Annotated in this window: 58 protein-coding genes (2 of these 58 cut by a window edge); 12 read left to right on the top strand and 46 right to left on the bottom strand. The window is 54.8% G+C overall.

The window, feature by feature from the left end; genetic code table 11:
• Together LT85_RS25330 and LT85_RS25325 are read left to right on the top strand one after the other, a co-directional pair.
• Positions 1-273: the end of a hypothetical protein gene (locus LT85_RS25330; protein ID WP_052134978.1), read on the top strand. Its footprint begins 1,485 nt before the window's first position; 273 of the gene's 1,758 nt are visible here — the last part of the coding sequence; its start codon lies beyond the left edge, outside the window; the stop codon is at positions 271-273.
• Positions 270-794, top strand: a complete 525-nt coding sequence (locus LT85_RS25325; protein ID WP_052134976.1) for a hypothetical protein — start codon at positions 270-272, stop codon at positions 792-794. Before LT85_RS25330 ends, LT85_RS25325 begins: the two co-directional genes overlap by 4 nt.
• A 62-nt stretch (positions 795-856) precedes the next feature.
• Here the strand turns inward: LT85_RS25325 and LT85_RS09590 are convergent, their stop codons facing one another.
• From LT85_RS09590 to LT85_RS09570, 5 genes are all read right to left on the bottom strand, one after another.
• Positions 857-3,241 carry a TonB-dependent siderophore receptor gene (locus LT85_RS09590; protein WP_038487936.1) on the bottom strand — a complete coding sequence of 795 codons (2,385 nt, stop codon included), beginning with the start codon at positions 3,239-3,241 and terminating at the stop codon, positions 857-859.
• 199 nt (positions 3,242-3,440) lie between these two features.
• The gene (locus tag LT85_RS09585) at positions 3,441-4,424 is read right to left on the bottom strand and encodes a FecR domain-containing protein (RefSeq protein ID WP_253273706.1); all 984 of its coding nucleotides are present in this window, start codon (positions 4,422-4,424) and stop codon (positions 3,441-3,443) included.
• The gene (locus LT85_RS09580) at positions 4,400-4,900 is read right to left on the bottom strand and encodes a sigma-70 family RNA polymerase sigma factor (protein ID WP_038487929.1); all 501 of its coding nucleotides are present in this window, start codon (positions 4,898-4,900) and stop codon (positions 4,400-4,402) included. Before LT85_RS09580 ends, LT85_RS09585 begins: the two co-directional genes overlap by 25 nt.
• 19 nt (positions 4,901-4,919) lie before the next feature.
• A complete protein-coding gene (locus LT85_RS09575) occupies positions 4,920-5,189 on the bottom strand; it encodes a hypothetical protein (RefSeq protein ID WP_156117480.1) in 270 nt (89 codons plus the stop codon).
• Positions 5,190-5,975: 786 nt separating this feature from the next.
• Positions 5,976-7,280, bottom strand: a complete 1,305-nt coding sequence (locus LT85_RS09570) for a replication-associated recombination protein A (protein ID WP_038487923.1) — start codon at positions 7,278-7,280, stop codon at positions 5,976-5,978.
• Positions 7,281-7,473: 193 nt separating this feature from the next.
• Here LT85_RS09570 and fdxA point away from each other — a divergent pair, with 193 nt between their 5' ends.
• Positions 7,474-7,806 carry a ferredoxin FdxA gene (gene fdxA / locus LT85_RS09565; protein WP_038487921.1) on the top strand — a complete coding sequence of 111 codons (333 nt, stop codon included), beginning with the start codon at positions 7,474-7,476 and terminating at the stop codon, positions 7,804-7,806.
• Between the two features lie 221 nt (positions 7,807-8,027).
• On the opposite strand, the gene lolA is transcribed toward fdxA, so the two are convergent.
• Positions 8,028-8,627 (bottom strand): outer membrane lipoprotein chaperone LolA, encoded by a 600-nt coding sequence (lolA, locus tag LT85_RS09560; RefSeq protein ID WP_253273744.1) that lies wholly within the window; start codon positions 8,625-8,627, stop codon positions 8,028-8,030.
• 101 nt (positions 8,628-8,728) lie between these two features.
• Positions 8,729-11,071, bottom strand: a complete 2,343-nt coding sequence (locus LT85_RS09555; protein WP_038487914.1) for a DNA translocase FtsK — start codon at positions 11,069-11,071, stop codon at positions 8,729-8,731.
• Between the two features lie 376 nt (positions 11,072-11,447).
• Here LT85_RS09555 and trxB point away from each other — a divergent pair, with 376 nt between their 5' ends.
• Positions 11,448-12,404 carry a thioredoxin-disulfide reductase gene (gene trxB, locus LT85_RS09550; RefSeq protein ID WP_038487911.1) on the top strand — a complete coding sequence of 319 codons (957 nt, stop codon included), beginning with the start codon at positions 11,448-11,450 and terminating at the stop codon, positions 12,402-12,404.
• 91 nt (positions 12,405-12,495) lie between these two features.
• On the top strand, positions 12,496-13,140 hold the full coding sequence (locus LT85_RS09545; RefSeq protein WP_038487908.1) for a Smr/MutS family protein: 645 nt from the start codon (positions 12,496-12,498) through the stop codon (positions 13,138-13,140).
• A gap of 71 nt (positions 13,141-13,211) precedes the next feature.
• Here the strand turns inward: LT85_RS09545 and LT85_RS09540 are convergent, their stop codons facing one another.
• The 5 genes from LT85_RS09540 to LT85_RS09520 form a co-directional block, all read right to left on the bottom strand.
• Positions 13,212-13,754, bottom strand: coding sequence for a GNAT family N-acetyltransferase (locus LT85_RS09540; protein WP_052134974.1), 543 nt, complete (start codon positions 13,752-13,754; stop codon positions 13,212-13,214).
• A 77-nt stretch (positions 13,755-13,831) separates the two neighbouring features.
• Positions 13,832-14,977 (bottom strand): PA0069 family radical SAM protein, encoded by a 1,146-nt coding sequence (locus tag LT85_RS09535; RefSeq protein WP_038487905.1) that lies wholly within the window; start codon positions 14,975-14,977, stop codon positions 13,832-13,834.
• A 251-nt stretch (positions 14,978-15,228) separates the two neighbouring features.
• Positions 15,229-18,237 (bottom strand): beta-galactosidase, encoded by a 3,009-nt coding sequence (locus tag LT85_RS09530; RefSeq protein ID WP_038487902.1) that lies wholly within the window; start codon positions 18,235-18,237, stop codon positions 15,229-15,231.
• Positions 18,234-18,554, bottom strand: coding sequence for a hypothetical protein (locus LT85_RS09525; RefSeq protein ID WP_038487899.1), 321 nt, complete (start codon positions 18,552-18,554; stop codon positions 18,234-18,236). Before LT85_RS09525 ends, LT85_RS09530 begins: the two co-directional genes overlap by 4 nt.
• Positions 18,555-18,614: 60 nt before the next feature.
• Positions 18,615-19,382 carry an IclR family transcriptional regulator domain-containing protein gene (locus tag LT85_RS09520; RefSeq protein WP_038487897.1) on the bottom strand — a complete coding sequence of 256 codons (768 nt, stop codon included), beginning with the start codon at positions 19,380-19,382 and terminating at the stop codon, positions 18,615-18,617.
• Between the two features lie 155 nt (positions 19,383-19,537).
• Here LT85_RS09520 and shiA point away from each other — a divergent pair, with 155 nt between their 5' ends.
• Positions 19,538-20,902 (top strand): shikimate transporter, encoded by a 1,365-nt coding sequence (shiA, locus tag LT85_RS09515; RefSeq protein ID WP_038487893.1) that lies wholly within the window; start codon positions 19,538-19,540, stop codon positions 20,900-20,902.
• A gap of 138 nt (positions 20,903-21,040) precedes the next feature.
• On the opposite strand, the gene LT85_RS09510 is transcribed toward shiA, so the two are convergent.
• Together LT85_RS09510 and LT85_RS09505 are read right to left on the bottom strand one after the other, a co-directional pair.
• Positions 21,041-21,442, bottom strand: a complete 402-nt coding sequence (locus LT85_RS09510) for a nuclear transport factor 2 family protein (protein WP_038487890.1) — start codon at positions 21,440-21,442, stop codon at positions 21,041-21,043.
• Between the two features lie 185 nt (positions 21,443-21,627).
• The gene (locus LT85_RS09505; protein ID WP_038487887.1) at positions 21,628-22,206 is read right to left on the bottom strand and encodes a YdeI/OmpD-associated family protein; all 579 of its coding nucleotides are present in this window, start codon (positions 22,204-22,206) and stop codon (positions 21,628-21,630) included.
• Positions 22,207-22,874: 668 nt separating this feature from the next.
• Between LT85_RS09505 and LT85_RS09495 the strand changes: the two genes are divergently transcribed.
• On the top strand, positions 22,875-23,534 hold the full coding sequence (locus tag LT85_RS09495) for a GDSL-type esterase/lipase family protein (protein ID WP_038487881.1): 660 nt from the start codon (positions 22,875-22,877) through the stop codon (positions 23,532-23,534).
• 26 nt (positions 23,535-23,560) lie between these two features.
• Here LT85_RS09495 and LT85_RS09490 read toward each other — a convergent pair whose 3' ends face one another.
• Positions 23,561-24,373, bottom strand: a complete 813-nt coding sequence (locus tag LT85_RS09490) for a zinc-dependent peptidase (protein ID WP_038487879.1) — start codon at positions 24,371-24,373, stop codon at positions 23,561-23,563.
• 235 nt (positions 24,374-24,608) lie between these two features.
• Between LT85_RS09490 and LT85_RS09485 the strand changes: the two genes are divergently transcribed.
• The 3 genes from LT85_RS09485 to LT85_RS09475 all read left to right on the top strand — a co-directional run bounded on the left by LT85_RS09485 (position 24,609) and on the right by LT85_RS09475 (position 25,684).
• A complete protein-coding gene (locus tag LT85_RS09485) occupies positions 24,609-24,941 on the top strand; it encodes an ArsR/SmtB family transcription factor (protein WP_038487876.1) in 333 nt (110 codons plus the stop codon).
• Positions 24,942-24,949: 8 nt separating this feature from the next.
• Positions 24,950-25,207 carry a hypothetical protein gene (locus LT85_RS09480; protein WP_038487873.1) on the top strand — a complete coding sequence of 86 codons (258 nt, stop codon included), beginning with the start codon at positions 24,950-24,952 and terminating at the stop codon, positions 25,205-25,207.
• Between the two features lie 72 nt (positions 25,208-25,279).
• Positions 25,280-25,684 (top strand): hypothetical protein, encoded by a 405-nt coding sequence (locus tag LT85_RS09475; RefSeq protein ID WP_038487870.1) that lies wholly within the window; start codon positions 25,280-25,282, stop codon positions 25,682-25,684.
• Positions 25,685-26,092: 408 nt separating this feature from the next.
• On the opposite strand, the gene LT85_RS26495 is transcribed toward LT85_RS09475, so the two are convergent.
• From LT85_RS26495 to LT85_RS09380, 21 genes are all read right to left on the bottom strand, one after another.
• A complete protein-coding gene (locus LT85_RS26495; RefSeq protein WP_156117479.1) occupies positions 26,093-26,305 on the bottom strand; it encodes a hypothetical protein in 213 nt (70 codons plus the stop codon).
• A 498-nt stretch (positions 26,306-26,803) separates the two neighbouring features.
• Complete coding sequence (locus tag LT85_RS09470) at positions 26,804-28,171, bottom strand: hypothetical protein (protein WP_038487865.1); 1,368 nt, start codon at positions 28,169-28,171, stop codon at positions 26,804-26,806.
• Position 28,172: 1 nt separating this feature from the next.
• Positions 28,173-28,439, bottom strand: coding sequence for a PAAR domain-containing protein (locus tag LT85_RS09465; RefSeq protein WP_038487863.1), 267 nt, complete (start codon positions 28,437-28,439; stop codon positions 28,173-28,175).
• Between the two features lie 35 nt (positions 28,440-28,474).
• Complete coding sequence (locus tag LT85_RS09460) at positions 28,475-30,559, bottom strand: phospholipase effector Tle1 domain-containing protein (protein WP_052134971.1); 2,085 nt, start codon at positions 30,557-30,559, stop codon at positions 28,475-28,477.
• Positions 30,549-31,028 carry a hypothetical protein gene (locus LT85_RS09455; protein ID WP_156117478.1) on the bottom strand — a complete coding sequence of 160 codons (480 nt, stop codon included), beginning with the start codon at positions 31,026-31,028 and terminating at the stop codon, positions 30,549-30,551. Before LT85_RS09455 ends, LT85_RS09460 begins: the two co-directional genes overlap by 11 nt.
• A gap of 43 nt (positions 31,029-31,071) precedes the next feature.
• A complete protein-coding gene (locus LT85_RS09450; RefSeq protein WP_038487857.1) occupies positions 31,072-31,275 on the bottom strand; it encodes a hypothetical protein in 204 nt (67 codons plus the stop codon).
• Positions 31,272-31,469 (bottom strand): hypothetical protein, encoded by a 198-nt coding sequence (locus LT85_RS26935; RefSeq protein WP_216595057.1) that lies wholly within the window; start codon positions 31,467-31,469, stop codon positions 31,272-31,274. Before LT85_RS26935 ends, LT85_RS09450 begins: the two co-directional genes overlap by 4 nt.
• Positions 31,470-31,490: 21 nt before the next feature.
• On the bottom strand, positions 31,491-31,808 hold the full coding sequence (locus LT85_RS09445; RefSeq protein WP_156117477.1) for a hypothetical protein: 318 nt from the start codon (positions 31,806-31,808) through the stop codon (positions 31,491-31,493).
• Positions 31,801-32,307, bottom strand: coding sequence for a hypothetical protein (locus LT85_RS09440; RefSeq protein WP_038487852.1), 507 nt, complete (start codon positions 32,305-32,307; stop codon positions 31,801-31,803). Before LT85_RS09440 ends, LT85_RS09445 begins: the two co-directional genes overlap by 8 nt.
• Positions 32,307-32,753, bottom strand: coding sequence for a hypothetical protein (locus LT85_RS09435; RefSeq protein ID WP_038487849.1), 447 nt, complete (start codon positions 32,751-32,753; stop codon positions 32,307-32,309). The genes LT85_RS09440 and LT85_RS09435 overlap by 1 nt, the downstream gene beginning before the upstream one ends.
• Positions 32,750-33,646, bottom strand: a complete 897-nt coding sequence (locus LT85_RS09430; RefSeq protein ID WP_081992206.1) for a DUF4123 domain-containing protein — start codon at positions 33,644-33,646, stop codon at positions 32,750-32,752. Before LT85_RS09430 ends, LT85_RS09435 begins: the two co-directional genes overlap by 4 nt.
• Positions 33,643-36,156 (bottom strand): type VI secretion system Vgr family protein, encoded by a 2,514-nt coding sequence (locus tag LT85_RS09425; protein ID WP_052134967.1) that lies wholly within the window; start codon positions 36,154-36,156, stop codon positions 33,643-33,645. The genes LT85_RS09430 and LT85_RS09425 overlap by 4 nt, the downstream gene beginning before the upstream one ends.
• Before the next feature lie 571 nt (positions 36,157-36,727).
• Entirely contained in the window at positions 36,728-37,126 is a 399-nt protein-coding gene (locus tag LT85_RS09420) for a hypothetical protein (RefSeq protein WP_038487846.1), read from the bottom strand.
• Positions 37,123-38,238: a DUF2515 family protein gene (locus LT85_RS09415; RefSeq protein WP_156117476.1), complete on the bottom strand. Its 1,116-nt coding sequence runs from the start codon at positions 38,236-38,238 to the stop codon at positions 37,123-37,125. The genes LT85_RS09420 and LT85_RS09415 overlap by 4 nt, the downstream gene beginning before the upstream one ends.
• Positions 38,239-38,990: 752 nt before the next feature.
• A complete protein-coding gene (locus LT85_RS09410; RefSeq protein ID WP_038487844.1) occupies positions 38,991-39,623 on the bottom strand; it encodes a class I SAM-dependent methyltransferase in 633 nt (210 codons plus the stop codon).
• A 63-nt stretch (positions 39,624-39,686) separates the two neighbouring features.
• The gene (locus tag LT85_RS09405) at positions 39,687-40,136 is read right to left on the bottom strand and encodes a GNAT family N-acetyltransferase (RefSeq protein WP_038487841.1); all 450 of its coding nucleotides are present in this window, start codon (positions 40,134-40,136) and stop codon (positions 39,687-39,689) included.
• Between the two features lie 113 nt (positions 40,137-40,249).
• Entirely contained in the window at positions 40,250-41,620 is a 1,371-nt protein-coding gene (locus tag LT85_RS09400; RefSeq protein ID WP_038487838.1) for an LLM class flavin-dependent oxidoreductase, read from the bottom strand.
• Between the two features lie 19 nt (positions 41,621-41,639).
• Positions 41,640-42,848, bottom strand: coding sequence for an SfnB family sulfur acquisition oxidoreductase (locus tag LT85_RS09395; RefSeq protein WP_038487835.1), 1,209 nt, complete (start codon positions 42,846-42,848; stop codon positions 41,640-41,642).
• Between the two features lie 3 nt (positions 42,849-42,851).
• Positions 42,852-44,096 (bottom strand): SfnB family sulfur acquisition oxidoreductase, encoded by a 1,245-nt coding sequence (locus tag LT85_RS09390; RefSeq protein WP_038487832.1) that lies wholly within the window; start codon positions 44,094-44,096, stop codon positions 42,852-42,854.
• Between the two features lie 293 nt (positions 44,097-44,389).
• A complete protein-coding gene (locus LT85_RS09385; protein WP_038487829.1) occupies positions 44,390-44,728 on the bottom strand; it encodes a P-II family nitrogen regulator in 339 nt (112 codons plus the stop codon).
• Between the two features lie 179 nt (positions 44,729-44,907).
• Positions 44,908-46,965 (bottom strand): NAD(+) synthase, encoded by a 2,058-nt coding sequence (locus tag LT85_RS09380; RefSeq protein WP_437177287.1) that lies wholly within the window; start codon positions 46,963-46,965, stop codon positions 44,908-44,910.
• A 164-nt stretch (positions 46,966-47,129) separates the two neighbouring features.
• On the opposite strand from LT85_RS09380, the gene LT85_RS09375 reads away from it, so the two are divergent.
• Entirely contained in the window at positions 47,130-48,284 is a 1,155-nt protein-coding gene (locus LT85_RS09375; RefSeq protein WP_038487822.1) for a GNAT family N-acetyltransferase, read from the top strand.
• 29 nt (positions 48,285-48,313) lie between these two features.
• A complete protein-coding gene (locus tag LT85_RS09370) occupies positions 48,314-49,198 on the top strand; it encodes an EamA family transporter (protein ID WP_038487819.1) in 885 nt (294 codons plus the stop codon).
• Positions 49,199-49,276: 78 nt separating this feature from the next.
• On the opposite strand, the gene ppa is transcribed toward LT85_RS09370, so the two are convergent.
• The 10 genes from ppa to LT85_RS09320 all read right to left on the bottom strand — a co-directional run.
• Complete coding sequence (gene ppa, locus LT85_RS09365; protein ID WP_038487816.1) at positions 49,277-49,816, bottom strand: inorganic diphosphatase; 540 nt, start codon at positions 49,814-49,816, stop codon at positions 49,277-49,279.
• Positions 49,817-50,017: 201 nt separating this feature from the next.
• Positions 50,018-51,250 carry a hypothetical protein gene (locus LT85_RS09360; protein WP_038487813.1) on the bottom strand — a complete coding sequence of 411 codons (1,233 nt, stop codon included), beginning with the start codon at positions 51,248-51,250 and terminating at the stop codon, positions 50,018-50,020.
• Between the two features lie 66 nt (positions 51,251-51,316).
• Entirely contained in the window at positions 51,317-52,021 is a 705-nt protein-coding gene (locus tag LT85_RS09355) for a hypothetical protein (RefSeq protein ID WP_038487810.1), read from the bottom strand.
• A 53-nt stretch (positions 52,022-52,074) separates the two neighbouring features.
• Positions 52,075-52,623, bottom strand: coding sequence for a hypothetical protein (locus LT85_RS09350; RefSeq protein ID WP_038487808.1), 549 nt, complete (start codon positions 52,621-52,623; stop codon positions 52,075-52,077).
• Complete coding sequence (locus LT85_RS09345; RefSeq protein ID WP_038487805.1) at positions 52,620-52,898, bottom strand: DnaJ domain-containing protein; 279 nt, start codon at positions 52,896-52,898, stop codon at positions 52,620-52,622. Before LT85_RS09345 ends, LT85_RS09350 begins: the two co-directional genes overlap by 4 nt.
• A gap of 421 nt (positions 52,899-53,319) precedes the next feature.
• Positions 53,320-53,427, bottom strand: coding sequence for a hypothetical protein (locus LT85_RS27470; RefSeq protein WP_367379797.1), 108 nt, complete (start codon positions 53,425-53,427; stop codon positions 53,320-53,322).
• 218 nt (positions 53,428-53,645) lie between these two features.
• Positions 53,646-54,485, bottom strand: a complete 840-nt coding sequence (locus tag LT85_RS25865) for a 4'-phosphopantetheinyl transferase family protein (protein WP_081992203.1) — start codon at positions 54,483-54,485, stop codon at positions 53,646-53,648.
• A 53-nt stretch (positions 54,486-54,538) separates the two neighbouring features.
• On the bottom strand, positions 54,539-55,624 hold the full coding sequence (locus LT85_RS09330; protein ID WP_038487799.1) for an ABC transporter permease: 1,086 nt from the start codon (positions 55,622-55,624) through the stop codon (positions 54,539-54,541).
• A gap of 5 nt (positions 55,625-55,629) precedes the next feature.
• Positions 55,630-56,568, bottom strand: coding sequence for an ABC transporter ATP-binding protein (locus LT85_RS09325; RefSeq protein ID WP_038487796.1), 939 nt, complete (start codon positions 56,566-56,568; stop codon positions 55,630-55,632).
• A protein-coding gene (locus LT85_RS09320) for a non-ribosomal peptide synthetase (RefSeq protein ID WP_038487793.1) crosses the window boundary here: on the bottom strand, positions 56,565-57,671 show its final stretch. It continues 18,444 nt past the right edge of the window; the window shows 1,107 of its 19,551 coding nt (coding positions 18,445-19,551); its start codon lies off the right edge, out of view — the gene reads right to left on this strand; its stop codon occupies positions 56,565-56,567. Before LT85_RS09320 ends, LT85_RS09325 begins: the two co-directional genes overlap by 4 nt.

The raw sequence follows: 57,671 nt of genomic DNA, 5'->3' as shown, positions 1-57,671 counted from the left end.
ATCAACCGTTATCTGCGCTTCCGTCTTGCCCAGAAAGGCAAGCATACTTTGCACATCAGCGCCGACGCCGGCCTGTATCCGTCGTTCCAGCTGTTCAGCAAGGGCGACCGGATAGCGGGAAACCTGGTCCAGGATCCCAATTCCGCCAGCGCCTACAATGTCGATTATGATCTGCCGGCGCAAGACGACTATGTCGCCACCATCAACGCCGGCGACAAAACCGGCTGTTTCAAAATCACGCTCGCCCCAACCAACGCCGGAGAAGCCCAATGACTATGAATATCACGATCAAAAATAGCCTTCTGGCCTTCACCATGGTATTGCTTGCTTGCCGCCTGCAGTATGGTGACGCCAAGCCATTGCATGAAATCGCATCCAGTACCGGGCATGGTGAAAAAGTCGGCGCTGCGGTCACCGTCGAGCTGGCCTCTGGCAGCGTCACCAGCAAGAATGCCATTTTGCCGGTCATGCTGAGGTTCACCACGGATCAGCCGAATACCCCGCTGCACGTGGAGTACCGCAGCAATGCAGGCTTGTCGATCGTCACGCTTGGCAGCGCCACGCTAGTCAGCAATCAGGATGGCGTAGTCACAGATACGCCCAATGTCCGCGCAACGGCAGACGGCGTGTACGAGTTGAATGTGTTCGTCACTCTGGGCGACCGCACCAAGGCAGTCTCGGTGCCGGTCACCGTAGGCAACGCCCGGGCGGTCCGCAAATTGTCAGGCAAGGCGATGCGTACGCCGCAGGGAGAAAACCTGACAGTGATGCCTGCGCAGGAAAAAGTGCGCTAACCAGCGACGCCGGGCGAGGAGGAAAAAGTTCCCCTCCCTGCCCGGCTATCCAGTAGCCGGGATCAGAAGTTATACCGTCCGGTCAACACAAAAACACGCCCCGGCTCAAAGCCAATTCCCTGGTCGAGATTCGCGAAGCTGCCATAAAGGTGGCGATTGAAGAGATTACGTGCGCCGAGAGTCAGCGACCATAATTTTGACGCATAGCGGATATTCGCATCGACAGAAACCTGACCGCCGATTTGCATATTACCGCTGTTGCTTGGGTACCCGCTACGGGCGCTAGCCCCCACGCCGTAACCCCATCCACGCCATGCAGCGCTCTGCAAATCGTAGCTGCTCCAGAAACTGGCCTGATGGCGCGAAATCAACGAAGGCTGGACATAAAAACCCGGCGGCTGCGCATACCTGAAATTGTTGTAACTGTAGGACGCGGTGAGATTCCAGCCTGGCAAGGGACTGCCGCTCAGATCGAACTCTGCCCCGCGGTTTGTGGTGGCAGGCAGCAGCGCAGTAAATTCATTATTATTAGCGTCGTAAGCATAGGCGTACAGGACCTTCGCATGTTCTATCCGAAACACCGACGCCGTCAACATCAAGCGCTCGTCCAGCAGATTTAATTTGACGCCCGCCTCCAGCGATTTCCCGTCCGTCGGCGGCAGGTTGTACAGGCCAGGCGGGCCGTCATCGTAACGAATACCGGAGGCCTGGGCCTGCAACACGAAGCTCTTTTGCCGATTGGCATACAGCGTGACGTTATCAGTCAGCTGATAGGATAGCCCGATGTTATAAATCGGCTTGCTTTGCGGATGTAATGATGTCACCGCCGCGGTTTGCAGATCGGCGCTATGTGACCAGGCCCGCGTGTAGCCGATATTCGCCAGCAAATGCCAGCGCCGCCAGCCCAGTTGGTCTTGCAGAAACCAATTGGTATAGTACAACTCAGATGCCGGCTCGTACGGTGTCAGCTTCGTGGAAGGAATCTCCGGCAGGCTGTCGCGTGAAAGCGTTGCCGGCACGGCAGGACCAATCTCCGCCAGCGGCACTGCAAACCAGCTGTAATTGACGGCGACACCGGCTAGCACGGTATGCTTGACCGGACCGGTATGAAAAGTACCGTGCACATTGTTTTCGAGATTCCAGCCATAGGACGTAGATGCCTGCGCTCGCGTCTGGCAACTTCTCGGCATGGCGCCGTCATCTGGCGAGGCGCTTTGAACGCAGTAGTATGAACGCGCAGACAACTGCGTTCGCATGTAGTTACCCTTGCTCTGCACGCCCCAATTGCCATCGAATTTCTGCTGCACGTCATAACTGCCGCCGATGCTGGTGCTCTGCAAACCATCGGTAATCTGGCCGTAGGGGCCTTTACCGCCAATCGGCAACAAATTGCGTTGATAGTTGAGGCCGGCCACGGCGATAGTGCCATCGTGGCGATAGCCAAGCGACGGGGCGAAATAGACGTCGCGCGCGCTGTCGTAGCGGTCAATTGCGTCCGAGTCCTGGCTGCCGGAAAGAATCACGCGGTGGGTCCAGACATTATCGTCCGACAGCGCGCCGGTGAGGTCGAGTGCAATCCGTTGATGGCCTTGGGTGCCGCTTTCCAGCGTCAGTTGCCGTACCGGTTCGGCTTGTGGTTGCTTGGTGATGATGTTGACCAGGCCGCCCGGCTCCATGTCGCCATTAGCGACGATCGAATCGGCTCCCTTGACGACATCGATTCTCTCGATCGCCGCCAGCGGCGTATGCAGCGGCGAGGCGGCGCTATCGATACGGGATGGTCCTTGCTGCAGGCCATTAATGCGTGTCGGCGCCAGAAAACCCCGGATATAGACAGATGTATCGACCCCGATGTTATAAATATTCACACCGCTGACATCGTGCAAGGCATCCAGCACCGATTGCGACTGCTGGTTCGTCATGAGTTCTTGCGTGACCACCTGTACCGATTGCGGCAGCTCCGAGAGCAGCGTATTGGTACGGCTGGCGCTGCTGCTATTGGTGGCGACAAACCCTCGATCCACGGATCCGTCTGGCCCGGGGAAAACGGTCATCTCCATCAATACAGAATCATCCCAGGCGATAACGGGAGCAGCACGTGCGACGGGATATGGCGCCGGCTGCTGCAGGGATCTTGTCCGCAAGATATAGCCGCCTTCTGCCTTGGCAATCGCTTCCAGCCCGGTGCCGCTCAGCAAAACGGCCAGCGCGTCGGCAACCGCATGATTGCCGCTCAGTCCCGGACTGTACTTGTCCTTCACCAGCGCCGGGTCATAGGCGAGCGAAATACCGGATTTGGCAGCAAAAGCCGCTAGTATCAGACTTAATTTTCCTGCACCAATCGCATAACTCTTAACCAGCTGCGTGGATTGTGCGCATACAGGAGAAGGAGCGCCAAAGCCAGCCGAGGCAAGGCACCAGCAAGCGATTTGTACGCGCGCAGCCATTGAGAGCGGCCGCGATGTATCAAAAAAACGTCGCCGAGAATTTTGTAGAACCATACGCATTGCTTTCTCGGTTAACTACCAGAAATGCCGGCCTGGCATACCCTTGATATTGATAGGGGCCTGACCATATCCCATCGAATTCCCAATCCATGAAGAACCGCGTATATCTATACGCAACCGACCCCTTAGACCTTAGACCTTAGACTTTAGTCACAGTGACCCAATACCGGCTTATTTTTTCTATCCGCACCGGCAATACCTTGCTTAGCAAATACAGCACCTGGTCCGTATCTTTCAACTGGAAGGCGCCGGAAACAAGCTGATCGGCCACCGCAGGATCGCAGTTAAGCCGCCCATGGCGATAGCGCGCCAGCTCGTCGAGGAAATCGGCAAGACGCATTTTGTCCGCTACCAGCACACCTTGCGACCACAGCGCCAGCGTGTCGTCGGCCGCCTGCACAGGCTCAACCCGGTTGGCGGTAAACACACATTGCTGCCCTGCCTTGACCAACACTGCCATACCCACGGACGCCCGCGGCACAATTTCGACCGAGCCTTCAAGCACCGCCACATGACTGCGCATGCCTTCCTGGCGGATATTGAAACGGGTGCCAAGCGCACGCAGCATGCCATGACGCGTTTGCACCATAAATGGCCGCGGCGGCGCCATCTTATCGCGTCCCGTAGTCACCAGCATTTCGCCGGTATACAAGCGCACCAGGCGCTGGCTGGCGTCGAACTTGACATCGACCGAACTGGCTGTGTTGAGCATCAGCTGGGTGCCGTCAGACAGCGCGATATCGCGCTGTTCGCCGGTGCCGGTCTGATAGTCGGCAGTCCAGTCCTGCCATGGCAATCTGGTGGCAAGCCATGCCACCGGGGCGGCAGTCAAAAGTACGGATAACGTTTTCAGCACTGCACGCCGCTGTTGATGGCGCGGTGTTGCGCGGTCGAGAACCGGCATGCCCAGTTCCGCCGGAATGTCGCTGAAGGCGCCGTTGAGTTTTTGCGCACAGAGCCAGGCCCGCTGATGCTCAGGACTGCGCGAACGCCAGCGCTGCCATGCTTGCTGATCGGCTTCGGTAGCTTCGCCGCCGTGCAATGTCATCAGCCAGGTTGCAGCCTCGCGAATAATCGCGGGATTGATTGGCGTGTCGCTCATGGCAGGGAAAAGATCAGGCATTGTTCGAAACCCAACACCATATGACGCTTGACAGTTCTCACTGAAATATTGAGGCGCTCGGCAATCTCCGCATAGGTCAGGCCTTCCAGCTGCGACAGCAAAAAGGTGCTGCGCGCCTTGCAGGGTAAGTTGTCCAGCATGGAGTCAATTTCAAACAAGGTCTCGAGCAATATCGCCCGGTATTCCAGCGACGGCGCCAACACCTCAGGCATCTGCGCCAGGGTCTCAAGATAAGCGCGCTCCAAGGCGTCGCGCCGGTGCGCATTGGCTACCAGGCCTTTGGCGATAACGGTCAGGTAAGCGCGCGGCTCCTCGATCACATCGATCGCGGGTTTCAGCAACACCCGCACAAAAGTATCCTGAGCAATATCCGCAGCGTGGTCGAAATTGCCGAGACGCCGCCGCAACCAGCCGACCAGCCAGTTATGATGTTCAACATACAACAACTGTATCGATGTAGCCTCAACCTTGGGCATAAGCAGCTCTCCTATGTGGCTATTTCGCAGCATTTCCCGGCATATGGCTGACAGCTTCCTGAGTGAAATACAGGCGTGATACGCGCTTTGCAAAAACCATCGGCAAAGCAAAGCCGAAAATCAATAATGCTAAAAAATACGCAAAAACAGCTTGGCTTTTTTCTAGTACAGGCGCTCCTGCGACGCCTCTTTGCAAAACGAAAACATTGCTTGAAGACGCGTACTGAATTTTAGCTCTACTTAATTCAAGACCAAAATGTAGGGCTAATTTGTGCTGCACGTCAACCATGCAAAACTGGCAAAACAACATAATTTTCTCGAAACATTTAATTATCTGAACATTTCCTTACCTTGCTAATAACAAGTCAGCAAACGGGAAACGCCACTGTTACCTGCATTTGCAATATCCGCTGGACATTCAACTAGACAAGGCTGTCTATGGAGAGGTGGTACGGTTACTGGCAGGAAATACGTCAAGTCATTCCACTCCATCAACAGAAGCAATATCGAGGCCAGCAACGCCGATTTTTCCATGCATTCTTCTTATCGTAAAAATCGTATATAGATAGAACAAAAAAATATATTGGAATAGAAAATGCCTTTCCTTTTTCCTCAAGCAATACAAACAAAGTATGGCAGCGCAGCAATCCATTGCCAGATATTGACGCCTCAAATGGCGCGCCATATGGAAAGAATTTTTTTGACATTAATCCGGATGGATTGCAAACGTGCACATGTTTGGTGCATGGCGCATTCGTAGCGACCGGAGAAACTCCGCTACGGTTCGGATGCGGAATGGCGCGTTCGACGTGCAAGCCTGCACTGTGCACAGATGATCGAGGGGAGCAGTCACTGTGACGGCGAACAAAAGTGACGGCGCATGGCGCCACAATGTTTTGTATTAACTTACGGAAGGTGGAGCCTGGAACGAATTGGCAAGGTCGCGATGCCTGATGACATTGCGCTCGCTCGATCTAAGATGTACTGGTCCGGACCAGGCACTTGTTTATCCATTAAACATCTCTTGCCGATTTCGCCCATCGCACCTATGTTAGGCCTGAATAGACTATGACAGTCATGTATTCTTGGCGTCGTCGTCGAGGCTTCTGAGAAATTGCATTTTCTCGGAAATCTTGGCTTCCACCCCCCGTGGTACGGGCTGATACCAATCTGGATTATCCATACCGTCCGGCAAATAGGTCTCGCCGGCAGCGTAAGCATGTGGCTCGTTGTGCGCATAGCGATACTCGTGGCCGTAGCCGAGTTCCTTCATCAATTTAGTCGGCGCATTGCGCAGATGCACCGGCACCTCGCGCGACTTATCCTTTTTGACAAACGCCATGGCTTGATTGAAAGCGTTGTAGCCTGCATTGCTCTTGGCGGCTATCGCCAGGTAGATGACCGCCTGCCCCAGCGCCAGCTCGCCTTCCGGAGAACCAAGGCGCTCAAAGGTGGCTGCAGCATCGGTGGCGATTTGCATCGCACGCGGATCAGCCAGGCCGATATCTTCCCAGGCCATGCGGATAATCCGGCGCGACAAATACTTGGGATCGGCGCCGCCATCCAGCATGCGGCACAACCAGTACAGCGCGCCGTCCGGGCTAGAGCCGCGCACCGATTTATGCAGGGCTGAAATCTGGTCGTAGAAATTGTCCCCACCCTTGTCGAAACGGCGCGAATTCAAGGTCAGCGCGTTTTCCAGGAACGCAGCAGTCACCTGCGTCACGCCGGATGCCTTGATTGCGCTGCCACTCTGCTCGAGCAGGTTCAGCAAGCGGCGCGCGTCGCCGTCGGCATAGCCGATCAGGGTATCGACCGCGGCGTCATCAAACTGCAGGTGCGACAGCACCCGCTGCTGGGCGCGCGCCAGCAACTGCTTCAATTCATCCTCGGTCAAGGCTTGCAGCACATACACCTGCGCACGCGACAGCAACGCCGAGTTGACTTCAAACGAAGGATTCTCGGTGGTTGCGCCAATGAATGTCACCAGCCCGGATTCTGCATAGGGTAGCAAGGCGTCTTGCTGCGATTTGTTGAACCGGTGGATTTCATCGACGAACAGGATCGTATGCTTGCCCTGCGCCAGATACTGCTGCGCCTGGTCCATCGCGGCGCGGATATCTTTGACGCCGGAAAACACCGCCGAGAGAGGGATAAATTCACAGTCGAACGCATTCGCAGTAAGGCGCGCCAGCGTGGTCTTGCCAACCCCAGGCGGCCCCCACAGGATCATGGAATGCGGCTTACCGGATTCGAACGCCAGCCGTAATGGCTTGCCCTCCCCCAGCAAATGGCTTTGTCCGATGACTTCATCCAGGGTTGCCGGACGCAGCGCTTCAGCCAGTGGTGGAGTGGGCTCTACTTTGAAAAGGTCTGACATGGGATGATTCTGTGAAAAGAGTGCTTTGTTTGAAAAGTGAAATCCGATGACGTATTAATCCCGTATTAATCCCGCATTTATCCCAATTGTGAGAGAATCCCACTCGATTTTGACGCCAGCGCCTGCGTTACGTTTGAGGCCAGCCCGAAGCAGCCCTGAAAACCTGATACGGCCTAACCCGGCCCAGCCCGCCATGCCCTTTGTCGTCACCGATTCCTGCATCCAGTGCAAATACACCGACTGCGTCGAAGTCTGTCCTATGGATTGCTTCCGGCAAGGACCGAATTTCCTGGTCATCGTTCCGGACAACTGCATCGACTGCTCGATGTGCGTGCCGGAATGTCCGGTCGGCGCGATCTACAATGAAATCGACCTGCCCGAGGAACAACGTCATTTCATCGATATCAACGCCCGCCTGGCCGTGCATCCCGACTGGAAGCCAATCACCCGTTCGCAAGCGCCCTTGCCCGACCACGAAAGCTGGAGCAAAGTCGCCAACAAACTGGAATTCCTGAAACTGGCTTAGAAGCTGTTGCAAACACACCTGGCGTTGTTGCCCTTACAGGGCGCGCCCGGGCTTGCAAGCCCGGGGCGTTCCGCAGGCAGACGACAATGTCGTCTGAAACCCCCGCTACACCCTCCTTGCCGTACTACTCGTACTGTCTTCGTCGGAGCACCTGGCCATTTGTGTTTGCGACAGCCTCTTAGAGAGCCTAACGCCAGGCTCCAAAGCGACATCCCGCAGGCTTATTGATTCAATACGTCTGCGCCCTTGGGCACGACAAACTTGAACTGCTCAGCCGACAGCGGTGGATTCTTGACGAAATTCTTGAAGGTCAGCAGCGACACCTGACCAAACGAATCGCGCAACTCCATCGCCTGCGGCAGGCCGTCGCGCAAGCCGATGCCGATATGGTCGAACGTCGTATCCTTGGCTTTCGGCGTCGCTTCCAGCCACTCCATGCCATCCTTGGCCTGGCCTTCTTTCAAGACGAAATTCTTTTCCAGGTCGTTGCTGCCGAACAGAATGGCCGCCGGTGAGGAACCGAGCGCATTGCCCAGGCTCTTGGTGGTCACTTGATTCAAGTCTTTATCGTAGATGAACAACTTGTCCCCATCGGCCTGCAGTACCTGTTCATATGGCTTTTGATAGGTCCAGATAAACTTGCCCGGCCGCGCGAAGACAAACACACCGCTCGATGTGCTTGAGACTTTCGGCGTCTTGGTGCCGGCGTCAATTTTCACCAGTTGCTGGAAGAATTCTCCCTTGGCCGAGTGCGTGCTGCTGACGAAGGATTTGAACTGCTCCAGCGCGCTGGCATTGGCCAGCGAGGGCAACAGCGCCATGCTTAACGACAGGCCGACAATGAGGCGACCCGATTTGAATTTGGCGAACAAATTGTTTTTCTTGGCGCCGATGAGGCTGGCGGTAATTTTCTTTTGCATATTTACTCCGTGTTGCTGTTCCCCGCAGGCACCAGGATTTCCCGGTTGCCATTGGATTGCATGGTTGAGACCAGTCCGCTTGTTTCCATTTGCTCCAGCAAGCGCGCCGCACGGTTGTAGCCGATGCGCAGGTGGCGCTGCACCAAGGAAATCGAAGCACGCCGGTTCTTGAGAACTACGGCAACTGCCTGGTCGTATAATTCATCGCCCTCGGTGCCGCCGCTGGCTGCACCGCCGCCGATAGCGCCGTCGACGCCATCTTCCAGCACGCCGCCTTCCAATATGCCTTCGACATAATTCGGCTCGCCTTGTTCCTTCAGGTAATCGACCACCCGGTGCACTTCTTCATCCGAGACAAACGCTCCGTGCACGCGAATCGGCAGCCCGGTGCCGGGCGGCATATACAGCATGTCGCCCATACCCAGCAGCGCTTCCGCCCCCATCTGGTCGAGAATCGTGCGCGAGTCGATCTTGCTGCTGACCTGGAACGCAATCCGGGTCGGCACGTTAGCTTTGATCAAACCGGTGATCACATCTACAGATGGGCGCTGTGTAGCCAGAATCAAGTGGATGCCGGCCGCACGCGCTTTCTGCGCAATCCGCGCAATCAGCTCTTCCACCTTCTTGCCAACCACCATCATGAGGTCAGCCAGCTCGTCGATGATGATGACGATAGTCGGCAGCTTCTCCAGCGGTTCCGGCTCGTCCGGCGTCAGGCTGAACGGATTCGGGATTTTCTCTTCACGCTTGTCCGCATCGATGATCTTCTGGTTGTAACCCGCCAGGTTACGCACGCCCAGCTTCGACATCAGCTTGTAGCGCCGCTCCATTTCGTTGACCGCCCAGTTGAGCGCATGGCCGGCCTGGCGCATGTCGGTCACCACCGGCGCCAGCAGATGCGGGATGCCTTCGTAGATCGACAGTTCCAGCATTTTCGGATCGATCAGGATCAGCCGCACCTGGTTCGGATCGGATTTGTAGAGCAAGGACAGGATGGTGGCGTTGATCCCCACCGATTTACCGGAGCCGGTCGTACCCGCCACCAGCAAGTGCGGCATCTTGGCCAGGTCCGCCACCACCGGATGACCGGCGATATCTTTACCGAGGGCGATAGTCAGGCTGGAAACACCGTCGTTGTAGACCTTCGAACTGAGGATTTCCGTCAGGCGCACGATCTGCCGCTTGGGATTCGGCAGCTCCAGGCCCATGTACATTTTGCCGGGGATCACTTCCACCACGCGGATCGACGTCAGCGACAACGAACGCGCCAAGTCACGCGCCAGGCCGACAATCTGACTACCCTTGACACCTGTCGCGGGTTCGATTTCATAACGCGTAATGACCGGTCCCGGATGCGCCGCAACCACCGTCACCTGGACACCGAAATCGGACAGTTTTTTCTCGATCAGACGACTGGTGAACTCCAGCGTCTCGACGCTCACGGTCTGCTGCGCCGGCGGCGCTTCATCCAGCAGCGACAAAGGCGGCAGATTGGTGTCGGGTAGATCTTCAAACAAAGCAGTTTGCTTTTCCTTCTGGACCCGCTCGGATTTCGGCACGGCGACGACTTGCGGTTCGATGCGGATTGGCGGCGCCACCACAATCTTGGCGCGCTCTTGCACCACCACCTCTTCGCGCTTGACGGCAGCAACCTGCCCGACCTTGCGATCCTGGCGGGCTATATAGAAATTCTTCAGCCACAGCACGCCGTTTTCTATGCCGGCGCCGATACGCTCCGCCACGGTCAGCCAGGAGACGTGGAAAAACAGACTGATGCCCAAAGCAAACAGCAGCAGCAGGAACAGAGTGCCACCGGTAAAGCCAAGCGCATTTTGCGCGCCACTGCCGATCAGTTGCCCCAATACCCCACCCGGCGCACGCGGCAACTGCATGTGCATCGAGTACATGCGGGTGTATTCGATGCCCATGCTGCCAATCAGAATCAGGACAAAACCCACGCCCCGGATCAGGCCTTCCTGGTGATGTTCCGGCTCGGCGTCTTTTGCCACCAGAAAACGATGCGAAATACGGCGGTAGCCTTGCCACAAAGTGCGCAGCAACAGCGCGCACCACCACCATGCGGATGCCCCGAAGACGAATAGCAGCAAATCCGCCATGTAGGCGCCGACATGGCCGCCCCAGTTGTGCAGGACCGGCCCCGAGCCAGAGCTCGACCAGCCGCGGTCGGATTTGGAGTAACTGGCAAGAATGATGATCAGATAGCAGGTAATGACCGCATAGATGATCCAGCGCGCCTCATACAAGAGCCGAACCAGACGGCTCGGCAAGGGCTGCTTCTCTTGCTGTTTGGTATTGCGGGTATAGGCTTGGCTTGTTCTAGTCATAAATCCGGTCAATGCTGCTTGAGTGTTACTTGAGTGTCGCTTATATGATGCTTCTCAATGCTTGCTGCCTAGTATTACTGATTACTGAAATTACTGAATGCGGTCCAATCATCCATGGCAAGTTGAAATTATGCACCCAATACCTATATATATAACCAGTGTTTGATGTTTCCAATTGAAACATGTTCAAAAAAACAAGCTTGGCTACTGTGAATTTTGATGCGCCGCACACGTGCAGCCAGTAGCTCGACTATAATCTTACCGAGTTTTTGAGCGTAATTTGATGATATTCAGACTATTTATCCGCCACAAGCGAGCATAAACCGGCATTCATCGAGCCCATGACGCTCCCGACATTTGTTACCTAAGGCCTTCCATGACTACTACCAAACCCGCCAAGCACGCCCATGTATTGATCCTCGGTTCCGGACCTGCCGGCTACAGCGCTGCTGTCTACGCTGCGCGCGCCAACCTGAAACCGGTGCTGATCACCGGCGTCGAGCAAGGCGGCCAGCTGATGACCACCACCGATGTCGAAAACTGGCCTGGCGATCCGCATGGGGTTCAAGGCCCTGAACTGATGCAACGCCTGCTCAAGCATGCGGAAGAGTTCAACACCGAAATCATTTTCGACCATATCCACACCACCAAGTTGTCGGAAAAACCATTTCGCCTGATCGGCGACAATGGCGAATACACTTGCGACGCCCTGATCATCGCCACCGGCGCTTCGGCCCAGTACCTTGGCTTGCCGTCGGAAGAAGCTTTCATGGGCAAAGGCGTTTCCGCTTGCGCCACCTGCGACGGTTTCTTCTATCGCGGCCAGGAAGTCGCTGTAGTCGGCGGCGGCAATACCGCGGTCGAAGAAGCGCTATACCTGTCCAACATCGCCAGCAAAGTCACCCTGATCCATCGCCGCGACAAGTTCCGCGCCGAACCGATCCTGGTCGACCGCCTGAACGCCAAGGTAGCGGAAGGCAAGATCGTGATCAAGTACAATCACACGCTGGAAGAAGTCACCGGCGACGCCAGCGGCGTTACCGGCATCAACATCAAATCGACAGCCGACGGTAGCGTCACGCCGATCACTCTGCATGGCGTTTTCATCGCCATCGGTCATAAACCGAACACCGGCATTTTCGATGGCCAGCTGGACATGCACAACGGTTACATCAAGACCAAAACCGGCCTCGAAGGCATGGCGACCGCCACCAGCGTACCGGGTGTATTTGCCGCCGGCGATGTGCAAGACCATATCTATCGTCAGGCTATCACCAGCGCCGGCACAGGCTGCATGGCTGCACTCGACGCCCAACGCTTCCTGGAAGACTAAGGCTCTACTCCGATGATCGCGACAGCTGCATGCCATCGCGATCATCGGCTGGCAGCCCAGCCGCCTACCACTACTAACAGACGTATCCATCATGGCCGGCCCGATCAAAGACTTCAGCGCTCTCAAATCGCTGCGCAAGGAAATCAAGGCGCAGGACGAAGCACGTCAGGCCGCCGCGGCTGAAACGAAACGCCGCGAACAGGAAGCACGGCGCGACGCCGACATATTCCGCAGCAGCATCGGCAACGTCAAACCACTCGCCGTACCACCCAAATTCACACCGGACACTCCGCGCCCGTTGCCGATTGCGCGCCAGCACATGGTCGACGAACAAGCCGCGCTGGAGGAATCGCTGTCGGACGATTTCAACATCGAAACCCTGCTCGACACCGACGAAACGCTCAGTTTTTCCCGCAGCGGCATCGGCCCTGACGTCATGCGCAAGTTGCGACGCGGTCACTGGACGATCCAGCAGCAGCTCGACTTGCACGGCCTGCGGCGCGAAGAAGCACGCGAAGCCCTGGCCGAATTCCTGCGTCTGGCTGCCAAGCGCGGCTGGCGCTGCGTGCGCATCATTCACGGCAAGGGCTTGGGCTCAGTCAATAAAGAACCGGTGCTGAAATCCAAGGTGCGCAACTGGCTGGTGCAAAAGGACGAAGTGCTCGCCTTCTGCCAGGCTACTGCCGCCGAAGGCGGTTCCGGGGCATTGCTGGTATTGTTGAAGGGCCAGTCTTAAACATCCCGAGACGACCGCTCTGCCGCCTGCAAATCACCTCCCGCTCAACAACAAACAGGCTGCAAACAAACTCAGTCACGCAACTGGCACGGCTTCCCTCTTTTGTTGCAGCAAAAAGTCAGCCGCATGGCGATCCGGTCCGCTAGCCCTGCCGCCACTTCCTGCCTCAGTGCGGCAGCCAGAAAATCCGGCACCGCGCCCAGCGTGACAAACCCGAACTTGCGATATAACGCCTGACTTGGCGCAAACTCTTGAAACGTCGTCAGGTACAAGGTCGGAATCCCGCGCGATTTTCCCCACGCGATGATTGACGCAAGCAAAGCGCTACCGATACCCTGGCCACCATAGGCAGGCAAGACATCGAGCTCCGACAGGCTGGCGACAGCGCCATGCATGGCGACGCAGGCAAACCCGAGCACCGTGTGCGCCCCATCTTTTGCCACCCACAGCATGCCTGCCGCTTGCGCAGCCAGCAATTTTTCGCGCGCTATCGTTTCGCCGCGCAAATGCAATGGCAGCAGCCGCTCAGGAAACAGCGTCGCTGCCGCCTGCTCCACCTCAGCCAATGACTCGACATCGCTTGCCGACGCCAACTCAACCCGATAATCCACCATTCGATTTCTCCGAGCATTTTCGTATCCAACCGCTGTCGCCGACACCATATCACCCTACCTCCGTATTAAAGAGATCATTAAAACAAATCCATCTGCAGCTTCGGTTTCTGCACTGAAGGCGGTTGCGGACGCTTGAATTGCGAGGCATCCAGCGTCGAAAACGATCCCCGCTGGACCAACCCGAAGCGCGCCACGGCTTTCTCATAACGTTGCCGTAAGAAATCCGCCCAGATACCCTCGCCGCGCATGCGCGTACCGAAATCCGAATCGTAATCCGCGCCGCCGCGCATCTCCCGGATATGGTTCATGACCCGTTTCGCACGATCCGGAAAATGCGCTTCCAGCCATTGCTGGAACAACGGATTCACCTCCCACGGCAAGCGCAACACGATATAATTGGCGCGCACCGCGCCGGCATCCGCCGCCGCCTCGATGATCCGCTCCAGATCCGGCTCATTAATAAAAGGAATTATCGGCGCAATGCTGACGCTGACCGGGATGCCTGCATCTGCCAAAGCGCGAATGGTCCGCAAGCGGCGCGCCGGCGCAGCAGCACGCGGCTCCAGCGTACGCGCAATGGCCGGATCAAGCGTGGTAATAGTGACCGCAGCCACCGCTTGCTTCTTGGCCGCCATCGCCGCCAGCAAATCAATATCGCGCTCGATCAGCGACGACTTGGTAATCATCGCAAGCGGGTGCTCGCAGTCGTGCAATACCTGCAGGATGCGACGTGTCAGCCCAAGCTCGCGTTCGCATGGCTGATAAGCATCGGTAGCGACGCCGATAGCGATCGACGACGGCACATAAGACGGCCTGGCCAGCTCGCGCACCAGAATTTGCGGCGCATTTACCTTGGCAAAGATCCGGCTCTCGAAATCCAGCCCCGGCGACAACCCCAGATAACTATGCGTTGGCCGCGCAAAGCAATATATGCAACCGTGTTCGCAACCGCGATACGGATTCAGGGAAACGCTGAACGGCAGATCCGGCGATACATTACGGCTCAGGATACTTTTTGCCTGCTCCTCGGTCACTATCGTCCGCACAAGAGGCGCCTCAGACAGCTCATCCTCAGCAGCGCCCCAACCATCGTCGAAATCCTCGCGCTGGTCCATTTCATAACGACCCTGCATATTATTGGTCGCCCCACGGCCTTTCAGCACCACGCTGGGGCCATGGAATTTGATTACCTGCGGCGGACGCTTTGTTTGATTGTCTGACATCACAACACCAATTACTGTACATGCATACAGTATATTAGCGTAAATCCGGCATTTTGCAACGACAACGTTGTGCGCTCCTACGCTATCGCCCCGTAAAGCGACAAAGATGACGGGATTAAGCGTGAAGCAGGGAAGAAACCGGCCGCTGCTGACGCAACGCCCCCTAACGGCCCGGCCTGCGAGCCAGTTGAAGCCAAGATAACCGGGACGAGCGCCCCGGTTTCCAACACACTATTTACACCGTGCGCCGGCTAGCCGACCTTGGTAAATTTCCAGCTTTGATTGGCGCCGCCGTTGTCATCCCACAGTGTGATGGCAGACACGTTGCTGCTGCCGTAGCTGGTCGGCGACGTGCCGGAGTTATTATCGTCGATCACCCGTCCGCTCTGCACGCCGCGGATCCCGAAGCTCACGCCGTCCGCCCGCGGCACCAACACAAACTGCTGGTTGGCGCCGCCATTGCCCTGCCAGATTTCCAGCGCGGTGCCATTGGCGGTTCCCTGTCCTGTGACATCCATGACCAGGCCGCTTTTGATATTCGTCAATTGCCAGACGCCGCCGCTGGATATCGTCACGCGCCATTGCTGCTCCTGGCCGCCGGTCGGGGCTGCAATCCCGAGCCGGGTGCCGTTGGCAGTACCACCCTGGTAAGCGCCCAGCATCAGGCTGCTCAGGGCGCTGGTGAGCGTATAGATGCCGTTGTTGACCAAAGCGGGAATGAAACGCCATTGCTGGCTAAATGGCCATTCCTGATTCGCATTGTCGACCGGATTGACCACGATGTTTGCCACCGAGCCAGTCGACGAGATCGACGTCGGCGCCTTGGATGCGCCATTGACATCCAGCAGCAGCTGGCTTTGCTTGACCGTCAGGGTATAGACGCCGCTACTGACGCCGCTGGCTTGCCAGCTTTGGTTGGCCCCGCCATTAGCGCTGTAAAGGATGACCGAAGAGCCCGCCGTCGAGCTGTTGTTGGCCACATCGAGCACCGCACCGGTACTGGCGTTGGCGATCTTCAGGTTGCCGGAGGTATCGTTGGTCACCGTCCAGCCCTGTGTCGCGGCGGCGCTCAATGGTTGCAAACCTGGGTAGGTATAGCTCGAACCGGCAACCGCCGCCAACACATCCAGGTACAGGCCGCTGTTAACGTTTTGCAGGAAGTAAGTAGTGTTGGCGACTGGCGGCGGCACTGCCGCCGTGCTGACCGGGCTGGTGACGTTCAGCGGCAAACCGCTTTCTCCGTAAAAACTCAGGTTGCCCGCGCTGCCTTTGATGAACTCGAATACGACGATGGTATTGGCGCCGCTGTTGAGCCAGACTCCCGGGCAGTAGAGCCGTGTTTGCGGACCCGCCGCCGTCCAGTAGCGTCCAAGATTGCGGCCATTAACGAATACGTAGCCGCTGCTCCAGGCCGACATGTCGATATACATGTCTTGCGGCGTGGAGATATTCACCGTGGCCTTGGCAAAGAAAGGCTGGTCGCTGGCAGGTGTAGCCGCGCTGAAGGTCAGCGCCGCGATCTGGTTCGCCGACAGCGGCGACAGCGTCATGCTCCAGTTGCTCAAGGCGACGCCGTTGGCGTATACATTGCCGGACAATCCCCTGCCCTCCTGGTTCATCACCGTGCCGTAGTTGGTGCGGCCAAACGACATGCAGACTATTTTCAACGTGGCGCTGGCGGCGGCGTTGCTGATACTGAACGAGGTAACCTGCGCCGGCACTTTGCCATCCGCAACCGTGCTCAGCAGCAGATTGGGAATCCGCACGCCATTGACATAGGCCAGCGCGTAATCGGGCGCGCGGTCGAAAGTAATGCTGAAGTTGCCGCCGGCCGCCGGCAAGGTAGTCTGATAAACCGCCACCCCGGAAGGATAGATGCCAGCATTTGCAGGTTGATTCTGGTTCATGGCCAAGGCCAGCGCTTCAATGGTTTGCGGCAGCGCATTCTGAATGCCGAGCGTCATCCCAGGCAAGAATTGACTATAGCTTAGCTGGCTGCTTGTCACCGCAGGCACGTCTCCGTCTGCAATATGCGCGATACCGGCAGGCAGTGCAGAGAACGGCACGCTATACGAAGCATTGGCGACGTAAGCCCCTTGGATAGGATAGAAATTCTGGTTTGCCGCACCCGATTCGGACACCGGAGCGCCGTAATCATAAGAAGTCATCACCGGCTGGCATGCTTTGTAACAAAGGCCGTTGCCGCCCGCCGTGAAGCCGAAGTTGCTGCCGCCATGGGCAACGTACATCACGAAAGAACATTTTGCGTTGGTAAGCGCGGTGATCTGGCTGACAAAATCGCCGACATGCAACGTCTGGTTTGCATCACCCCAGTTACAGATCCAGCCAGGGTAGCACTCCGCTCCAAACGCACCCACGCCATAATTGCTGGCGGCAGTCGCGTAATTGGCGACAGAGGAACCGTCCGCCGTCATGCCGTAGGCGGTATTTGCCGGCAAGGTGATATGGTTGTTCTTAAAGCCGCTGGCGTAGCCATCGCACACACAGAATTTTTCCGCATAGCCCAGCGCCGTCCATTGCTGCGCAATCGCATTTGGATAGGTGCCGTCATCCGGCGACCAGGAGGTATATTCATTCTCCACCGCCACCAGCATGATCGGGCCGCCGGCAGACAGGGTGCGGCCTTTGACCACATTGTTGTACAGCGCCGTATTCCACTTGTTGACGGCAGCCATGTAGCTGGGGAAATTGCCGCGGATCTGCAGGTTGCCGGAGCCATCCCTGAATTGCGGATCGGCCAGCATACGCGGCGGCAAACCGCCGAAATCCCACTCGGCGCACACATAGGGACCAGGACGCAACAGCACCCACATGCCATTTTGCGCGCACAGGTCGATGAAGTGACCGATGTTTTTATCGGCCGACGTGAAATCGAACGTGCCGTCGGACAGTTCGTGGAAATTCCACATGACATACAGCGAAATCGTGTTGCAGCCCAGCGCCTTGATCATCTTGATACGGTGATCCCAATATTGGGACGGCACACGCGCCGGATGGATTTCGCCGCCGAAAAACTGGAACGCAGAACCATCCATGAACCAGTTGCCGCTAGTGTTCCACGACAGCGTGTGATTGCCGCCGCTGGCGAACACCGGGTTGCCGCTGGCGCCGGCCGCTGCTGCTGCGGACGCCTTCGCGCTCGACGCTGCTGCGGATGAAGCACTGTCGCTGCCACCGACGCCACAAGCCGTCAGCAACGGAGTCACTACGGCGTAGCCCAGAAAATCTCGTCTTTTCATTGCAGGTCTCCTTTTTTATCGTCGCGACACGACGCATGCCTTGCAACTGTCAAATCAGATTGCAGCGTCGCCAGGGTAACAATCAAGCGCCCATGGCAATGCCGACACACGGTCCCGATGAGTGCAAATAGTAGTGTTGGCGCTGCAATCGATCCAATGAATTTTTCCATCGTACGCATACCGGTTTCGGCATCATTGACGAGCTGCGCTGCAACAAAACAGGCAGCGAAACGCAGCCGAATCCGCACGCCAATTTTTTTCGTGCGGCTGCTTTGATTGAAGCAAATGATAGCGATGGCATGGTTAAGGAATTGCACACAGGCCTGAAAAAGAAGGAAATTCTCGAGACAAAATTTTCTCCGGAGTGGTACAACGACCTACAAATGGTTAATCAAGGTATTCGCCGTCTCCTGCAAGATTGGCAGAACGCGCGCCAATGCGTCTTCGCGGCTTTCGCTTCCCATCGGGATGCTCACACTAATGGCGGCGATCACCTCTCCGCTCCGATTCTTCAGCGGTAAAGCAATGCCCCGCACCCCGATTTGCAGCTGCTGCTCGACCACTGCATAACCGAATGCGCGCGCCTTTTCCACTTCGGCATACAGACGCTGGACGTCGGTAATGGTGTACGGAGTAAATGGCGTGAGGACCGATGCCGCAAGCCATGCCCTGACCTTTTCCTCCGGTTCAAACGCGAGCATCATGATTCCCGGGGACGCCAGATGCGCCGCCATGCGTGCGCCGAGGACAAAGCCCGTCGTCATGACACGGGCCGCGCCATTTCTGGCGATGAACACCAGCTCCCAGTTATCCAGCACGCTGACATACACGGATTCGTTCAACGCCGCAGTCACACGCTGCAGAAATGGCAGCAGAATCCGGGGCAGTTGCGCCGAATCGAAATAGGACCATCCCACCTTAAGCACTCTGGGCGTCAGGCCGAATTGCTTGCCATCGCTATACAAATAACCTAAATGTTCAAGCGTCAGCAGGTACCGGCGCGCGGCGGAACGCGTCAGCCCGGTGCGTTGCGCGGCCTGGGTTGCGGTCATCCGCGGGCAATTGTTGTCGAAGCCTTCCAGGATCGCCAGTCCGCGGTCGAGCCCCGCGATCCAATCGCGCTTTTTCAGTTCTTTCTGATCCATTAAAATAGCAAAAACGTGCGTTAATCAACTGTTATTGAGCGTTTATCGCACACTTTACGATATTGGTCGATAGCTTTTTTCCTCCCCCATCGCTACGCTTCTTCATAAATAAAAAACTGCTGGCTATGAAATACTCATATAAAAATGGAGACTCAATGAAGACATCGAACATTCTTACGACGGAACAAATCAAGGCTGATCGTCGATCACGCAAAGCTGCGCTAGGCAGTTTCGTCGGCGCGGTGGTCGACTGGTACGACTTCCTGCTCTACGGCATCACGGCTGCGCTCGTATTCAACACGCAGTTCTTTCCCGCTGCCAGCCCGACAACAGGCACACTGGCGGCATTCGCCACGTTCGGCGTTGGCTTTCTGTTTCGTCCGCTCGGCGGCATCGTCTTTGGGCATTTCGGAGACCGGCTTGGCAGAAAACGCATGCTGGTGATCACCGTGTTCATGATGGGAATATCAACGGCAATGATTGGATTGCTGCCAACCTACGCCAGCATAGGCTGGTATGCGCCGCTAGCACTGGTGACGCTACGTGCATTGCAAGGTTTTGCGGTCGGCGGCGAATGGGGCGGCGCGGCACTCATGGCTGTCGAGAGTGCACCGGAGGGGAAAAAGGCGTTTTACAGCAGCGGCGTACAGGTCGGTTATGGCGTGGGGCTGGTTTTAGCGACGGGCATTGTGTCCATTCTCGTCCATACGCTGGATAACGAGGCGTTCATGTCCTGGGGCTGGCGCGTGCCATTCCTGGTCAGCATCGTGCTGGTGCTGATCGCCTTGTGGATCCGCTCTACCATGGAAGAGTCCGAGGAGTTCGTAAAAAAGGTCGGCGCGCATGGTGAACACAAAGTTAAAATCCCCGTGCTTACCGCATTGCGCAAGCATCCGAAGAGCTTCTTGCTGATCATCGCACTGCGCATGGCGGAAATGTTCACGATGTATATCGTCACCGCCTTTGCATTGTCTTACTCGACCACGAATCTGGGCATGTCGCGCGATCTGTTCCTGAACATAGGCCTGCTGGTCGGCGCAGTCAGTTGCGTGACGATTCCCGTGTTTGCAATAGCCGCCGACCGCATTGGACAAAAGCGGGTATATGTCACCGGCGCGCTGATCGGCCTTCTTTCTGCGATCCCATTCTTCCTGGCGCTGGAAGCACGCTCTGTTTTCTGGATCGTGATTTTTTCGCTGCTACTCGCCAACATTGCCCATGACATGGTGGTCAGCGTGCAGCAACCCTTGTTCACCGAATTTTTCGGCGCGGAATACCGCTACAGTGGTGCCGGTGTCGGCTACCAGTTTGCAAGCGTGGTATGCGGTGGTTTCACGCCATTTATTGCTACCGCGTTGCTTGGCGTCGATGGTACATGGCACGCGGTGGCGGCTTATCTCGCCGGTGGCTGCCTGCTATCGGTGATCGTCGCATCGCGCATGAAAATGGGAGCGAAAGCAGGACAACCGATTGCGGATCATACTTACTCGCAGCCAGCGGCATCTAAACCAGCTATTTGAGTCTACCGAGCTAGGCCGGGGCGGCCAGCGATATGAACGTCGTTACCGTCCCCTCGGCGTCTCTTCGCCATCACGAATAGTGGCTATTACCAATCCGAAAAATCCTGCTCCCACGCCAATTGCAGCGATATACCAATTTTATCGCTGTTGTACTCCGTCGTGCTGAAGCATCTGACCCATCAATTCGTGGATTTTGTTGACAGCCTTTAGCGGACGGATCATTACCTTAAAGTGTGTAATCAGGCCGTTATCGTTCCATGTGATCATGTCTACGCCGTTGACCAGGATGCCGTCGCACGTTGATTGGAACTCCAACACTGCCGAACGAGGGCCATGCCATTCATTCAAATATTGGAACGTGCCGTTATTTAAGATATGCAAGGCGCCGGTCAGATATTTGATCGTAATCGCTTTGCCACTTTGGGGCGTGTGAACAACAGGTGATTCGAAGACCACATCATCGGCGAGCAATGCTTTCAAGGAAGTAATGTCACGCGATTTGACGATCTCGTGCCAGCGCTCAATTGTGGAATGTACCATTGCTACTCCTCCCGTATCCTGGAAATTAACACGAATGGTTGTCAATAACTTCCGCACCAATGAGCGGTTTGAATTTGATGTGCGAAATTCCGCTTATGGCCGGTGGCAAATAGCGTCATATAACTCTAACTTATCGAGTACCCCATGCCTGATGAAGCCTGAAGCAATACGCCTCATCGAACTTATTAGTCATCCAAGCCCTGTCCATTGAGAATTTTCTGCACATTTTTTTCAACCCTCGACTCTCGGGTCTTGGATTGTTTTGCTGTGGAAAAATAAAGAAGGTAAGCTCTCTGCCGCCCTGGAGTCAACGCGTCAAAAGCAGTTTTCAAGGCAGGAATTTCATCTAGTTTACGTTGGAATTCTTCAGGATTCGTGAATTCCGTCGTCTCTTTAAAGGACACTTTCAAGCCGGCCTTTTCCACTTTAATGGCTTCATTAATGTAGGACTTCAAGATGGCCTGCATCTTTACTATCTCCTGCACATTGGTGAACCGTATCTGGCGCGCCGACTGCACATTCTCAGTCTGAGTGATGAGGATATGCTTGGGGTCCTTCAGCAAAGCCCCCTTGAAAAACAGGACCGCACAGTACTCCTTAAATCCATGTATTAAAACGATGTTTCTTTTATCGAGCGAGTAACAAGGAACGCCCCACTTCAATTCTTCGGTCAGCTGGCAGTCGAGAATGATCATTCTCAATTTCTCAAATTCTTCCTGCCATTTTTTTGCCTTGCTTAGATATGCATCAACCTTAGGATTCATTCTTTGATCCTCCGAATTTGATTTTGATTTATAGAAAGCACTTTGCTGCCTCCCCGCGTAAGAGGCTTGCCCCCCTTAGCGTCTGTAGGCGTGTAAAACCGGGAATATATACGATAGGTAATTAGGTCCGAAGCTGGCATCTGTGCAATGACGGGCTTAATCGGATCAATATTGCTCCAAAAGTGGGCCTGCGGCAACATCTCCCGATTGATCAAATAGCATTCACACTCCCCGATGATGAAAAAGTTGGTTTTGTTGAGACGCGATGATGGAAAGCGGAGAACGATTAAAATGTGCTTTTGCTGGCTCGGGTTTTTCACTCCAATGCCATGGGCGCTTTCGGAAGGCTTATGGCGTCCATGCGCTTTTGTTCTTTTAAGCGTATTAACGTACAAGCTCTCAGCTGGTGCAGCCAATTACTATGCCAACCCGTTTTTTGCTCTTCCAGGACTGCTCGCCTATCCTTTCGTCATGCTTATTTTCGGTCTGCGTGGTAAGCGATAGCTTCATGTCCATTTAATAGAACAGGGCTATGCCCCTTTCGATCACTCTGACCCTACGCATGATTAAACGACGGTTAATTAGAAAAAAATGGAATCTGGTCTCCTGTTTAAAATGACCTTCATCGTGTGCGGATAAATAGGCACGCACATTTTCAGAAAGACGCCATGAATGCCCTCTCCACTACATCGCTTTTGAGAGCTCTGGCTATTGCATTGTTCCTGTTTGCCTCTACAGCGCATAGCGCCGGCCACTATCCCTATTACGATGACCGGGTCAGGGAATTCGAGGCCGACAAAAAATCCTATGACGTGGTGATGGTCGGAGACAGCATTACCGAGGGTGGTCATTGGTCTGAGTTATTTCCTGAGGTTCGTATTGCAAACCGCGGCATAGGCGGCGACTCGGTAACCGGCGTCATCGATCGCTTGCCGAGCATTCGTTCAACCGGGGCAAAGTACGTCTTCCTGATGATCGGTGTAAATGACATCCTCGGGGGAGATCACACTGCGCCACAAATAGCCGCCGATTATCAGAATTTAATAACCGCTTTAGCCGATACCGGGGCGAAGGTAACGGTGCAATCCACCCTGTATATGAGCGTCCCGAACCAGGATGCAAAGAACAAGGAGATTGAAATACTGAACCAGGCCATTTCCCGATTCTGCCGGGAAAACAATATCAACTACGTCGATCTGAATTCTGTTCTATCGCGCAATCAACGTTTAAGAAGCGATGTAACGAGCGACCACATACATCTCAATGACGACGGATACTTACTTTGGAAGCGGAAAATCCGTCCTTTGATCGACTCATTCAATCAATGAAGATTTCCAAGACGTTTTTGAAAATGTTATAGCCACTCTTGCGGATCGATCCGGTAATACTTCTTCAATTCTTCAAACAACTCGGAGTGCTGTTCAGCCATTTGTGCTGGCATTTCGAAAAACGTCTCTGTTGCGACAGCAAAAAATTCCGCCGGATTTGTGGCGCCATATTGATCGAGCAAAGTTTCGTTGTGCTGCAGCGCGTCTGCTCGCAACGCCGCAAACTCCCGCGTGAATACTGCCGCCCAGCTTCGATAACTCGACAGGTTTCTCAATAGCGGCGCGCCATTGGTAGTGCCGGATTCGCTATCCAGTTGATGTGCGAATTCGTGCAGGACCACATTATGTCCATCGGCAAAATTCCTGGCGCCTTGTTGCACATGGTCCCATGCCAATATCACACGACCATCGCCCCAGGACTCTCCCAATAAGCCCTGCTTACTGTGCGTCACAACCCCACCCGCAGCCACGTCGGTTCTCGGCGCAACGAACGCAGCAGGATAAACCAGAATCGACCGTAACTCAGGATAGACGCGCGTGCGGCGATTCAGCAGCAACAAACAAGCCTCGCCAGCTATCGTCACCCGCATTTCGTCGGTAATTTCCAGTCCGCCGCAACCGTAAAATTTCTTTTGATGAAGAAATTGCTTCATCAGCTGCTGCAACTGTAGTTGCAAGTCGCTCGGCATTCTCGAATAAATCGGTATATTTTTTGTCAGGATCACGACAAACCGATCCGGAAAACGGGACTGCATTGCCCGCTTCAGGCGAAATTTTGGTATCCAAACCGCCAGTACGATGGCGGCTATGAGAATAGTCAAGATCAATAATGCATTCATATGGGGTGGGCAAGGCGTTGCTGAACAATCGAACTGACACGCCAATAATAAACGGTATCTCGTCTTGCGATGAAAACAAGCTGTACAAGCTATTTCGATGCGGAGAAATCGGGAGCAGAAATCCGCTACATCAAGGCTTCCGCGAGGCGGACTGTCCAATAGTGTCGCATGACGCTGCCTGGACCGATATCAATTTCCCCTTTACTTCCCGCAACCTGTAAGATATTGTTTACACGTGAAAACTAAAAACATTTCAAAAAATGGGGATCAGTTGCTGGCCATGCTGGCGGCGCTGGCCAATCCGCATAGGTTGAGAATCATGGCAACGCTAGCGACTGGCGGCCGTAACTACGTCAGTCAGCTTGCGCGCGAAATCGGCATTAGCCGCCCTTTACTGCACCTGCACCTGCAGAAACTTGAAAACGCCGGCCTCGTCACGAGTCAACTTGAGTTGTCCCGGGATGGCAAGGCACTTAACTACTTCGAAGTTTCCAGCTTCGCCGTCGAACTCACCCCGGCCATGATTGCTGAGGCGGCGAAATCCCTTACAACCGATCTTGAAAAATAGAGGGCATCATGTCCGAAACCATCTACCTTTTAACAATCTGCCTCGCACTCGGCACGATTTTGCTCGTCTTCGGCATGCGCTACTTCTCGGTGATCCAGCAGGCGAAGGCTCGTCTCGCCAGCGATGATGCCCATCGGCAGATAGCCGCAAAAGCAGTGGCAACCCAGGCCGAGACCGCGACGACGCTTTCTTCCATCAACGCTACGCTGTCGGACGTCAAGACGCGCTTGTCAGCGATTGAAAAGGTTCTGAAGGAAGTCGAATAACGGCCAGGAGAGAAGTGAGCCGTCTTTTCTAACAGCCGCCAGCCAGAGCACCGACACACAGGAGTTGCCAGCATGAATGACGTATCGTTATTTCGCCTGTATTTGCTAAGAGCCCTGTACCTTCTCATCGTCGTTGGGCTAGGCGCAGTCGTGATATGGCCAGGATTCATCAGCCATCACAAACCTTGGGAACTGATGGAAGGTGTGGTCCAGTGCATGCTGGCCGCCTTTTGGCTCCTCGCAATCTTAGGACTGCGATATCCGCTACTGATGTTGCCCGTACTGCTTTGGGAATTGGCATGGAAGTCGATCTGGCTGATCGTCGTGGCCGCTCCGCTATGGTCGAGCGGACAAATGGACGACGCCACTTTGGCGATGGCCATCACCATCTTGTGGGTTGTGATTGTTCCATTTGTTATTCCCTGGCGCTATGTCTTTGTGCATTATGTGCAGAAGCGCGGAGATCGTTGGCGCTGAAAGAAACACCAGACAAACGGAGGCAGACATGAAGAAGCAAATTCAACCTTGCCAGCCGGTCCCCTGTCAGACTTGAACTGGAAAAATCAGTCAGTTGGCATATCACGACCAGACGCTATAGCCGATTGTAATTGTTCATTTTCTATATTTTTGAAACTCCTTGGCATAACCTAAACCGCGCTTACTTTGCTCCAGCACATCTTTCGAGAAAATCAATTCCGCCGTGTTATCTGGATAAATATGGACACCCAAGGAGCTAGCATTCGGCGGAATTTTCTCGGGAGTTAAGGTAAGCGCATTTTTAACAGTAAACGTTCTCCCCGAGCCGGCATCACGCCAAGTGAGCGTTTGAACTCCAAAAGGAATGGAGACGCCTGCGACCGTACTAAATTGCCCATATGGGCTTTCCTACAAAGACGCAGAACCGCCAATCATTTTCCCGTCTAAAAACACATCGAAGATCGGTATATTTAAATAGTTGAAAACAACAACATTTACTACTACCTGCTTTGTAATGGATAACCCCTCTTTGTGGGCTTCTTCTCCGCAAGCGACAAGTGGATAAAGTAGACACGGACTTGTTAAGCCACAGAGGATTTTACGGATAGTTAAGGCATTCATGGGAATTGCTCCAATGCTTTTGATAGGCTGATTTGGGCAATTTTTACATTACCCAACAACCCAAAAAGATGTTTCTTGATGCTTGAGTATTGCTCACCTTCTGGCAAGTCGAGCAACAATTACGATTGAATATCCTTGATGCGTGCAAGGATATGATCAGACCCGCTGGCTTCGACCCGCATATCGGTCTGTACCCGTGTCAGCTTCGCCACCGAACGCCACATGTGCGCAACGTTGCTCCATTTCTTGGTTTTTTGTCTACATCCTTATTGTTCCCAGTACTGAACTGTCCGTAAGGACCGTTGAACAAATTGACGACGCCACTTAGACGATGGCCATCACCATCCTGTGGGTCAGGAACGTTCCTTTAATTATTCCGTGGCACTATGTCTTTGCACTATATGCAGAAGTGCGGAGATCGCTAGCGCTGAAGGAGGCCCCAAACAAACAAAGGCAGGCATGAAGTAACGAATTTAACGCTGCCAGCCAGTCACTCCATCAGGCTTGAACTGGCAAAACCATCATCGCATTGGTTTGTCGTGCTTCAGCTACGCTGACAACCAATGTCGCTTGCTCGGTTGCCGTCGCCATCTCGGCAGCTAATGCGATGTGAATGAGATCCGACGCCACGCCAAAGGATCCTGCATAGGCCATCGGCGCGATCCGCTGTGACAATGGATCAAGTTCAGGCAATGTCTGCCCTATCGCATCAATCACCTCGGCGGTACGGGAAAATCGATGATCGGTATCGCTAATAACGTTACCGATCTCACCGGCCTCTATCTTGGAGGCTTCCAGTGCCTTAGTGATACAAGTCGTCAACGTGCTGGAGTCAGCTTTTCCTTTTGCGGTGCGATCCGAGGTGCGCAAAGCACGTTGCACAGTGCCAAGCGAGCAAAGCGCATCCATCTGTGAGTGCGCAGCGAATGCCGCATCGACCAATAACAGTCCTGCCGCTCCTTCCGCCGGAACAAAGCCATCCGTTATCTTGCTGGAAAATACTTGGTCTAGCGCCAGCGGTGAAAGCAATTCATCCGGATTCACCAGGCTATCGGCCGCCAGCAGCAAAACATAAGGCATCTTGCCGTTGCTCATATGCTGCTGCAATGCATTCACAGCACCGTAAGCGCTTTCTGTTGCGGCAGGCAAAAGATGTAAATCAAAGCCCACATTGCGCCAGGAGGAATGTGTCCAAGCCATGGAAAAACAGAGACGTGTTTCATTATCCAGCGGTAGCGCCTCCGGGACTAGCCAGTAGACCGACACAGGCGCCGTGCCAGATTGCGCCAATTCCTCCCGCTGATCAAACAGGGTATCGAGTACGGTCACCAGCATCGCGGTGATGCGCATAGCGCGAGAACGGGTCTCGACCGGATAGTCGAGTACTTCCAGGGGTAATTTTTCAACCATCGCGGCATGGACTGGATGGCCTTCAGTATTGCGAATAGTATGGTCGGGACGGAAGATTTTTTCTTGTTCCTGGCTACTTGCTATTGTAGCTGCGGCATCACCGAACGGCGTCACGGCGCTCCACGCGGCGATACGCGGCATCTCTACTGGTGCATCCACGATAGCCTCGGTCGGTGGCTGCACAGGAGCTACGTTTGGCGCCGCTGCCGGAGGCGTAAACACTTGCAGGCCAATCCAGCTCAACAAGGACAGCGCCAGCGGCGGCAACAGAGTGATTGCCATGATGGTCTGCGTGCCAGTCATGCCAAGTGTGCCGAGATAATGAAATAAGCCGTTCACGGGCAGGAATCGCAACAGAAATACCCAGAGCATCGTCAACAGCAAAAATGTGATCAGCCACGTGATGCTGCGCACGGCAATGCTCGGGGATGAAAAAAATGCAGTTAATTTCAACATATCACCCTTGCGAAGCAGTCGGCATGCTGGAAATCAAGGCGCAACCGCAAGCCGTATGATGTCCGTGCAAAGCCACCTGACGGCCGTCGATAGTAAATGTCGGCGAACCTTCGATGATGGGATTGGTGCCATGTCCGGTTTGCGGGCAGGTCACCATGTCACCCACGCGGGCAATACCCAGGCCGTGAATGACGTGAATCGGCGATGCGCTGATAACGACACCGCCGTGCGTGGTTTTATCGCCCAAGCGAATGATAGAAAGAGCCATTTGTTAAGCTCTCCTTTGATTGAAAATCATATACATCAAAATCCCAAGAGACTTTTGGTCGCTTTCCAGCCATCGTCAACTGCCTTCATACCGGCGTCGACTTTATTACCGACAGCATCCGACATTTGCTGGGCGCCCTGTCCAACCTGGGTCGCCAGGTCGGACGCACTTTTTTTTGCCGCATCGTAGGCTTGACCAGCCTCGTTTGAAAGTTTCGTCGCGCCTTGCTGGATTTCTTGCCCTACTTCAGACGCCTTTTTCTGAGCGGCGTCCGCCAGTTCATTCGCTTTCTTCTGTGCAGTATTGATTGAGCTGACGATCATTTTCTGGCCTGCATCTACAGTCGAGATCACGATCTGTTTGCCGGTGTTGTACACCTCAACGGTATATTTTTCTCCAGCGTTTATTGTATCGATTGTGAATTTCTCGCCGACTTTGTAGGTCTGGGTAGCCGTCAACACGCCTTGCTTCCATGTTTCCACCACCACCCCTTCGGCGGCGTGATAAATCTTGATCACACCACCTTTCGCAGCTTCTATATTTGCATCAAACCATTGCAAACCTTGGGCAAGCACATTCCTTGTTGATTCGGACATCCCGCGACCACGGAAATAACTGAATGGCTCTACACTATTGATGAAACCAGCTTTAGAGTCATGTACCCAGTTTTTTATAAATGTAACAATTGCCTCGTTAGCATCGCTGTCCCATGCTTGCAAACGCCAAGCCTCAGGGCGGACAACTTGTGAGTAGGTTGTGCCATAAAATTGCAAGATATGCGGCAAATTCGCCTGCTCCACAAGCAACTTCGCGGCTTTACCACGATGTTGCAATGCCCCAACCTCACTTGCCATTCCTACGTGTCCAAACAGAGCGTGCTTCACGCTCCCCGCAGACGCAACCTTATCAGGTGTTTTCATTCCCTTACGTGTCATAGTGCCATAAGCAGAATACAGAGCTTTCATGTGCGCTGTAACAGTTTCCTCCGTTGTTTTACCCGCTGGCACCGCCGCCATGTAACGCCTGAAATCATCTATTGCCTTAGATTCAATAGCGAAACGTTCATCAAACAAAGGGGCATTGATTTTTTCAATATCGTCATAGGCCAACATACGCACTCCAACTTTGACCGCCTCGTTCATCATGTCGTGCATTGGTATACGAGCATAATTGTTGGAAAGACCTTGAGTCGCGGCATAATCGTCGGGATTATCTTTAGTATCCTTGGTCAACGGCAAATATCCGCCACCAACATCCGAATGCACGCCAGGATAGACTGTCTCCGTCCAATTGGACATCAGACGGCCATGATCACGGATCAAGTCTGAGGGGAAAGAAAACCGCAATTCATGCGCAGCGACGTAATGCACACAGCGCTCTACCTCACCGGGTATCTTGAGTTTTTTTTCTGTCCATGGCCAATCTATGTTGGTGGCAGGGATACCAAACGATGCTACCGTGTCGAACAATCCAACAAAATGAATACGAATCGGGAAGCCGTTATAGGTTTTCTGTCCATTGCTATCTGTCCCGCACAGGCTCAAAAAATCGTTACTAAATGCTCTCGCCAAAGCAGCGCCACGGGAAAAACCGAAGATCGACAAATTGATCATTTTGATCAAACGATGTTTATCCAGTGCGGTCTTCAATTCGCCAAGACTTTTACTCTTACCATTTTCTGAGTACGCTTTAGTCGTAACTCCTAGCTTTTTGGCGTTGTTGAGTAGCACTTGGCGCAACGTACTATTGATATTATCTTGACCAAAATCCAAACGACGGCTACCACCGGCCCCACTAACGTTTCCAGGAAGGCCATCTTCTTTATCAATCCACCATTTCTCAAGTCCCTTTGTGGCGGTATTATTAAAAGGGGTACCGACACCAGAAATGTAGATAGGATAATTAGTTTGCTCTTTCCGCTGTACTGCAGCCAACCACATGCGCGCAGGGTTGCTCCACTTATGATCCGATTCATCAACGTCTTTATTATTACCAGTGCCGTCAAAAAACACACTTATATTGACGATATCAGAACAATCTTGTTTAGGACTAGGAGTACCGGTCGGAACATCCCGGTTACAAGCCTGAGCAGCTTCTAGCTTGCCTTTGTTATCTTCCATGTTTTTCAGCCTCGTCCAGAATTTTTTGCCCCCGCGGTGTCGCCTCCGGCAAATAACGCGCAAATGTCAACTCAGCCGTTTCATCTTGGTAAATATGAATTGCCATATATCGTGCGTCAGAGGGAATTTGTTCAGGCGTTAGAACAAGAGAATTTTTAGCTTTCACGGTTTCGCCATTCCGTGCCATACCGCGTGGACCGCCCAATCGCCAAGTTAGGTTCTGCGGACCAATAGGAACAGTGACTCCAACGACAATGCCTCTTCCCCCATCATATGCGGCACCGCCGCCATCCACTTTATGATTTAAAAGCACTTCATAAATTGGTCTACTTGTGTAATTAAACACTACTACATCCATTACGATTTCTTTTGTCATAAATGAATTTCCTTTTCCACATGCTACTAGTGGGTAGAGCAGGCTTAAGCTGGCCAAGCTGCCGAGGATTTTGCGGCGAGTAATAACGTTCATTAAGATTGCTCCAATTTACAGACCTGAATGTCCTATAGTTTTTTTAATCGCGCCGTATCAATTGTCGCAACGCCCCCATCACTAAATTCTTTCCCCCAGTCTGATGAGGGGCAATTTTGAGATTTTTTTCTGTCCAGAACCAATCCAAATCTGCCTTGACTTTATCCAGCAACTCCTCGATGACACTGTTCTGCTGCATCTGGCTGCCATGAATCGATCTCGCGCAAATTGACTTGTAGCTGTTCATTTGCCATGGTCACGATAACTTTCCGCTATTTGTTCACCGCGCACACTCTTTTCCGGCATACATTGAGACACAATGAGTTCTGCAGTGTCGTCCGGATAGATATGCACACCAAGATAATTAGCCTCCGGTGGGATTTTATCCGCAGTAAGAACAAGAGCATTTTTAACAGTAACAGTTCCGCCGTTACGTACCATTCCACGTGGGCCACCTAACCACTAGGTCAAGGTTTGAGAACCGACAGGAATATTTCCCCCGGTCATTACTGCTTTACCACTGTGTAGCCATGCCCCAGCTAAACCTATATCTCCACCATCAAGATACACATCAAAAATCGGCCTGTCCAAGTAGCTGAACAACACTACGTCCAATGTAATATTCTTATTCATTAATAATTTTCCTTTTCCACAAGCGACTAGCGGATACAGAAAACTCAAACCAGCCAAGCCGCCTAGGACTTTACGGCGCGTAATCATGCTCATTAAAACTTTTCCAATTTTCAGGCTAGAAGAAATTACAGATTTTTCCTCACTCATTATGCTTTTGAAACTCCTTGGCATAAACCAAACCGCGTTCACTTTGTTCCAAAACATCTTTCGAGAAAATCAGTTCCGCCGTGTTATCCGGATAAATGTGAACTCCCAGGGAACGAACGCCTGGCGGAACTAATTCCGGGGTAATAACCAAGGAATTTTTAACGCTATCAATTTCTCCGTTACGAAACATCCCTTTTGGGCCATCCAAGATCCAGGTCAGAGTTTGCGGCCCCAAGGGGACAACTACGCCAGCAATCGTACTGAACTGTCCGTAAGGACTGTCGGACAAAGAGGCCGAGCCACCGACCATTTTTCCATCCAGATACACGTCATAGATCGGACGATTTAAATAGTTAAAGACAACAACATCGACCACTATTTGTTTTGTCGCGAATAAACTTCCCTTTTGCTTTCCTTCTCCGCAAGCAAAGAGAAAAAAGAGCGATCCAAGCACTAGCATGCGGCCCGATATATTGCGGTGAATGCCAAATATCGTCATCAATTCCAACGTTCTGTACTGAGCATGTGATATTCAAAGGACACTATCACTATCGTACACACCAGCGGTAGGGCATTCAACAAACCAGCGCGCCAATACCCTGTCTCACCTTTTTGATCCATTTGGCGCTTGAATTTGAACCAGCTGGAAATTGAAAGCAGCACACCAACGGGAGCAAAGAAAATGGGAACGGCCAGCCACGCCCCTATTACCGAGAAGATGCAAAGACCAATAGCGACGAAATGTTGCGCCATATAGTTCCTGCCGAATGCTTTCGAGAATAACCAGGCAACAAGCAGAGGTGATCCGAAAAGCAGAAGCAGCATGAACAATGGTTCCAGCCAATGATCCACCACCTCATTTTTTGAGTAAGCAATGAGAGGAGAAAACGCAGCACAGAATAGTAATACTCTGACAAATAATTTTTTACCTGATGACCATCTCATGGGAACTGCTCCAATGCTTCCGGCAAACTGATCTGCCCCGTCTTGACTTTGTCCAGCAACTCTCCGATGACGCTGTTCTGCTGCATCTGGCTGCCGTAAATCAATCCCGCGCAAATATAATTGATGATGTCCTGCATGCTGCGCAAATTGAGTTTGCGTGCCTCCAGCAGATGTCGTTCGACGCGTGCATACCGTTCACCCTCTGGAATATCGAACAGCAATTGCGGCTGATTTTCCTTGATGTGCCCGAGCAGATGATCGGGCACGCTTGCTTCGACCAGCATATCTGTCTGGACCTGCGTCAGCTTAAGTGGCAACGCCACCTGACCAGCGTCGCTCTGCGGGGTCTCGTCACGTATTTGACGCAGTTGCCTGTTGCGATCCAAATACCACCACGCGCTGATCCCTGTCAGCAGCCGGCTGCGCTGGCGCGCCGACAATACAGGCCCCGAGACATGCAGGGTATTGTCGTCTTTCTGGCCGACCAAGGTGCCCAGGATTGCTGGATCCCAGAATGCAAAATGCATTTCGTCGCCGTCCGGCAGGACGATTTCCGTGAACTGCTCCAGGTGAGCATGAAGTGGCGCAAACTCTTGCCGACTGGCGATGATGCTGAGGCTGGCTGGATTTGAGGCTGCGCTACGAAAGAGCGTTAGCCATGCTTCTGACTCTTCTGCAACTGATGGCAATGTCGCCAGATGGGGAGCTGCCTTGCTGAGTTCTGGCCCTTGCACATCGGCCAACAAGCATTGGCTGTGCATCCATGGCGTCGTTTTATGCAACTTGGCAAGCAAACGAGCGTCCTGCGCCGAATCGACGATGGCATAAAGATGCAGATCGGGTACTTGAGGAAGCGCTTGCCATTGCTGCAGGAATTCTTGCATCACCATCATTGTGTTCCCTTGTTAATGAAGGCGGACCGCCCCATCGCGCGTTTCATCAAACATTCCACGCATATACTCTTGGGTAGCGTCGGCATCGGGAATGGTACGGTTTTCGGCCCAGTCAGGTTGAAATCACCTTGATGGATAATCCGCTGGCCGTTCGTGATATCAGTAATTCCCGAGGCGTTGATCTTGATCGCCGAGCCACCAGCGCCGATAGTGATTTCTTTCTTGGCCCAAATTTCAATGTTGTCCGTCGTGGAAATCAAGCGCAGCACTTTCTCGGCAATGATGTCCAGGTTGTCGCTCTGCGACTGGATCTCGACTTTGCCTTTGGCCGCGAACAGTTTGATACCACCGTTATACACAAACAGACTGAGTTTTTCCTTGATGCTGGCGACCAGGCTCTTGCCGACCGCCAGATTGGTGTCGGTGCCTGATGACAGCGTCACATTCTCGCCGCTGTGAATATGTGTGCTCTTGGGTGTGGCCAGACCAATACCGGCTGGCGATGCCGCCAGTAGAACCGGTTCCTTGAAGCGATTGGCCTGCTGTTGGCCTTCGCCCTCGTATTTGTCTTGCGTCGCTTCGGTGAATTTCTTCAGCGATTCCTGTCCATCCAGGGCCTCGGCGTTGGCCTTGCTGCTGGTGTCCGACAACGATTTGGTGAGATTCTGACCAGCTTCCAGTTGCTGATGCGCTTCCCGCACATCCAATTGCGATCCTTGCGCACCGGGGCGGCCGAAGGTGCTGATGTACAGCCCCTGATGGGTGGTAATGGCCCCAAAAGCATCTGAATTCAAGGAAAATCCCGAACCGTAAAACGCCTGGCGGGTATTGCCTTGCTGCCCGACCAGATAACCCAGGTTCAGCTGGGCATTGGTATTGCTGCTATAGAGCTGGACCCGGTTCTGGTTGGTATTGTCGTCCATCACCAGCTGCGTAAATCCACTGCCTTTGTATTCCTTGGATTTGTAACCCGACAGCTTGCCATCGGTATGCCAATCGGGCGTCTGTGCGCCGTTGTAGACGCGGCCAGTCACCAGCGGACGGTCAGGATCGCCGCCCAGGAAGGTGATCACCACTTCCTGCTTGATGCGAGGCACATTGAGGGCGCCGTAACCTTGCCCTGCATTCGGATAGCTGACCCGCACCCAGCAAGACGCTTTTTCATCGCCAGGGTTCAAGCGGTTCCATGGAAATTTCACTTTGACGCGGTTGAGGGAATCCGTATAAATCTCTTCACTGTCGGGCCCCACTACCGTGGCGATCTGTGCATGCATCTCCGGCTTGTGGTGTTCAAACGGGCTGCGGTATTCCACCGTACGACGCTGTACCTCGATGCTGTTGACGCAATAACCGCTTTGTTCGTTGGTGATCTTGTCGCTGGTCGCGGTTTGCTGCTTGGCGTCGGCAATCTGCTGTTCCAAACTGCCGGGGAAATGATTGACCGTCGTCGACAGTGGCAGGTTGTTTTCGATATACCAATGCAGACCGATGACGATGAATTGGCGATCTTGGTCGGAATCGCGGTCGTGATCCGTATGATCCGCCAGGCTGAACCAGCGACCGACGCCGGCGGCGAGGCGAGAAACACTCGACCAGACAAAGTAGCGCTTGGCTTGAGACTCCCAGGCTTCGACCTTGATCTTGGCCAGTTTGTCGCCACGATCCCGCTCCAGATAGGTGTAATTACCCGTGTATTCGTAGACTTCCAGTTGATTCGGCACCGCGCCATGACCGTCCAGGGTGTAGGTGCTGGTGGCTTTATTATTGCCGGGAGATTTGTAGTCGTAGGTGACCCTCGACAATTGCCGGCTAAGCAGCTTGCGCTGTCCGCCCCAACGGGTGATCTTGTCGATTTCATCGTTGCTGCCGGCGCGGTGGAACCGGATTTCTTCCGGCGCCAGCGGCTTCAACTGGTGCACCGAATCGGTGATCACCAGCGTATGGCCTGAGCCATCCTGCTTCTGTTCGTGATAGCTGTACCAGCCTTCTTCTTCCATCAGCCGCATCACGAAATTCCAGTCGCTCTCGTATTGTGTGCAATAGGAGCGCGACGGCGCGGGCTGCGTCAGATCGAAGCGGAAATTGCCGCGTGCCTGCGTGTGCTGGCCAAACACGTCGCTGATGATGTCATCGGTAGTCTTGTCTTGCCAGATGCGGGCATCTTGCCGGTACTGGAGAAAATGCAGCCAGGAAGAAAAAGCCAGCTGGTAGACCGTGAACTGGCCGTCGTGACCGAGCATGCCGGCTTGATGCACATAGCCGTGCACTGGCAGGTAGCTGCGCTTGTCGGCCTGCTGGATCCACAGCGTCACCGGCTGGGCGATCAACTGCTTGAGCTCGATATCGCTCTGCAGGGACAGCACATCGAGGGTGTAGGTATAACCCCGACCCAGACGGTCATGGGCAACCACGCGATGAGGAAGCAGGACATCGGCGCCGAGCGGGGTATCCAGTTTAAGAAGGCGGCTTTGCTGGCTGATACTGTTTCCTATTGCACTAAGATTAGCCATTGACTACCTTCGAATAGATTTTAAGTAATGACGCATGGGTTGAATCTCTCATCGTATGCGAGGCAAAAGCTAAAAAACCGTAGCATCGAAATGCCACGGCTCTCGTTGCAGATGCATGAAGTTATACGGGCTTATTCACTAGTAAATTTGAGCCGCTGGCGGGGTTGCAACGCGTCAACACGCTCCTTTACTCTATACCATATTGCAGTATTAAACTGCAAACAAATGTTACATCTTGGCAATTATATGCGCTGCCAGCATGCAACGAAGATGGCAACCTGGGGCTTTCGCAGCCAATGATTTAGCCTGCACTCCCGCAAGAAAACTTGGTGAACTGCATATTTTTCCGACACAATTCGCCACTTTTCGCGTTAGATAACTCGAAGAAAAGTGCAGTCGCGAAATGTGTTCTTGCAAGATCCGATCTCAAGCCTTTCCTGGCTTGCCGGCCTTGACTACTGACTTCAAATGCTCCACCCGTCGAATAGCATGCAAGCCTAGATTGAATCTTCGATTTTCTTTTTCGGAAATGTGTCGCTGCAAAACCGGCTCCCGACCGGTTCTTCGATCGCTATTTATCGCTCGGACAGGCAATGTAACCCAACACCACTCCAGCCGATAAACCAAGCGGCGTAAAGATCAAGATTTGCTCCATCAATAAATCGTAATTATTTTGCAGTGGGAAATTGCGAGCAATCGAATAAATGATCGCGCAAACAATACTGGCAAGTAGCAGCGGCCGAAATGTGAATTTTCTTGCGAGGCCCAAAATTATTACTACAGGCACAGCAAATGCCAGCGTAAGTTTATATGACTCAATTATCACCAATAAAAACACCCAGAGCAGAGAGGTAAAAACACTAAAAAAATGAACGCCCCCGATATAGACGCAAACTACAAATGCTGGCGCCAAAGGACATAAAAGAATGCCCAAAAAAATTTTGAAAAATGCCGCTTTATCTTTGCTCATGATGATTCCCCAGCCGCTATTTTCTGGATAGCAAATTCAACTTGATGTTTTTCGTATGCACCATCAAGCAATTCATTGAATCGATTTGCTGCGCGCAATACAAAAACCATCCTCTCGTTGATGTTCGACAAATTCGCAATTGAACTATGGCTAAAGGATACGGTACGACGATCACTGCTTGGCAGACTGCATTGATTCGCTAGAGTCAGTTGGATCTCGGTCGCCAAACCAGATGGCATTGATGTCACAAAACTTACCTGATTTGCTCTCAATAAAGCTTGAAATTCCGCATCTTCGTATATAGCGGGTTGCAAGATATTCTTTTGTTCGTGACTGGCCAGAAAATTTACACTACGCGTAATACTCCCGGATTCTATCGCCTCAAACCCTTGCAGAATTTCCGGATAATCTCTTCCGAATGCGAGTTTATGGCCAATTGGCCAAATTCCACTATATAGCGTAGAGCCACCCAATGTCTGGCGAATTGGTAAGCAAGCCCGCAATCGCGATAGACCATATCGCTTGTAAAACATATGCAAAGGCCATATGTCCAAAAACAGCGCTGTGTTGCCCAACGCAAGCATATGATAAATTTTTTGCGCTCCCCTACTCGCAGTTTGATCAATTATCGACATCGGCGGCGACGCGAATGGAGAGAGGCGCTCCAACGGATCGGCGCTATTCGCCCAACTTTTATATGCATCACGCTGCTGATTGGATTTGCGAATCATGTCAGCGGCATTCAATAATCCGCAACCTACCTGCTTCGACGCGAATGCTGCCAGTCCTGCCCATTGAAAACGACGGTCATCCAGCCACAATTTTGCATATGCGGCGTTAATGCGCCTATTTCGCTCAATAGGATTGAAAATCAGCCTCCCATCAGGAGCGATGATGCGTTCAGCTTCCTGTTGCACCCCATACCAAGAATCTCGACAAGGAAATGGCGGTGGCGGAGGTGGTATTTTTCCAAATTCGGCATTGCAAGGAATACATTTCGGATCGCCGCAATGTGGCATGTCATATCCCTTCAGCCAAATAATAATATCAAAAATGTAACATTCATAAAAAGCAAAGTACAGTCGTTTTGATGTAAATAAACAGACCGGCACTACTTAAGCCATATACGAACGTATGTACAAAATAGATAGGAACTTAGCTGCCCCGGAAAATCAGAATCAGATCACGCTATTCCTGTGTCGGATCTTTCAGTTTCCTGTTTCGGCAATATGTCATTGCATGATCCAACCCCGATTCTACGAATTGGGCCGACTGTATTTTTAATCCACGCACCATATCAACAAAGAAACATCCCCTAATCCAACGCATTGGATTAAGGAACGGCTTAAATTTGATTAGGTGTATTGGTTTGAGATCTGGCGTCAGTCACTGGTCATGAGCAAACAACCTTTCATGATCCTGTATCGCATGGGGGTTTCGGAGGTGAAGCCAGACCGCTTGAGACCGCTGCCGCTGAGGCGTATCCAAAGTGTTTCTGCATTGTCTTCCGTATAGAAGGAAACGCTTAGCTGTTCTGATTGGTCTGTTGTTGTGGGCGCGAGTGAGTCTCGCGTAGAATTGCGCTTAGCCATTTTCAACTCTTTCTCTTTACGTTGAGGGTGGTTAGCGGACTGTATGGGCTGCTACCCATGCGGTCCGCGTCTTATTACTGCGGTACTACAAAAAACTTCTCTGGTTTTACTGCTGTACTGCCCTTCTTCACGAACAGGACGACTGGTCATTTCCCGCACCGGTAATCCTGCCGCCGAACGATGCCTTTTCCAAGAACATCAAGCCATATAGTAAACCCGCAACCAGACCATCTTGTATGGTTTGCTATGCGTTTTACGGCAACTGCTTACGTTTAATTTTCGGGTTTGCGCCAGACGCTGGCCAGCCAGGGTTGCTGCTCGCGCGGCAAACCTTCAGGGCGGTAGTAATGCTCAAGTTCCACAAAACCCGCAGCCGACATGAACGCTTGCCAGGCGGCGAGATCGTGGTAGCTGCCGTAACGTCCGTGGTTCCAGCCTTCTTCATTGCTGCCGCGCGGATTGGAGCTGAACAGGACGCCGCCGGGCTTGAGCGCGGCACGGAATTGCAGCAGCACGCGTGGCAATTCCTGGCTGGGGATATGGAATAGCGCAGCGTTGGCAAAGATGCCGTCAAAGCGGCCGGCGGGGAGATCGAGATGGAGAAAATCCTGATGCCAGACTTCGCAGCCGCTGTCGGTGCGCGCCATTTCGACGAAACGCGAGGCTCCTTCAACGCCGATAGCGATGTGGCCTAGCTTGCTGAAGGTGCGCAAGTCGCGGCCGGGGCCGCAGCCAACGTCGAGGATAGTGAATGGCGGCGTGGCGTTGATGTTGCGCAGCAAAGCGGCAATGTTCTGGCTGACGTCATGGTCGCGCGTGCCTTCGCGGAAATCTTCCGCGCGCTGGTTGTAGTGCTCTAGCGTGAGAGCGGCGATTTTTTCGAGATCTTCAGGTAGGAGTTTCATGGAGCGTACTGTAGCGCATTCAGGGAAAAAGCGCCTGCGGTGGCTTGGGCAGCATGCAGGCAATCAGGCATCCCGGGCGGCATCGTTGCCTGACTCGAACACGGCGTACTCGCCATCTTCGCCCTCTTCCCTCCCGGCTTCCACAAACCCGTTTGCGCGATAGAAAGTTGCCGCAACATGATTCAACAGCAGGCATTTCAGCGAATACTTTTGCACAGGCCAACCGGGAAGCGCTGCCAGCAATGCGCGTCCGACTCCCCTTCTTTGCTGGCTTGGAACGACATACAGATGGTGGATGAAATGGTCAGGTTCCCATATTGCGATGAAGCCGGCTATCGCTCCCAGCTCATCTTCTGCCACCAGGATCGCTTCCCCACGGGTCTGTTGCTCCAGGTCCGTCAGACGGAAGGCGCCGACATCCATCCAGGTATAGGTCTGGCGACGCGTGCTCAGGAACAGCCTTTGTAAAGCCGCCTGGTCTTGCGCTTCGGCGCTGCGCACGGTGATTGGCATATAGGCCACTCCTCCAAGAATCGTCTGATCTTTCAAATCGCCCGGATTCGGCGACGCGAAAGCACAGCATGACATCTTGCCGGCATTGAATCAACGGCGATCTGGCGATGACTTTATCGGGTGGGTTGCCGGAAACCGGCTGCGGGATGCCGGTCTGGTAGTTGGGCCTGTCCGGATTCGAACAGCTTTTCGCGCAGCGTGCCTTCTTCGTAATCCAGCTTGTAGGAGCCGCGCGCCTGTAGTTCGGGGATGACGAGATTGACGAAATCCTCGAAGCTTTCCGGCGCTACCGTGCGGGTCAGGTTGAAGCCGTCGATATCGGTGTCGCGCACCCATGCCTCTAATTGATCGGCGACCTGCTGCGGAGAACCGACGATGGTGACATAGCGTCCGCCCAGCTCCAGCTGGTCCAGCAATTTGCGAACGGTCCAGCCTGCGTCAGCTGCGCTCACGGCCTTAGCGGAGGACTGGATGGCATTGCTGCTGGCTGGCTTGATCGGCTCATCGATGCCGTAGGTGGAAAAGTCGAAGCCGGTGCCGCTAGCAAAGTGCGCAAGGCCGGCTTCCGGGTTGGCGTAGCGGCAGTACTCGGCGTACTTTTCCCGCGCCTCGGCGGCGGTGGGTGCGACGACGACCGAAATACCCATGAAGATTTTAAGATCTTGCCGGCGGCGGCCAGCCAGTTCTGCCTGGTCGCGCAGCTCCGTTACCAGCTTGCGCGCTGCTTCCGGTTTCTGGCTGGAGATGAATACGCATTCGGCATGGGCGGCGGCAAACTTTTGGCCGCGGTCCGACGCGCCCGCCTGATATAGCACTGGCGTGCGCTGCGGCGATGGTTCACTGAGATGGTAGCCATCCACCTGGTAATGAGCGCCGTGGTGGCTGATGCGATGCACTTTAGCTGGATCGGCGAAGACCCTGCGTTGGCGGTCGCGCAGCACCGCGCCCTCTTCCCAGCTGCCTTCCCACAGCTTGTACAGCACTTGCATGAATTCTTCCGCACGCTCATAGCGGGTATCGTGCTCCGGCTGTTCGCTCAAGCCCATGGCACGGGCGGCGCTGTCGAGATAGCCGGTGACGATATTCCACCCGATCCTGCCGCGGGTCAGGTGATCAAGGGTCGACATGCGGCGTGCGAACAAATACGGCGCTTCGTAAGTCAGGTTGACGGTGACGCCAAAGCCGAGATGTTTGGTGACGGCCGCCATCGCAGACACTAGCAGCAAAGGATCATTGACCGGCAGCTGGATCGACTCGCGCAGGGTCAAATCAGCCGAACCCTGATAGACATCGTAGACGCCGACAATATCGGCCAGGAACAGGCCGTCGAATTTGCCGCGCTCCAGCAGTTTGGCCTGTTCGGTCCAGTATTCAATGCTGGTGTACTCGATGGAACGGTCGCGTGGATGGGTCCACAAGCCATGATTGATATGCCCGACGCAATTCATGTTGAACGCGTTGAGGCGGATTTGCTTCTTTGACATAGGTAGGAATAACGCGCGCTCAGATGGCGCCGTGGCGCGGTGGGTTCTTTTGATTCAGATAATAGTTGCCGACTGCGTGATATTTCCAGCGCACCGGATCATGCAAGGTATGGGTGCGGGCGTTGCGCCAGTGACGGTCGAGATTGTGCTCGGCCAGGGTGGCTTGGGTACCGGCCAGCTCGAACAGCTTGCTGCCGGCCGCCAGCGATATCTCCGTCGTCAGGACGCGTGCTTCGGCTACCGCAATCGAAGCCGCTGCGACCGAGTTCACGGTCGGATCCCAGGCGGCTGCATCGACCACAGTCCCAGCCAGTTCCAGCAAGGCTTCGGCGCCGGCCAGCCGCACCGCCAGGTCGCCGAACTCGCGCACGGTCAGGGGGTCGTCAATCGCGCGTTCTACCTTGCTGTCGATCCATGCCCGGGAACGGGTGCGCACGAACACCGCGGCATCATGCAAAGCCGCGCGGGCAATGCCGATATCGATCGCCGCGTGCAGCAGTTGCGCCACAGGGCCGAGTGAAGTCGGCCGCTCGAAGGCGCTTTGGAATGGCAGCACCTCTTCTGCAGTCACCCACACATTATCGAGCACTACCGAACCGCTGCCGGTGGTGCGCTGGCCGAAGCCGGACCAGTCGTCGATGACACTGACGCCGGCGGCGTCGCGCTTGACGATCGCCAGTTGCTGGACGCCGTCGTCGTCGATGACCGATATCGGAATCCGGTGTGCGTAGAGCGCGCCGGTTGCATAGAATTTGCGGCCATTGATGCGAAAGCCGTCGCCGTCCTTGCTCAGGCGGGTGCGGCGCTCCTGCGAGGTGCGCGTGCCAAGTTCTGCCAGTGCATTGCCAAAACGTTCGCCAGCCAGGATGCGCTCAAAGTAAAAGCGCTTTTGCGCCTCGCTGCCGTTGACCCGTAAAATTTCCACGGCATAGAAATGGTTTTGCGGGATCTGCCCGAGCGAACCATCGGCGGCTGCAATTGTGGCGATGACTTCCGCCAGCGTGACATGCGAGACGCCGGCGCCGCCATAGGCGCGCGGTATGGAAATCCCCCACAAGCCGGAACGCGAAAACTGCTCCAGTTCGTGCACGGGCAATTGCCGCTCTCGGTCGCGCAGGCTAGCTTCCCGAGTGAAGGATGCCGCCAGCGCGCGGGCTGCGGCCAGAGCCTGGATATCGTCGAGGATGCGTGCCACCGGACCGGCGGCGGCATTGAATTGAGTCGTCATGTGTCAGTTCCAGGAATGGCGTGCCGGCGCGACGCCGTTCAACAGATAGTTACCGATCGCGTGCAACTTCCAGCGTACCGGATCGTGCAAGGTATGGGTGCGGGCGTTGCGCCAGTGGCGGTCCAGGTTATGCTCCGCCAGGGTCGATGCCGAACCTGCCAGTTCAAACAGTTTTTCGCTGGCGAGCAACGCAATCTCGGTGGTCAGCACCTTGGCCTTGGCGACCGCAATCGACGCGCGGGCCGAGGCATCGGCGTCGATCACTGCCGTCGCAATCTGGTCGAGTGCGCCGGCGGCCTTGGCCAGCAAAGCATTGGCGGCGTGCAGGCGTATTTTCAGATCGCCGATATCGCGGATAACGTAAGGGTCGTCACTGGCGCGTTCGACGCCACTATCGGCCCAGGGCCGTGAACGGGTACGCACGAACTGTATGGTGTCATCGATGGCCGCTTCGGCAATGCCGGCGTCGATCGCAGCCTGGATCAATTGCGATACCGGGCCTTGAATGCTGGCTTGCTCCGCGAACTTCTGCAGCGGCAGCACGTTTTCTACGGCCACCGGCAGGTTCTCCAGCAGCACAGTGCCGCTGGCGGTGGTGCGCTGGCCGAATGCCGACCAGTCGTCGACGATGGTCAGACCCGGTGTGCCGCGTTTGACGAACACCAGTACCGCCTGGCCTTGATCGTCCAAGGCCTTGACCGGCACCCAATGCGCGAACAAGGCACCGGTGGAATAGAATTTTTTGCCGTTAAGGCGATAGCCATTCGGGGTTTCCGCCAGGCGTGCCTTCATTTCCAGGATGTTCTTGGTGCCCCGCTCCGGGCTGGCATTGCCGATCCGCAGGCCATTCAGTACGTCGGCATAGATGCGCGCCTTTTGCGCGTTGTCGGCACTGTGGGCAACCACACCGAGGATGCCGAAATGGTTTTGCGGAATCTGTCCCAATGCCGGGTCGGCAGAACACAGCACGCGGAATACTTCCGCTAGCGTACGGTAGGAAACCTGCGCGCCACCGAACTCGCGCGGCACGCTGATGCCGCCCAGGCCGCTAGCGGAGAATTGCTCGATTTCCTTCCATGGCAAACGACGCTCACGGTCGCGCACGCTGGCGTCGACCCGAAACTCGGCGGCCAGCTTGCGCGCGATATCCAGCGCCTCTTGATCACTGCTGATGCGATGCGCTGGCAAGACCCGGGGTAACAGGTCTGCCGGGCTTACATCTGTTGCTATTGTCGCGATAGACGACATGAATCACCTCTTTTGTGACGCGGTTGACGGCAACTTGTGGCTGCAGTCGGCTGCTAAGAGGAAACGATAACGTGGAGGTGCACGCGGCGTCCAATAACAAAAACGCCTGAGAGTATGCGGAAAATGCGGAACGAAGGGAAAATGCTAAAGAGGGGAATGAACTAAGTGAGTTTGGAGCCGCGGCCAGCCATCCGGAACATCGAACGACCGCGGCCAAATATCAGAACTTGAAGGGAAGGAAGTACAAAAGTTCAGGGTACTGCATGGATTATATCAACCCACATTAACCCGCATCAAACTGCATCAGGACCGGTTTCGCCGGTGCGGATACGAATGACTTGTTCGATATTGCGCACGAAAATCTTGCCGTCGCCGATCTTGCCGGTGCGGGCTGCCTTGATGATGGCATCCACGGCGCGCTCGGTCAGGGCATCGTCGATGACCAGTTCGACTTTCACTTTCGGCAGGAAATCGACCACATATTCGGCGCCGCGATACAGTTCGGTGTGGCCTTTCTGACGGCCAAAGCCTTTTACTTCAGTCACTGTGAGGCCGGTGACGCCGACTTCGGCGAGGGCTTCACGCACCTCATCCAGCTTGAAGGGTTTGATAACGGCAGTAATTTGCTTCATGGCAACTCCTTTAGGCATTAAATATAAATCTTTACAGCATGCTTGCATCCAGGGCGACGACACAGCCGGATGCGCGCGCAATCTTATAGAGTATAGGAAAACCGCTGTTTGTCTATATGCGAGAATCAATAAGTCTATTTAAAGCGGATTGATGCAACACTCTTCCGGCCTGCGCACTGTCAATCGGGAATCTTCGCCAGATCGTCCAGCCACACAGTCGCTTCCGAGTCGCTGGGCGCACGCCAGTCGCCGCGCGGCGACAGCGAGCCGCCACTGCCGACCTTGGGCGCGTTGGGCACACAGGATCGCTTGAACTGGCTGGTACGGAAAAAGCGGTCGAGGAAAATCCCCAGGTTACGCTTGATCGCCGCCAGGTCGTACTGGTTCCTGGCGATCGCCGCGTCATCATGGGGCCAGCGCCCCTTGTTCTTGTCGTGCCAGGCCGAATAAGACAGGAAAGCGACTTTGGACGGCGCGAAGCCATAGCGCAGTATGTAATAGAGATTGAAGTCTTGCAATTCGTAAGGGCCGATGACGTTTTCCGTGATCTGCTCCGGCTTGCCGTTGGCTTTGCCTGGCACCAGTTCGGGGCTGATTTCCGTATCCAGTACGTTCAACAAGACATCGGAACCGACGCCGCCGATGGCGCCGGTGTCGGCCACCCAGCGCACCAGATGCGAAATCAGCGTCTTCGGCACGCTGGCGTTAACGTTGTAGTGCGACATGTGATCGCCCACGCCGTAGGTGCACCAGCCCAGCGCCAGCTCGCTCAGGTCACCGGTGCCGATGACGATCGCATGATGGTGGTTTGCCAGGCGGAACAGATGATTGGTGCGTTCGCCAGCCTGGACGTTTTCAAAGGTGATGTCGTACTGCTCCTGGCCCGCAGCGTAAGGATGACCGAGGTCTTTCAGCATTTGCAGGCAGCTGGGGCGGATGTCGATTTCCGCCGCTGTGCTGCCAACCACTTGCATCAACTGCCGCGCCTGTTGCAGGGTGCGCTCGCTGGTGGCGAAACCGGGCATGGTGTAGGCCAGGATATTGGAACGCGGCAGCTTCAGGCGATCCATGGCCTTGGCGCACACCAGCAAGGCGTGGGTCGAATCCAGGCCACCCGAGACACCGATTACCACCTTGGAGATCTTGCTGGCGGAGAGGCGCTGCACCAGTGCCTGCACCTGGATGTTATAGACCTCGGTGCAACGCTCATCGCGCCGTTTGGTATCCGCCGGCACATAAGGGAAACGTTCGACGTTGCGCGCCAGCGGCAATGCCTTGCCTAGCGGCAGGTCAAGCTCAAAACGCTGTACGGTGAATTGGGCGACTTCGCCTGCATGACGCCGCACCGACTGGCCGAAGGTGGTCTGGTGCATGCGCTCGCGCGACAAGCGTTCCAGGTCAACGTCGGCAAAAATGATGTGAGAGCTATCCAGGAAGCGCTCTGACTCAGCCAGCAACTCGCCGTTTTCATAGATCAGCGCCTGGCCGTCCCAGGCCAGGTCGGTTGATGACTCACCCTTGCCTGCCGATGTGTACAAATACGCCGACAGGCAGCGCGCGGATTGCTGCGCAACCAGCTGATGACGGTAGCCTGATTTTCCCACTAGCGCGTTGGAAGCTGAGAGGTTCACCAGTACGCTGGCGCCGGCCAATGCGGCAAACGAGGAAGGTGGAATCGGCACCCAGACGTCTTCGCAAATCTCGACATGGAAGCGCAGTAGCGGCAGGTTGCTCACTTCAAACAGCTGCGCGGGGCCGAACGGCACGCTGGCGCCCAGCAATTGGATTTCACGCACAGCGGTGTTTTCCGCCGGGCTGAATTGGCGCAATTCGTAGAACTCGCCGTAGTTAGGCGGATAGCTCTTTGGCACAATGCCCTGAATACGGCCACCGGCAATCACCGCCGCGCAATTGAATAGCTGATGCTCGACGCGCAAAGGCAGGCCGACGATCATCGCCACCGACAGTTCGGCCGAGGCCGCCACCACTTCGCCCAGCGCTGCGACGCAAGCGTCCAGCAAAGCGCGTTGATGAAACAGATCGTCGCAGGTATAGGCCGACAAACCCAACTCCGGGAAAGCCACCAGCACAGCGCCTTGCTGCTCGACTTGCTTGGCCAGCTTGATGGTTTCGGCGGCGTTGAAGGCCGGGTCGGCCACCCGGCAATTCGGGATGGCGACGGCGACGCGCGCGAAATCATGGGCGTAAAGGTTGAGAAATTTATTCATTGTCATCATTCTTCCTGCGCTCTGCTTGATACTTTCAATTATCGCATGCCAGGGCCGGTTGACGCGGCAGACCTGTGGCGTCGGTGCTAAACTTCACGTTTTCGCCCTCTACATTCACTGCTTGCCTGGTTCTTGACTCCTTGACTAATAAAACTACAGAGAAGACAGCAAAGATGACGGCAGGCATGTTCACTACCCGCATCGTTGCCTCCCTGAGCGAAGTCGGCCAGGCTGCTTGGGACGAACTGCTGGGCCTGCAGGCCGACGCCAATCCATTCCTGTCCTTTGCCTTCCTGCACGCCTTGCATGAGAGCGGCAGCGCCTCGGAAAAATCGGGCTGGCAGCCGCAGTACATCACCTTGTGGGATGAAGCGGAACAACTGGCCGCCGCCCTGCCCTTGTATGTCAAATATCATTCCTACGGCGAATATGTATTCGACTGGGCCTGGGCCGACGCCTATCAGCGCAACGGCCTGGAGTACTATCCCAAGCTGCTGTCGGCAATCCCGTTCACACCGGTTACCGGCGGCCGCTTGCTGGCGCGCGACGACACAGCGCAGGCGGCGCTGATCAAGGTGCTGCAATCGCTGCGGCGCGATACCCAGACTTCCTCCACCCATATCCTGTATCCGCCGGAACAACAAGCCAGCGCCTTGCAGCAGGCCGGATTCATGCTGCGCAGCGGAGTGCAGTTTCACTGGCTCAATCCGGGTTATCGCGACTTCAATCAGTTTCTCGATACGCTGGAACGCAAGAAACGCAAGAACATCATCGCCGAGCGGCGCAAGGTGGCTGAGGCTGGCGTCAGCCTGCGCCGCATACGCGGCGTCGATGCCAGCGAGGCGGACTGGGCTTTTTTCAATCGGTGCTATGCGCAAACCTACGCCGAGCATCGTTCCACGCCCTATCTGAACCTGGATTTCTTCCTGCGGATAGGTGTCAGCATGCCGCAAAACATCCTGCTGATCGTGGCCGAGCGCGACGGCAGGCCGATTGCATCGTCGCTGTTGATTCACACCGACAAAACCTTGTACGGCCGCTATTGGGGCGCCTTGGAGTTTGTACCTTGCCTGCACTTTGAAACGTCCTATTACCAGCCGCTGGAATTCTGCATAGAGCAAAAAATCGCCTGCTTCGAAGGCGGTGCCCAGGGCGAGCACAAGATGGCGCGCGGCTTCTTGCCGCAGAAAACCTGGTCGGCGCATTGGCTGGCGCATCCGGGCTTTGCCGACGCCGTAGCGAATTTCCTTGAGCGGGAATCTGACGGCATCGAGAGCTATATGGATGAACTGAACGATCGCAATCCGTTCCGCTCGGCTGGACCCTAGACAACCTACGCCACTTTATAAGAGCAGCCATGCAACCGACCGACATCTTGCTAGCCTTGCTAACCGTCCTGATCTGGGGGATGAACTTTGTCGTCATCAAGATCGGCCTGGCTGGTCTGCCGCCGCTGTTGTTTTCGGCGTTGCGCTTTGTCTTTGCAGCATTGCCCTTGGTGTTTTTCATCAAGCGCCCGGCGACTCCCTGGCGGCTATTGATCGGCTTTGCCCTGTTTCAGTTCGCCTTCCAGTTTTCTCTGCTGTTCTCCGGCATGCAACTTGGCATAGGCGCCGGCCTGGCTTCACTGGTGATCCAGTTGCAGGCATTTTTCACCATTGGCCTGGCGGTATTGCTGCTCGGTGAGCGGCCACTGGCAACCCAATTATTGGGCGCGTTGGTAGCGCTGGCCGGCATGGTGCTGGTCGCCACTCATCTGGAAGCGAAATCGACCGTGGTTGGATTCCTGATGGTGATCGGCGCGGGCATGAGCTGGGCCAGCGCCAATATCGTCACCAAGAAAATCGGCAAGATCAATCCGCTGGCTTTGATGGCGTGGGGCTCGCTGATGGCGGCACCGCCGTTGCTGCTGGCCTCGGCCGTGCTGGAAGGTCCGGCGGCATGGCACAGCGCCTTCAGCCACTTTGGCTGGATCTCGGTCGCCGCAGTACTGTATCAATCCTATCCCAACACTATCATTGGCTACGGCATCTGGACCATCTTGATGCGCAAGTATCCAGCCGCTACTGTCGCGCCGTTCTCGCTGCTGGTCCCATTGGTCGGCATGCTGAGCGCGGCTATTTTGCTCGATGAATCGCTGCAATGGTGGAAAATCGTGGCCGGTTTGCTGGTGCTGGCCGGGCTCGCCTTGAACCTGTTCGGCGCGCGCCTGTTGCTGTTGATGAAAACGGTCAGATCATAAAAAAAGCGCACCGAAGTGCGCTTTTATCGATCACCCACGCCGCTATGGCGGATCGGGGTTTATCGGAGTTCCAGCGAATTACGCCTCAATCGACTTCTTATATGCTTCTACGCCCGCCAGGATTTCCTTGCGCGCTTCGTCTGGACCAAACCAACCGTCGATCTTGACCCATTTGCCCTTTTCCAGATCTTTGTAGTGCTCGAAGAAATGCTGAATCTGCTTCAGGCGCAGTTCATTCATGTCTTCCGGCTTTTGCCAGTGAGTGTAGATGCTCAGAACCTTGTCGACAGGCACTGCCAGCAACTTGGCGTCCTGGCCGGCTTCGTCCGACATCTTCAGCACGCCAACCGGGCGGCAGCGCACTACCACGCCAGGGAACAGCGGGAACGGTGTGATCACAAGCACGTCGACCGGATCGCCGTCTTCCGACAAGGTTTGCGGGATGTAGCCGTAGTTGCATGGGTAATGCATGGCAGTACCCATGAAGCGGTCAACAAAAATCGCGCCGGATTCCTTGTCTACTTCGTATTTGATCGGATCGGCATTCATCGGGATTTCGATGATGACGTTGAAATCGTTTGGCAAATCGCGCCCGGCCGATACTTGATTCAGACTCATGGTGTGCTCTCGTCAATAATTAAAAAATTTGCTACTACCTTGCAACCTGAAATTATAACGGCTGGCGGCCTTATCGTGCGATGCAACATCGACGGTTGTGCAGAAGTTAGCAAGAGACAATCGAAAATACGTTAACTTAAATGCAATTTTTAGAGAAAATATAGATTTTCCTGACTTACCGTAGCCAAGCCGGCTTGCGTTCTATTTCTTTTCCTTGCCGGCGTCTTTTGTCTTGATGTTGCAATTTTCTTTCAAGAACTTCATGGCGCGGGTGTATTTAGGGTCGCTGTCATCGACCAGGTATTCTTCCGCATCCGGCAGGAACTCCTCGCTCCACAGGGACAACAAATTGTCCTTGATCTCAAACGGCGCAGCGTCCTTGATAAAGGCAGAGACCGCATCGTTATCGAAGCCATGCTGGCGGACCTGGCGGATAAGCGCCCTCGCCTCGCTCTCCGATACAGTAGTCTTGGGTTTGGCGCCCGCGGCGATGCACATGAAAACGGTCAGCCGGGAATATGGATCTTCCTTGCCCTTGGTGACTTTATGCCACTCCTTCGACACCAGTGCATCGAAGTCGCCGATATCTTCCATGTCGCTTTCCAGCACAAAATAGCGCGCTTCGACCAGGTTCAGCAGCACATCGAGCGCCATGGAGGCGTCGGCCATCAGCGGCGCGTCATGCTTTTCGATTTCACGCCGGATCTTCTCTGCAACCTCCCGGTACTCTGGCGGCAAGTCGTCCAGTATTTTCTTTGGGAATTTCAGCTTCCCGCCGGCCGCATTTTTTGTGCGGATCGCATTGATCAGTTTGGCGAATTCGGTCCGGTTGGGAAATTCATCCCCCAGACCAAGGCGAACCAGTAAAGCTGTACGAATAATGGTTTCTGCACCGACAAAATCAAGCGACGATTGCGGCAGGTGCATGTTCCTGGCAAACCACAGCGCTGCGGCGATGGTGGTCGCGGCTTCTTCGCGTGCCTGGCGTTCTTTCCGGTAGGCGTTCAGGGAAAACGGTTTTGCCAGCGTGCGCTCATCCTGGAATTCCTTGACCGGCTGCGCCTTGCTGTCGCCGAAGATGGCGGACTCCGGCATCGCATGCAGCGTTTTCAGCATTTCGTTGCCGCCGCGCGAATGGGAAAGGAAGGTATTGTCGCGCAGGGACTCGGCCGCCTTGCGCAGATCGCCGCTATGCGTATGCTCAAGGTAAAGGCTGACCAGGTTGACGATACGCTGACGTGCATTTTCAAGATCGGTATGCAGGTGGCTGGTGCCGAAATGCGCTGCGACCTGTACCGTACCCTTTGCGCCGTCGGCGATGATCGCACGGCGCTTTTCCTGGTCGATGATGTGGTTCTGCACGCCAAAGCTGAGCGCCTTTTCGAAAAAAGGACGCTTGTCGACTATTTCTATATGCCGGTTCTTGTCGGACATGAGGTACGGGTATGAAGAAGAGTTAAAACAGTGGTGAAGGCACGGCAACGACCATGCGAGGCTGCCTTACAGGGCGGATTCCTCGCCATCGTCCAGCGCTGTTGCCGGCGTGTCGCCTGTCGCACTCGCCGTGCGCGCCTTCGGCTCCAGTTTTTTCTGCTCCAGCAGTTCCAGTTCGGCTTCGCGCCGCTGGCGCTCCTTGACCTGCTTTTTCAGCGCTGGCCAGATCTGTTCGAACATGTCTTCGTGCTCGTGCTTGAGCAGCCAGGCCAGCTCTTTCCAGTCGCGGTCGCTGATTTCGGATTTTTCGACCACATCGCGCTCTTCCGTGCGGTTGACGTTGAACGTGTCGTAAGTCACGAAATGCACGACTTCTTCGTCCCGGTCCGACAGGTAATCGATCAACGCTTCGCAGCCGCCGTCGACATCGCCAATGGCCTCGATGAAATCACCGGTTTGCGTGTCGTCACGGAACAGCACCGCGTTGATCATGCCGCGCAGACGGACATGCGTATGGTCACCATACAAACGTTCCATGACGACTGCACGGGCAAATTGCTCCGGCGTTACCAGCAAGTTGACGACAGATTCTTTCGAGGTGTCGTATTCGCGGATGACGGCCAGCAAATCCTTGGGCGGCAACGTATCCAGCGCTGCGACCAGAGCGTAATCGCCCTCGGTTTCAGCAAGGCTGACCAGTGCATATTCAGCACCGGCGATGTCACCATTGCGGATCAGGTTTGCTGCTTTCACTACGAGCGCGTTTGTCATGGAATCACTGTGTCAAAAAAAATCTAAAAATATCCTGCGGCGGAGAGGAAGGATTAGCCGAGACGCTCGAAACCCTGTTCGGCGAGCCAATCAGCGCCTTCTGTTTCCAGATCGCCGCTGTCATTGTCATCGTCGTCGCGCTCCACGCCTTCAACCGCGTCGTCCGACTGATCGTCCGCAGCAGAGCTTCCGTAAGCACCGTTGTAGTTGCCGTTGCTTTTTTCATGCAGGTATTCAAGGCAGACCGCCGTGATCAGAAAACGCTCGCCACCGGCCTCTTGCAAGGCGATGTCCGCCAGCTTTTGCGCCCACGACTCGAACTGCACGGCATCGGCGACATCTGCCCATGATGGAAATTCTTCCGGCTCATCGCCTAGCAGCATCATCAACGTCTGCGGATTGGTGAAATCGATACCGCCGTGAAAGGCGACCGCGACCATTTCCGGATCGGTGTCGATCATCGGCATCATCAAGGCAAACTGGGAGCGCTTGCTTTTCAGGCGCGAAGTCAGGATATCGTTACCCTCGGAATCACTTTGCAGGTCTTCAATTTCGGCCTGGTAGGCCTTGGTCAAGTCTTCAAAAAACTGGGAAAGCATCATTGCAAAACCTTGTTCATATAAGTGGTCCAGATTTGTTCGGCCGTTTCCAGCGGATTTTCCAGCAGGCTCCGGCGCCGGTTTTCATCGTAATCTTGTCGTTTCACCGCATCCGACAGCAAGTCGTAAGCTTCCTGCACTTCGCGGAACTGCGCAGGCGCCGAAGGCGAGGTATTTCTATCGGGGTGAAACTCTGACGCTTTCTTGCGATAGGCGTTCTTTAGTGCGCTGGTCGACGCGTCACTGTCTATGCCGAGAACGGCGTAATAATCCTTCATGCGTCCTCACATGTTGACGTTGGCGGCCTTCGGCGACCGTTGTAATGTTGCTTTGGGAATACTTGCTGAGCAAGAGCCTGTTGTCATGACATCTGACAAGCGCAAACCCTTGAGAAAAGACTGCGAAGGATACACGAGCAGCGAGCGTAAGTCGATGGCTGAAAGCGAATAAAGTGCAACCAGGGTCGATTTGTCAAGCAATATTCAGGCAAAAGCGGATCGTGACCGCAAGCAACACTTCTACTTACAAAGAATTAAACCAGTTCGCAGCGGGTCTGCCCCCACTCTGGTAACGATTTAGCCGCTTGCCCGTCAAACATTACTATTCAATTCAAAAATTTCTAATTGATATAAATGAATCATTTCGTTTCGAGGAACCCGGCCCATTGCCCAGGAGAATTAGATACTATTGGAGTTCCAGCTATCGAGCAAACCAAAGAACAACCGCTGGCCGGATTACATGTTCATCAGGTTCGCTGCCAGAAGCCCATGCAACAAAGCCATCAGGGCGCACCAGTACAGCACTCAAGCCCAATTATTACTTCGCCCGGCGCGAAACATACTTCATGCGGTTTCCGTAATTTGCAAAAACGCATCTTCTGCAATACTTTACGATGCTCATAAAGCGACACGGAAGTTGGCAAGAAAAAGTCCGAAAATCAAGCACTTAAAAGTAACGCTGCCAAAGAAAAAAGCGCTGCTTTTGCATAGGAACTATGCGAAGTAACGATACGCAGGCTTCGAGTATCACCTCCCCTGCTTCTTTGCTCCAGTCCGAGGGAGGCTCTCCAAGGCTGGATCAAGATTCAAAGTCCGCAACTGCACGTGGCCGATGTGTTCTTCGCTGACCAGCGGAATGGTCCTGGTCGCGCTGATGCTGGGAAAAGGAGTCGCTGCCCGATGTTCTGCGCAGATGGCAACAAGGTAGTCCGAGGCAATCCGGATCTGCCAGTGATGCCAACGGGACGGGCAGTCGCCGAGATCCGGATGCATCCACATGGCAAGGCGGTCGCTAGCGTCGAAACGAAAGCCGAACTGGTCCAGAGGTATGGCTAGCCCCATGCCACGCGCCTTTATGTAAGCTTCCTTGAGCGTCCATAACTCGAAAAACCGTTGGCGTTGCGCAGCCGCCGACAGCGTTCCCAGATCAACGACCTCCTCCTGTGCGAAATAGCGCCTGGCGATGTGGAGCGGAGCCGGTCGCAGTGCGACGTTTTCGATATCGACGCCAAGCTCGCGTTCCCGCGTCAGCGCCAGTACGATCATGTCGTCGCAATGAGACAGATTGAACGACAATGCCCGCTGACAGGAATCGATGGCGCAAAGTGACGGTTTGCCATGGCGATTTTCCTTGAACCTCAGAGACTCCGGCGCCCTCCCGCTAAAGCGCGCCAGCACGGTACGCACCAGCGCGCGCGTGACAAGATAACGATGCCGGTCCCGCTCGCGCAGGAAGCGCTGGGCGCGGCGCTGCTCTTCAGCGCTGAGCAGCTGGCGATAGGCTTCGAGAAGGCGGCTATCCCTCTGATCGTCAAGCGGAGTCAGCCACAAGTCGATGCGTAGTGGATCGGGATCAGCCGCTGCCATCGCCACCTTTCAAGCAGCCAGGCCTGCTGCAATGCATGGACGTATCCGCCACGCTACCATCGGAACCGTAGCCTGACCAGGAAAAGCGCCAGCGCCGACCATGCCGCCAGGACAGCCATTTCCGGCAATATTTTCGACATATCGCCGAAGCCTACGGCATTGAACAACAGCTGTTGCATGGCAGAGTTCAGCTGCGTCAGCGGCATCAGCCGGGTGACCACCTGCAGCCATTCGGGAAAGGCGCTGACAGAGAAGAAGACCCCTCCCAGGATAATGAAAGGCATCTGCACAAAATTGACGATACCGTTGAATGCCGTCACCGAGGGACTGATGGCCGCCAGCGCCAGGCCGAGACCCAGGAACGCCACGCTGCCCAGCGTAATGACCAGCAACAGCAAGCCATAGTTCACATCGAGGGGAATGCCGAACACCAGCACGCCCAGCATGTATAGCGCGAACACGACGCTGTAGGCGATCAGCATCCTGGAGATGAACAGCCCGGCAAGAAACGGCAGCGGCGAAGCGTCGATAGTCTTGATGTTCTTGTACAAGCCGTGATGCTCTTCCTCGATCAGCACGGCGCCGAAGCCATTGAGGCCGATGATCAGCAGTGTCATGCCGATGACGCCTGGCAGCAAGATCATCAGGTACGAGGCGTTGCGGCTGGCAGCTATCGTCTCTTGGCGTTGCTGTTGTTGAGCAACCGCTGGCGGGCCGCGAAAGTAATCGTCAAGGATGCCTTGCAAAGCGGCGTTTTCAATGCGATTCTCCAGCAAGCTGTTCGCATACAGCCGGATCCCGGGATGCTGCTGATCACCGCCTGGACGGATATCGCGCAATTCCAGGTAATGCTTGATCTGGTTGCTTGCGAGCGCCGCCCTGGGCGGCACCTTAGCGTCGGTATACGGCAGCAACTTGACCAGCTTGTGCTGGTCGAGATAGGCGATCGCGGCGGCGCTTGCGGGGTCCGCAGCAACGCCGGAGTACCACACGGCGATCTTTGCATCGTCGCGCATCTGCAGCGGATAGCCGACTCCCAGCAGCAAGATCACCGGCAGCACGTAACAGAAGAACAATGCGGTTTTATCCGATTTGAGCTGCAGCATGCGCAGCTTGAAGAATACCCAGGTCTTTTTCATGACAGCTAATCCTTGCCAGTATGCGATAGGAACACGTCTTCCAGGTTCGGACGATTGACATCGAAATTGATGACGTCGATGCTTTGGTTTTCACTTACTGCGAGAATTTCCCGCAGGGTGTCTGCTACCTCCCTGGTTTGCACCCGCAAGCAATCGGTTTTATCGTCCCACTGCAGATCGATGACGCCGACCATGTCCTTGACGAACTCCAGCTTGAACCTGCCCTTGGCGAAACGGAACTGGATGGAATGGTGCGCCTGCATCGACTGCACCAGTTCCGACGGGCTGCCTTGTGCAATCAGCTTGCCGTCGTTCATGATCATGATCTCATCGCACAAGCGTTCAGCTTCCTCCATGTAATGGGTGGTGAGGACCACTGTCTTGTCGGGGTCCTGCTTCAGCTGTTCGATGAACTCCCAGGTATAGAGCCGGCTATGGGGGTCGAGCGCAGAGGTGGGCTCGTCGAGAAAGATGACATCCGGATCGCCCAGCAGCGCGACAGCAATCGACAGCCGTTGCTTTTGTCCGCCCGAGAGCTGTTCTACCTTGAAGTTGAGCTTGTCGCTCAGGCCGAGCCGATCCAGCAGCCAGGCTACCGGCTTGCCGTTACGCTTACCGTTGCCGGCTACCCGCAACTCCTGGTAGAACTTCAGCAGCTGCGCCACGGTCAGGAAACGGAAATAGTTATTCTGCTGCAGCTGCACCCCCATCCGCGGCTGGATCTTGCGTATCTGCGTGGCGACATCCATTCCCAGCACGGAAATGGAGCCGGAGGTGATTGAAGTGAGGCCCTCGATCATCGCCAGCAAGGAAGTTTTGCCGGCGCCGTTGGGACCCAGGATGCCGAAACACCCTCCTTTCCTTACCCGGAAGCTCATGCCTTTGACGGCCTCGAAATCGCCATAGCGCTTGCGGACGTCATTTATTTCCAGCGAATAGATCATAGGTTTCCAATATCTGTGGTGTTATCGCCGGCCACCTGTGCGCCATGTTGTGCGCCATCTACAGCCGGTTGGCAAACGGCTGCGTACGCTTGCCGGAAACTATCAATTTCCGCTTCGCTCCCCCTGAAAACGCAATGCACCGACAGCTTGCCGTCCGCTACATAGGCTTCGAACAACAGCCCGTAGTAATCCTGAAGCTTGTTGCGCAGGTATGCCGTGTCCATGGATGCCTGGGGTGACGGCGCTTCGGTCTGAAAGTTGAACAATATCTCTTGCGCCAAACCTGGCAAGACAGCCGCTCGCTCAACGCTTGCCGCGTCATCCAGACTGGCGTAATGAAGACCCTGCTTCTGCAGGCACGCCGCCTTGGCCGACATCTCCGCCAATGACGTATCCGCCGCGACGACGAACGGGATCTTGTCAAGAAACAAGCCAAGCTGATCGAAGTAGTTGTGCTCGCCCAGCTCCCGCCCATGGTGGATCAGCACCGTGCCGACCCGCGCCAGGCCGGTAGCCTGCGTGATCCAGTGCTTGAACATATCGAAGGCCAGTTGCTCTCCTGTGCATGCGGCATCCAGCGCTACTTCGAAACCAAGGATCTGCAATGGCTGGCTACGCCTTGCTTCAAGCGCAGCGCGGGTTGCCGGCATGACCGCCGACAGCTCCGCGTAGTCAAGCAGCTGGTCGGCGAAATCGCGTGCCGCCAGGTCGCATTTTCGCTGCACATCGCCTAGATAGTCCCGATACGTGCGCTCGATCGACCTCGGCTTGTGCTTCAACAGTTCGGTCAGACGGCGCTGGGCGCTGCTCTGCGACATGCCGTCCCAGATCAGGTGATCTAGCGCCAGCAGCAGGACATGCCGAGTGTCCGATGCCGATACCCATAGCGCCGTGTAAGCCAGCGGCGTCCGTTTCCTGGCATGATGCAAGATATCGCCGAAGGCGGCCAGATGACGGTTCAACTGCTCCTCGCCGGCGGATTTCAAATCGATATGGGCGATCGCCGCACTGGCCACTGCCTCCGCAGCCAGCAAGGACCACTGACGGCGATCGTGATCGGGGACGGCGCGTAGCAACTCCTGCTCCTGGACCAGGCGTCCGAA

Source organism: Collimonas arenae, assembly GCF_000786695.1.
GTDB lineage: Bacteria > Pseudomonadota > Gammaproteobacteria > Burkholderiales > Burkholderiaceae_D > Collimonas > Collimonas arenae_A.
The sequence above is the reverse complement of the archived record's forward strand: the minus strand, read 5'-3'. Positions and strand labels throughout refer to the sequence as shown.

Coding starts and splice junctions, on each gene's coding strand:
- LT85_RS09345 (WP_038487805.1), bottom strand. CDS start 52,898: ATGAAGGATTATTACGCCGTTCTCGGCATAGACAGTGACGCGTCGACC.
- LT85_RS09470 (WP_038487865.1), bottom strand. CDS start 28,171: ATGTTGAAATTAACTGCATTTTTTTCATCCCCGAGCATTGCCGTGCGC.
- LT85_RS09425 (WP_052134967.1), bottom strand. CDS start 36,156: ATGGCTAATCTTAGTGCAATAGGAAACAGTATCAGCCAGCAAAGCCGC.
- LT85_RS09455 (WP_156117478.1), bottom strand. CDS start 31,028: ATGAACGTTATTACTCGCCGCAAAATCCTCGGCAGCTTGGCCAGCTTA.
- LT85_RS09545 (WP_038487908.1), top strand. CDS start 12,496: ATGGCCGGCCCGATCAAAGACTTCAGCGCTCTCAAATCGCTGCGCAAG.
- trxB (WP_038487911.1), top strand. CDS start 11,448: ATGACTACTACCAAACCCGCCAAGCACGCCCATGTATTGATCCTCGGT.
- LT85_RS09330 (WP_038487799.1), bottom strand. CDS start 55,624: ATGAAAAAGACCTGGGTATTCTTCAAGCTGCGCATGCTGCAGCTCAAA.
- LT85_RS09435 (WP_038487849.1), bottom strand. CDS start 32,753: ATGAGATGGTCATCAGGTAAAAAATTATTTGTCAGAGTATTACTATTC.
- LT85_RS09445 (WP_156117477.1), bottom strand. CDS start 31,808: ATGAGTGAGGAAAAATCTGTAATTTCTTCTAGCCTGAAAATTGGAAAA.
- LT85_RS09510 (WP_038487890.1), bottom strand. CDS start 21,442: ATGGTACATTCCACAATTGAGCGCTGGCACGAGATCGTCAAATCGCGT.
- lolA (WP_253273744.1), bottom strand. CDS start 8,627: ATGGCGCTGTTGCCCTCGCTGGCCAATGCCAGCGCGCTGGAGCAGTTC.
- LT85_RS09590 (WP_038487936.1), bottom strand. CDS start 3,241: ATGGCTGCGCGCGTACAAATCGCTTGCTGGTGCCTTGCCTCGGCTGGC.
- LT85_RS09450 (WP_038487857.1), bottom strand. CDS start 31,275: ATGAACAGCTACAAGTCAATTTGCGCGAGATCGATTCATGGCAGCCAG.
- LT85_RS09505 (WP_038487887.1), bottom strand. CDS start 22,206: ATGAATCCTAAGGTTGATGCATATCTAAGCAAGGCAAAAAAATGGCAG.
- LT85_RS09570 (WP_038487923.1), bottom strand. CDS start 7,280: ATGTCAGACCTTTTCAAAGTAGAGCCCACTCCACCACTGGCTGAAGCG.
- LT85_RS09490 (WP_038487879.1), bottom strand. CDS start 24,373: ATGAATGCATTATTGATCTTGACTATTCTCATAGCCGCCATCGTACTG.
- LT85_RS09520 (WP_038487897.1), bottom strand. CDS start 19,382: ATGGATCAGAAAGAACTGAAAAAGCGCGATTGGATCGCGGGGCTCGAC.
- LT85_RS09390 (WP_038487832.1), bottom strand. CDS start 44,096: ATGTCGTCTATCGCGACAATAGCAACAGATGTAAGCCCGGCAGACCTG.
- LT85_RS09395 (WP_038487835.1), bottom strand. CDS start 42,848: ATGACGACTCAATTCAATGCCGCCGCCGGTCCGGTGGCACGCATCCTC.
- LT85_RS09555 (WP_038487914.1), bottom strand. CDS start 11,071: ATGACTAGAACAAGCCAAGCCTATACCCGCAATACCAAACAGCAAGAG.
- LT85_RS09475 (WP_038487870.1), top strand. CDS start 25,280: ATGAATGACGTATCGTTATTTCGCCTGTATTTGCTAAGAGCCCTGTAC.
- LT85_RS26495 (WP_156117479.1), bottom strand. CDS start 26,305: ATGAATGCCTTAACTATCCGTAAAATCCTCTGTGGCTTAACAAGTCCG.
- LT85_RS09325 (WP_038487796.1), bottom strand. CDS start 56,568: ATGATCTATTCGCTGGAAATAAATGACGTCCGCAAGCGCTATGGCGAT.
- LT85_RS09375 (WP_038487822.1), top strand. CDS start 47,130: ATGACGGCAGGCATGTTCACTACCCGCATCGTTGCCTCCCTGAGCGAA.
- LT85_RS09380 (WP_437177287.1), bottom strand. CDS start 46,965: ATGATGACAATGAATAAATTTCTCAACCTTTACGCCCATGATTTCGCG.
- LT85_RS09465 (WP_038487863.1), bottom strand. CDS start 28,439: ATGGCTCTTTCTATCATTCGCTTGGGCGATAAAACCACGCACGGCGGT.
- LT85_RS09355 (WP_038487810.1), bottom strand. CDS start 52,021: ATGACAAACGCGCTCGTAGTGAAAGCAGCAAACCTGATCCGCAATGGT.
- LT85_RS09440 (WP_038487852.1), bottom strand. CDS start 32,307: ATGACGATATTTGGCATTCACCGCAATATATCGGGCCGCATGCTAGTG.
- LT85_RS09350 (WP_038487808.1), bottom strand. CDS start 52,623: ATGATGCTTTCCCAGTTTTTTGAAGACTTGACCAAGGCCTACCAGGCC.
- LT85_RS09480 (WP_038487873.1), top strand. CDS start 24,950: ATGTCCGAAACCATCTACCTTTTAACAATCTGCCTCGCACTCGGCACG.
- LT85_RS09495 (WP_038487881.1), top strand. CDS start 22,875: ATGAATGCCCTCTCCACTACATCGCTTTTGAGAGCTCTGGCTATTGCA.
- ppa (WP_038487816.1), bottom strand. CDS start 49,816: ATGAGTCTGAATCAAGTATCGGCCGGGCGCGATTTGCCAAACGATTTC.
- LT85_RS09405 (WP_038487841.1), bottom strand. CDS start 40,136: ATGCCAATCACCGTGCGCAGCGCCGAAGCGCAAGACCAGGCGGCTTTA.
- LT85_RS25865 (WP_081992203.1), bottom strand. CDS start 54,485: ATGGCAGCGGCTGATCCCGATCCACTACGCATCGACTTGTGGCTGACT.
- LT85_RS09575 (WP_156117480.1), bottom strand. CDS start 5,189: ATGGTTGACGTGCAGCACAAATTAGCCCTACATTTTGGTCTTGAATTA.
- LT85_RS09585 (WP_253273706.1), bottom strand. CDS start 4,424: ATGCCTGATCTTTTCCCTGCCATGAGCGACACGCCAATCAATCCCGCG.
- LT85_RS25325 (WP_052134976.1), top strand. CDS start 270: ATGACTATGAATATCACGATCAAAAATAGCCTTCTGGCCTTCACCATG.
- LT85_RS09460 (WP_052134971.1), bottom strand. CDS start 30,559: ATGGAAGATAACAAAGGCAAGCTAGAAGCTGCTCAGGCTTGTAACCGG.
- LT85_RS09410 (WP_038487844.1), bottom strand. CDS start 39,623: ATGAAACTCCTACCTGAAGATCTCGAAAAAATCGCCGCTCTCACGCTA.
- shiA (WP_038487893.1), top strand. CDS start 19,538: ATGAAGACATCGAACATTCTTACGACGGAACAAATCAAGGCTGATCGT.
- LT85_RS09430 (WP_081992206.1), bottom strand. CDS start 33,646: ATGATGGTGATGCAAGAATTCCTGCAGCAATGGCAAGCGCTTCCTCAA.
- LT85_RS09420 (WP_038487846.1), bottom strand. CDS start 37,126: ATGAGCAAAGATAAAGCGGCATTTTTCAAAATTTTTTTGGGCATTCTT.
- LT85_RS09540 (WP_052134974.1), bottom strand. CDS start 13,754: ATGGTGGATTATCGGGTTGAGTTGGCGTCGGCAAGCGATGTCGAGTCA.
- LT85_RS09580 (WP_038487929.1), bottom strand. CDS start 4,900: ATGCCCAAGGTTGAGGCTACATCGATACAGTTGTTGTATGTTGAACAT.
- LT85_RS09535 (WP_038487905.1), bottom strand. CDS start 14,977: ATGTCAGACAATCAAACAAAGCGTCCGCCGCAGGTAATCAAATTCCAT.
- LT85_RS09385 (WP_038487829.1), bottom strand. CDS start 44,728: ATGAAGCAAATTACTGCCGTTATCAAACCCTTCAAGCTGGATGAGGTG.
- LT85_RS09360 (WP_038487813.1), bottom strand. CDS start 51,250: ATGTCCGACAAGAACCGGCATATAGAAATAGTCGACAAGCGTCCTTTT.
- fdxA (WP_038487921.1), top strand. CDS start 7,474: ATGCCCTTTGTCGTCACCGATTCCTGCATCCAGTGCAAATACACCGAC.
- LT85_RS09400 (WP_038487838.1), bottom strand. CDS start 41,620: ATGTCAAAGAAGCAAATCCGCCTCAACGCGTTCAACATGAATTGCGTC.
- LT85_RS09370 (WP_038487819.1), top strand. CDS start 48,314: ATGCAACCGACCGACATCTTGCTAGCCTTGCTAACCGTCCTGATCTGG.
- LT85_RS09530 (WP_038487902.1), bottom strand. CDS start 18,237: ATGAAAAGACGAGATTTTCTGGGCTACGCCGTAGTGACTCCGTTGCTG.
- LT85_RS26935 (WP_216595057.1), bottom strand. CDS start 31,469: ATGGTACGTAACGGCGGAACTGTTACTGTTAAAAATGCTCTTGTTCTT.